This is a genomic window from Thermococcus gorgonarius (assembly GCF_002214385.1).
In the GTDB taxonomy this organism is placed as follows: domain Archaea; phylum Methanobacteriota_B; class Thermococci; order Thermococcales; family Thermococcaceae; genus Thermococcus; species Thermococcus gorgonarius.
In genome coordinates, this window is the sequence record NZ_CP014855.1 from 1587121 (window position 1) to 1643183 (window position 56063).

At 51.3% G+C, this 56063-nt stretch carries 51 protein-coding genes and 3 tRNA genes (2 of these 54 only partly in view); 30 read left to right on the forward strand and 24 right to left on the reverse strand.

From position 1 onward, the window contains the following. Together thsB and A3K92_RS08920 are read left to right on the forward strand one after the other, a co-directional pair. Positions 1–1576, forward strand: partial view of a thermosome subunit beta gene (gene thsB / locus A3K92_RS08915; protein WP_088885919.1) — the 3' portion only. Its footprint begins 65 nt before the window's first position; only the last 1576 of its 1641 coding nucleotides appear in the window; the start codon falls outside the window, past its left edge; its stop codon occupies positions 1574–1576. Between the two features lie 124 nt (positions 1577–1700). Beyond that, positions 1701–2768 carry a DUF1464 family protein gene (locus tag A3K92_RS08920; RefSeq protein WP_088885920.1) on the forward strand — a complete coding sequence of 356 codons (1068 nt, stop codon included), beginning with the start codon at positions 1701–1703 and terminating at the stop codon, positions 2766–2768. A gap of 4 nt (positions 2769–2772) precedes the next feature. Here the strand turns inward: A3K92_RS08920 and taw3 (A3K92_RS08925) are convergent, their stop codons facing one another. Continuing rightward, entirely contained in the window at positions 2773–3360 is a 588-nt protein-coding gene (gene taw3, locus A3K92_RS08925; RefSeq protein ID WP_088885921.1) for a tRNA(Phe) 7-((3-amino-3-carboxypropyl)-4-demethylwyosine(37)-N(4))-methyltransferase Taw3, read from the reverse strand. A 355-nt stretch (positions 3361–3715) separates the two neighbouring features. Continuing rightward, complete coding sequence (locus tag A3K92_RS08935; RefSeq protein WP_088885922.1) at positions 3716–3937, reverse strand: hypothetical protein; 222 nt, start codon at positions 3935–3937, stop codon at positions 3716–3718. A gap of 138 nt (positions 3938–4075) precedes the next feature. Here A3K92_RS08935 and A3K92_RS08940 point away from each other — a divergent pair, with 138 nt between their 5' ends. From A3K92_RS08940 to A3K92_RS08970, 7 genes are all read left to right on the forward strand, one after another. Then, positions 4076–4987, forward strand: a complete 912-nt coding sequence (locus A3K92_RS08940) for a radical SAM protein (protein ID WP_088885923.1) — start codon at positions 4076–4078, stop codon at positions 4985–4987. Between the two features lie 73 nt (positions 4988–5060). Continuing rightward, complete coding sequence (locus A3K92_RS08945) at positions 5061–6047, forward strand: ABC transporter permease subunit (RefSeq protein WP_232460872.1); 987 nt, start codon at positions 5061–5063, stop codon at positions 6045–6047. Next, on the forward strand, positions 6040–7398 hold the full coding sequence (locus A3K92_RS08950) for an ABC transporter permease subunit (RefSeq protein ID WP_088885925.1): 1359 nt from the start codon (positions 6040–6042) through the stop codon (positions 7396–7398). The genes A3K92_RS08945 and A3K92_RS08950 overlap by 8 nt, the downstream gene beginning before the upstream one ends. Before the next feature lie 15 nt (positions 7399–7413). Continuing rightward, positions 7414–8088 (forward strand): hypothetical protein, encoded by a 675-nt coding sequence (locus tag A3K92_RS08955; protein WP_088885926.1) that lies wholly within the window; start codon positions 7414–7416, stop codon positions 8086–8088. Positions 8089–8126: 38 nt separating this feature from the next. Then, complete coding sequence (locus A3K92_RS08960; RefSeq protein ID WP_088885927.1) at positions 8127–8951, forward strand: 7-cyano-7-deazaguanine synthase; 825 nt, start codon at positions 8127–8129, stop codon at positions 8949–8951. A gap of 554 nt (positions 8952–9505) precedes the next feature. Further along, positions 9506–10138 carry an ABC transporter permease subunit gene (locus tag A3K92_RS08965; RefSeq protein WP_088885928.1) on the forward strand — a complete coding sequence of 211 codons (633 nt, stop codon included), beginning with the start codon at positions 9506–9508 and terminating at the stop codon, positions 10136–10138. Beyond that, positions 10135–11418: an ABC transporter permease subunit gene (locus A3K92_RS08970; protein WP_088885929.1), complete on the forward strand. Its 1284-nt coding sequence runs from the start codon at positions 10135–10137 to the stop codon at positions 11416–11418. The genes A3K92_RS08965 and A3K92_RS08970 overlap by 4 nt, the downstream gene beginning before the upstream one ends. Before the next feature lie 7 nt (positions 11419–11425). Here the strand turns inward: A3K92_RS08970 and A3K92_RS08975 are convergent, their stop codons facing one another. The 10 genes from A3K92_RS08975 to A3K92_RS09020 are packed head-to-tail and all read right to left on the reverse strand — an operon-like array spanning position 11426 to position 21419. Beyond that, positions 11426–12661, reverse strand: coding sequence for an alanyl-tRNA editing protein (locus A3K92_RS08975; protein ID WP_088885930.1), 1236 nt, complete (start codon positions 12659–12661; stop codon positions 11426–11428). 39 nt (positions 12662–12700) lie between these two features. Then, positions 12701–13351: a V-type ATP synthase subunit D gene (locus A3K92_RS08980; RefSeq protein WP_088885931.1), complete on the reverse strand. Its 651-nt coding sequence runs from the start codon at positions 13349–13351 to the stop codon at positions 12701–12703. 29 nt (positions 13352–13380) lie between these two features. Next, positions 13381–14769, reverse strand: coding sequence for an ATP synthase subunit B (locus A3K92_RS08985; RefSeq protein ID WP_088885932.1), 1389 nt, complete (start codon positions 14767–14769; stop codon positions 13381–13383). Between the two features lie 5 nt (positions 14770–14774). Further along, positions 14775–16532: an ATP synthase subunit A gene (locus tag A3K92_RS08990; RefSeq protein WP_088885933.1), complete on the reverse strand. Its 1758-nt coding sequence runs from the start codon at positions 16530–16532 to the stop codon at positions 14775–14777. A gap of 6 nt (positions 16533–16538) precedes the next feature. Continuing rightward, on the reverse strand, positions 16539–16847 hold the full coding sequence (locus A3K92_RS08995) for a V-type ATP synthase subunit F (RefSeq protein ID WP_088885934.1): 309 nt from the start codon (positions 16845–16847) through the stop codon (positions 16539–16541). Continuing rightward, positions 16844–17950 carry a V-type ATP synthase subunit C gene (locus A3K92_RS09000; RefSeq protein ID WP_088885935.1) on the reverse strand — a complete coding sequence of 369 codons (1107 nt, stop codon included), beginning with the start codon at positions 17948–17950 and terminating at the stop codon, positions 16844–16846. Before A3K92_RS09000 ends, A3K92_RS08995 begins: the two co-directional genes overlap by 4 nt. Before the next feature lie 6 nt (positions 17951–17956). Beyond that, positions 17957–18550 (reverse strand): V-type ATP synthase subunit E, encoded by a 594-nt coding sequence (locus A3K92_RS09005; protein ID WP_088885936.1) that lies wholly within the window; start codon positions 18548–18550, stop codon positions 17957–17959. 38 nt (positions 18551–18588) lie between these two features. Continuing rightward, positions 18589–19077: a V-type ATP synthase subunit K gene (locus A3K92_RS09010; protein WP_088885937.1), complete on the reverse strand. Its 489-nt coding sequence runs from the start codon at positions 19075–19077 to the stop codon at positions 18589–18591. A gap of 21 nt (positions 19078–19098) precedes the next feature. After that, positions 19099–21105: a V-type ATP synthase subunit I gene (locus A3K92_RS09015; RefSeq protein ID WP_088885938.1), complete on the reverse strand. Its 2007-nt coding sequence runs from the start codon at positions 21103–21105 to the stop codon at positions 19099–19101. Between the two features lie 2 nt (positions 21106–21107). Beyond that, positions 21108–21419, reverse strand: a complete 312-nt coding sequence (locus tag A3K92_RS09020) for a V-type ATP synthase subunit H (RefSeq protein WP_088885939.1) — start codon at positions 21417–21419, stop codon at positions 21108–21110. A gap of 132 nt (positions 21420–21551) precedes the next feature. Here A3K92_RS09020 and A3K92_RS09025 point away from each other — a divergent pair, with 132 nt between their 5' ends. Both A3K92_RS09025 and A3K92_RS09030 read left to right on the forward strand, forming a co-directional pair. After that, complete coding sequence (locus A3K92_RS09025; protein WP_088885940.1) at positions 21552–22442, forward strand: ADP-dependent ribose-1-phosphate kinase; 891 nt, start codon at positions 21552–21554, stop codon at positions 22440–22442. A 228-nt stretch (positions 22443–22670) separates the two neighbouring features. Beyond that, positions 22671–22958, forward strand: a complete 288-nt coding sequence (locus A3K92_RS09030; protein ID WP_088885941.1) for a hypothetical protein — start codon at positions 22671–22673, stop codon at positions 22956–22958. Here the strand turns inward: A3K92_RS09030 and A3K92_RS09035 are convergent, their stop codons facing one another. Both A3K92_RS09035 and A3K92_RS09040 read right to left on the reverse strand, forming a co-directional pair. Next, positions 22959–24233, reverse strand: coding sequence for an amidohydrolase family protein (locus A3K92_RS09035; protein WP_088885942.1), 1275 nt, complete (start codon positions 24231–24233; stop codon positions 22959–22961). It abuts the gene before it with no gap. An 84-nt stretch (positions 24234–24317) separates the two neighbouring features. Then, a complete protein-coding gene (locus tag A3K92_RS09040) occupies positions 24318–25091 on the reverse strand; it encodes an S-methyl-5'-thioadenosine phosphorylase (protein WP_088885943.1) in 774 nt (257 codons plus the stop codon). Positions 25092–25207: 116 nt separating this feature from the next. On the opposite strand from A3K92_RS09040, the gene A3K92_RS09045 reads away from it, so the two are divergent. Both A3K92_RS09045 and A3K92_RS09050 read left to right on the forward strand, forming a co-directional pair. Further along, the gene (locus A3K92_RS09045) at positions 25208–25936 is read left to right on the forward strand and encodes a proteasome assembly chaperone family protein (protein WP_088885944.1); all 729 of its coding nucleotides are present in this window, start codon (positions 25208–25210) and stop codon (positions 25934–25936) included. A 10-nt stretch (positions 25937–25946) separates the two neighbouring features. Continuing rightward, on the forward strand, positions 25947–26330 hold the full coding sequence (locus tag A3K92_RS09050; RefSeq protein WP_088885945.1) for a DUF473 domain-containing protein: 384 nt from the start codon (positions 25947–25949) through the stop codon (positions 26328–26330). Here the strand turns inward: A3K92_RS09050 and nucS are convergent. The 3 genes from nucS to radA all read right to left on the reverse strand — a co-directional run bounded on the left by nucS (position 26327) and on the right by radA (position 29052). Further along, a complete protein-coding gene (gene nucS / locus A3K92_RS09055) occupies positions 26327–27076 on the reverse strand; it encodes an endonuclease NucS (RefSeq protein WP_088885946.1) in 750 nt (249 codons plus the stop codon). The genes A3K92_RS09050 and nucS overlap by 4 nt on opposite strands. A gap of 356 nt (positions 27077–27432) precedes the next feature. Further along, positions 27433–27750, reverse strand: a complete 318-nt coding sequence (locus tag A3K92_RS09655) for a hypothetical protein (protein ID WP_232460873.1) — start codon at positions 27748–27750, stop codon at positions 27433–27435. A gap of 243 nt (positions 27751–27993) precedes the next feature. After that, positions 27994–29052 carry a DNA repair and recombination protein RadA gene (radA, locus tag A3K92_RS09065; protein WP_088885947.1) on the reverse strand — a complete coding sequence of 353 codons (1059 nt, stop codon included), beginning with the start codon at positions 29050–29052 and terminating at the stop codon, positions 27994–27996. 322 nt (positions 29053–29374) lie between these two features. On the opposite strand from radA, the gene A3K92_RS09070 reads away from it, so the two are divergent. The 8 genes from A3K92_RS09070 to A3K92_RS09105 all read left to right on the forward strand — a co-directional run bounded on the left by A3K92_RS09070 (position 29375) and on the right by A3K92_RS09105 (position 42972). Continuing rightward, positions 29375–30694: a hypothetical protein gene (locus tag A3K92_RS09070; RefSeq protein WP_157722457.1), complete on the forward strand. Its 1320-nt coding sequence runs from the start codon at positions 29375–29377 to the stop codon at positions 30692–30694. 985 nt (positions 30695–31679) lie between these two features. Beyond that, positions 31680–32924 carry an ORC1-type DNA replication protein gene (locus A3K92_RS09075; RefSeq protein ID WP_088885949.1) on the forward strand — a complete coding sequence of 415 codons (1245 nt, stop codon included), beginning with the start codon at positions 31680–31682 and terminating at the stop codon, positions 32922–32924. Beyond that, complete coding sequence (locus tag A3K92_RS09080) at positions 32921–34990, forward strand: DNA-directed DNA polymerase II small subunit (protein WP_088885950.1); 2070 nt, start codon at positions 32921–32923, stop codon at positions 34988–34990. The genes A3K92_RS09075 and A3K92_RS09080 overlap by 4 nt, the downstream gene beginning before the upstream one ends. A 55-nt stretch (positions 34991–35045) precedes the next feature. Beyond that, positions 35046–36344 carry a class I SAM-dependent methyltransferase gene (locus A3K92_RS09085; protein WP_088885951.1) on the forward strand — a complete coding sequence of 433 codons (1299 nt, stop codon included), beginning with the start codon at positions 35046–35048 and terminating at the stop codon, positions 36342–36344. 4 nt (positions 36345–36348) lie between these two features. Continuing rightward, a complete protein-coding gene (locus A3K92_RS09090) occupies positions 36349–37143 on the forward strand; it encodes a TdeIII family type II restriction endonuclease (RefSeq protein WP_088885952.1) in 795 nt (264 codons plus the stop codon). Between the two features lie 6 nt (positions 37144–37149). Then, a complete protein-coding gene (locus A3K92_RS09095) occupies positions 37150–41064 on the forward strand; it encodes a DNA-directed DNA polymerase II large subunit (RefSeq protein ID WP_088885953.1) in 3915 nt (1304 codons plus the stop codon). Positions 41065–41129: 65 nt separating this feature from the next. Further along, positions 41130–41816, forward strand: coding sequence for a hypothetical protein (locus A3K92_RS09100; RefSeq protein ID WP_088885954.1), 687 nt, complete (start codon positions 41130–41132; stop codon positions 41814–41816). Positions 41817–42015: 199 nt separating this feature from the next. Continuing rightward, the gene (locus A3K92_RS09105) at positions 42016–42972 is read left to right on the forward strand and encodes a DNA methyltransferase (protein ID WP_088885955.1); all 957 of its coding nucleotides are present in this window, start codon (positions 42016–42018) and stop codon (positions 42970–42972) included. Here A3K92_RS09105 and A3K92_RS09110 read toward each other — a convergent pair. The 3 genes from A3K92_RS09110 to A3K92_RS09120 form a co-directional block, all read right to left on the reverse strand. Then, the gene (locus A3K92_RS09110) at positions 42969–43592 is read right to left on the reverse strand and encodes a hypothetical protein (RefSeq protein ID WP_157722458.1); all 624 of its coding nucleotides are present in this window, start codon (positions 43590–43592) and stop codon (positions 42969–42971) included. The two genes, A3K92_RS09105 and A3K92_RS09110, sit on opposite strands and share 4 nt — an antisense overlap. Positions 43593–43618: 26 nt before the next feature. Then, positions 43619–44590 (reverse strand): DNA adenine methylase, encoded by a 972-nt coding sequence (locus tag A3K92_RS09115; protein ID WP_232460874.1) that lies wholly within the window; start codon positions 44588–44590, stop codon positions 43619–43621. Between the two features lie 79 nt (positions 44591–44669). Beyond that, positions 44670–45119 carry a plasmid mobilization protein gene (locus tag A3K92_RS09120; protein WP_088885958.1) on the reverse strand — a complete coding sequence of 150 codons (450 nt, stop codon included), beginning with the start codon at positions 45117–45119 and terminating at the stop codon, positions 44670–44672. A gap of 70 nt (positions 45120–45189) precedes the next feature. Between A3K92_RS09120 and A3K92_RS09125 the strand changes: the two genes are divergently transcribed. After that, positions 45190–45621, forward strand: coding sequence for an EVE domain-containing protein (locus A3K92_RS09125; RefSeq protein ID WP_088885959.1), 432 nt, complete (start codon positions 45190–45192; stop codon positions 45619–45621). A gap of 826 nt (positions 45622–46447) precedes the next feature. Here the strand turns inward: A3K92_RS09125 and A3K92_RS09130 are convergent. Then, positions 46448–46524, reverse strand: a tRNA-His gene (locus A3K92_RS09130). A gap of 141 nt (positions 46525–46665) precedes the next feature. Between A3K92_RS09130 and taw3 (A3K92_RS09135) the strand changes: the two genes are divergently transcribed. Further along, the gene (gene taw3, locus A3K92_RS09135) at positions 46666–47304 is read left to right on the forward strand and encodes a tRNA(Phe) 7-((3-amino-3-carboxypropyl)-4-demethylwyosine(37)-N(4))-methyltransferase Taw3 (protein ID WP_088885960.1); all 639 of its coding nucleotides are present in this window, start codon (positions 46666–46668) and stop codon (positions 47302–47304) included. On the opposite strand, the gene A3K92_RS09140 is transcribed toward taw3 (A3K92_RS09135), so the two are convergent. From A3K92_RS09140 to A3K92_RS09150, 3 genes are all read right to left on the reverse strand, one after another. Then, positions 47301–48050 (reverse strand): lipoate--protein ligase family protein, encoded by a 750-nt coding sequence (locus A3K92_RS09140; protein WP_088885961.1) that lies wholly within the window; start codon positions 48048–48050, stop codon positions 47301–47303. The genes taw3 (A3K92_RS09135) and A3K92_RS09140 overlap by 4 nt on opposite strands. Positions 48051–48241: 191 nt before the next feature. Then, positions 48242–48317 (reverse strand) — tRNA-Gln (locus A3K92_RS09145). Positions 48318–48385: 68 nt separating this feature from the next. After that, positions 48386–48525, reverse strand: a tRNA-Trp gene (locus A3K92_RS09150). A 103-nt stretch (positions 48526–48628) separates the two neighbouring features. Here A3K92_RS09150 and A3K92_RS09155 point away from each other — a divergent pair. The 7 genes from A3K92_RS09155 to A3K92_RS09185 all read left to right on the forward strand — a co-directional run. Continuing rightward, the gene (locus tag A3K92_RS09155) at positions 48629–48865 is read left to right on the forward strand and encodes a hypothetical protein (RefSeq protein WP_088885962.1); all 237 of its coding nucleotides are present in this window, start codon (positions 48629–48631) and stop codon (positions 48863–48865) included. Between the two features lie 118 nt (positions 48866–48983). Beyond that, positions 48984–50111 (forward strand): fructose-1,6-bisphosphate aldolase/phosphatase, encoded by a 1128-nt coding sequence (fbp, locus tag A3K92_RS09160; protein ID WP_088885963.1) that lies wholly within the window; start codon positions 48984–48986, stop codon positions 50109–50111. Between the two features lie 152 nt (positions 50112–50263). Further along, positions 50264–52222 (forward strand): glyceraldehyde-3-phosphate:ferredoxin oxidoreductase, encoded by a 1959-nt coding sequence (gene gor, locus A3K92_RS09165; protein ID WP_088885964.1) that lies wholly within the window; start codon positions 50264–50266, stop codon positions 52220–52222. A 60-nt stretch (positions 52223–52282) separates the two neighbouring features. Continuing rightward, on the forward strand, positions 52283–53545 hold the full coding sequence (locus A3K92_RS09170; protein WP_088885965.1) for a phytoene desaturase family protein: 1263 nt from the start codon (positions 52283–52285) through the stop codon (positions 53543–53545). A gap of 125 nt (positions 53546–53670) precedes the next feature. Beyond that, positions 53671–54618: a carbamate kinase gene (arcC, locus tag A3K92_RS09175; RefSeq protein WP_088885966.1), complete on the forward strand. Its 948-nt coding sequence runs from the start codon at positions 53671–53673 to the stop codon at positions 54616–54618. Between the two features lie 106 nt (positions 54619–54724). After that, complete coding sequence (locus A3K92_RS09180) at positions 54725–55936, forward strand: inorganic phosphate transporter (protein ID WP_088885967.1); 1212 nt, start codon at positions 54725–54727, stop codon at positions 55934–55936. 4 nt (positions 55937–55940) lie between these two features. After that, positions 55941–56063, forward strand: the start of a protein-coding gene (locus tag A3K92_RS09185; RefSeq protein WP_088885968.1) for a TIGR00153 family protein. Its footprint extends 552 nt past the window's final position; 123 of the gene's 675 nt are visible here — the first part of the coding sequence; the start codon lies at positions 55941–55943; its stop codon lies beyond the right edge, outside the window.

The window sequence follows — 56063 nt, forward strand, 5'->3', positions numbered from 1 at the left end:
GGACGCCCAGAGGCTGAACATTCTGGCCGCAAGGATAATAGCCGAGACAGTGAGAACCACCCTCGGTCCGAAGGGAATGGACAAGATGCTCGTCGACAGCCTTGGTGACATCGTTATCACCAACGACGGTGCAACTATTCTCGACGAGATGGACATCCAGCACCCGGCCGCTAAAATGATGGTTGAGGTTGCCAAGACTCAGGACAAGGAGGCCGGTGACGGTACCACCACCGCCGTCGTCATCGCCGGTGAGCTTCTCAGGAAGGCTGAAGAGTTACTCGACCAGAACATTCACCCGAGCATAATCATCAAGGGTTACGCCCTCGCTGCCGAGAAAGCCCAGGAGATACTTGACAGCATTGCCAAGGACGTTGACGTCGAGGACGTTGAGACCCTCAAGAAGGCCGCCATGACCGCCATCACCGGTAAGGCCGCCGAGGAAGAGAGGGAGTACCTGGCTGAGATTGCCGTTGAGGCCGTCAGGCAGGTCGCCGAGAAGGTCGATGGCAAGTACAAGGTCGACCTCGACAACATCAAGTTTGAGAAGAAGGAGGGCGGTGCCGTCAGCGACACCCAGCTCATCAAGGGTGTTGTCATCGACAAGGAGGTCGTCCACCCAGGCATGCCAAAGAGGGTTGAGAACGCCAAGATAGCCCTCATCAACGAGGCCCTTGAGGTCAAGGAGACTGAAACAGATGCCGAGATCAGGATTACCAGCCCAGAGCAGCTTCAGGCCTTCCTCGAGCAGGAGGAGAGGATGCTCAAGGAGATGGTCGACAAGATCAAGGAGGTCGGTGCCAACGTTGTCTTCGTCCAGAAGGGTATTGACGACCTCGCCCAGCACTACCTGGCTAAGTACGGCATAATGGCAGTCAGGAGAGTCAAGAAGAGCGACATGGAGAAGCTCGCCAAGGCCACCGGAGCAAAGATTGTCACCAACATCCGCGACCTCACTCCAGAGGACCTCGGTGAGGCCGAGCTCGTCGAGCAGAGGAAAGTGGCTGGAGAGAACATGATCTTCGTCGAGGGCTGCAAGAACCCGAAGGCCGTAACCATACTCATCCGCGGCGGCACCGAGCACGTCGTTGACGAGGTCGAGAGGGCCCTTGAGGACGCCGTCAAGGTCGTCAAGGACATCATCGAGGACGGCAAGATCGTTGCAGCAGGTGGTGCTCCGGAGATCGAGCTCGCCATCAGGCTCGACGAGTACGCCAAGGAGGTCGGTGGAAAGGAGCAGCTCGCCATCGAGGCCTTCGCCGAGGCCCTGAAGGTAATCCCGAGGACCCTCGCCGAGAACGCCGGTCTCGACCCGATCGAGACCCTCGTTAAGGTCATCGCCGCCCACAAGGAGAAGGGACCGACCATCGGTGTCGACGTCTTCGAGGGCGAGCCGGCAGACATGATGGAGCGCGGCGTCATCGCGCCGGTCAGGGTTCCGAAGCAGGCCATCAAGAGCGCCAGCGAGGCAGCCATAATGATCCTCAGAATCGACGACGTCATCGCCGCCAGCAAGCTCGAGAAGGACAAGGAGGGCGGCAAGGGTGGAAGTGAGGACTTCAGCAGCGACCTCGACTGAAGGCTTTAGCCTCTGATTCTTTCTCCTTTAGCTCATTCTCTTCTCGCAGTATTGTATCTCGACCTAATTCTTCGCCTGCGGCAAATTTTATATCCCACCTTCCTCACTTCTCCCGGTGAGCAAAATGAGGGTTATAGGCGTTGATCCGGGCACGAAGAGCTTCGACGTCATAGGGCTTGAAGACGGGAAGATAAAGCTCGACCTGACTTTTCCGAGTGAAGTGGTGGCCCAGGAGCCAGGGAAAATCGTGAAGGCGATAGAAGAGTTCAACGCGGACCTCATAATCGGCCCCTCGGGCTATGGAGTTCCCTTAAAGCACATAAGCGAGCTGACTGAAAGAGACCGCTTCGAGATGACCTTAGTGAGAGAGGACGAGCTGAAGGAGATACCCGTCCTCATAGGCCTCCAGAAGATGGTATCGGAGATGGCTGAAAAGGGAATGAACGTCTGGTTCATACCGGGCGTCATCCACCTCCCAACCGTCCCCGAGTGGAGGAAGTACAACAAGATCGACATGGGAACCGCTGACAAGATGGCCATAACCGTCCTCGGGATCTACGACCAGGCAGAGAGGCTCGGAATCGAGTATAAAGACGTCTCCTTTGTCCTCCTGGAGGTCGGCTTCGGATACAACTACGCCGGAGCGGTTAAGGGCGGGAAGATAGTGGATGGAATAGGCGGCACTGTTTTCCCTGGCCCGGCATATGTGAACAGCGGCGCCCTCGATGGCGAGGTCGCTTACCTTCTAAGGGAGATCAAGAAGTGGCACCTGTTCTGGGGCGGTGCAACTGTTATAGCGGCCAACGAAATCCTCCCGCCCGAGGAATTTGCCAAGAGACTTGACGAAGAACCCTTCGCCAAGGCCTGGGAGGCCATGAAGAACGGCTTCCTAAAGGCTGTCGCGAGTGAACTGGCCGTTGTGAAGGAAGCGAAGGAGATAATCCTATCCGGAAGGCTAATGCGCATAGACGAGCTCAGAAAGGACGTTGAGAACCTCTTTGAGGAGCACTTCGGCCTTCCGGTGGTGAGGCAGAGGGGCCTCGAGGGCATGGCAAAGGAGGCCGCCCAGGGGAGCGCTATAATAGCGGACGGCCTTGCCGGCGGGCAGTTTAAGGAACTCGTCGAGCACGTCGAGATAAAGAAGAGCCGCGGTAGCGTTCTCGACTACGTTAAGTTACCGCTGGAGGTTTAAGCCCTCAGAGCTTTTCTATTTCCTCCTCCAGCCTCTTCAGCTTTCCCTTGAAGCGCCTCACCTGTGCGTTGGCGAGGTTCACGATCTTTCCGATGTACTCCTCGCTCACCCACAGTTCCTCGTTCTCTCCCAAAGGGACGTCCATCCTCTCGGTAGAGCGTATCTCGACGAGGAGCTTCTTGTGGCTGACGCTCTTGATGTTGCTGTACTTGAAGCCGAGGCCTACCGCGAGGTTGAGCAGCTTCACGGCGTCTTCCAGGGTTTTAGCCGCGACGTGGATGATCGGACTCCTCACTAGAAACCACAGCTGGCCGGAGCGGTGCTTTCCGATGGCTTCAAGAACTTCCTCAACCGTTACTTCCCTGTGCCACTTGCCGAGCCAGACCGAGTTCACCTTGTCGCCGAAGTGGGGCATCTCCATGACCGAAATCCTACCGGAGCATGAGCTTGTAGTGAAGTAGTTATCGAGGGCGTTGATCTTCTCAAGGAGGGGGATTATATCGTAATCTACCTTGTCCTCGGCCAGAGCTTTCCTGAGGCCTTCCATAGCCCTTTCTTTCTGCTCCTCGAAGTTCTTGGTGTAGAGGAACATGGTGGTGGGTTTGTGTGAGGTATTTAAACTTTAACGCTCAAGAAGAATCAACTTGTGAGTTCTGAGACCTCTGCGATGGCCAGGAAGTCTGAATCGTACGTTATCAGTTCCTCATCCCGGTTGACACAAATAGCCGCGATGAGAAGATCAGCAAAAACCCTGAGGTTTGCCTCGCTTTAGGAGTTTCTCCTGCAACTGACGGGCAAGTATGTAGTCATCAAGGGTAGGAAACAAAACCCTCCCCCCCTAAAAAGGGAATAATTGATCACCTTGGGAAACTCAACAAAGGTGACCCCGGTTATGTTTTCGGTTATTTCCTCACGCCTGCGAACCCGCTCTATGGCAACGTTGGTGTCTATGACAGCCATTTTAACCTCTCCCTGTCCTTCTCCCTAATCCACTCGAGCTCCTTGGGAACGTCTATTTCCTCCTCCACTTCTTTTATCCCAAGGAGTCTCCTAACCTCATCGGCACTCATGCTCTCGGGAGTGCTCTCCAGCAGGGCTCTCATAAAGGCCTCCTTGAACTTCTTCTCGTTCACCCAGTCAGGAACCGAGATCGTCACAATTTTGCTCATATTAGCACCCACTATGAATTTTTGATGTCGGTTGGTTTTAACTCTTTCTTATCCCACAGAAAGATCCAAAACCACCACTTCCCACAACAGTCCAGCCAACCTTTTAAAGAGCTTTTCGATTGATGAGCAGGTGGTGACATGAGCATTAAAATGAGCTGGGAAGAGTTTGCGAGAAGCATGGGCGTTGAGCCTCAAATCTTGGAAAACAAAGAAGCGAGACTGCTGAAGCAGTTTGTGATGGATCTGAAGTTCCCGACCCATTGCCAGGGCTGTCAGGGACTTGACCTGAACAATCCCAATCCCGTCCACCATCCGAGCTACGAGCTCACCCCGGCGTGCAACCACGACTGCATATTCTGCTATTCAAACGTTGCCGTGAAGCTCGGAAAGGCACCGAAGCCGGGCTACTACGGCTGGGACAACCCGTACGCGATAACCGTCTCCCAGTACGGCGAGCCCTTACTGAGCCCCCGCATCGTCGAGGTAAACAAGATGCTCCGCGAGCGCTTTCCGAACGCGAGGCTCGACCTCCAGACCAACGGCTCGCTCTTAACGGAAGAGCTTTGGGAGAAGCTCGACTTCGACCTCGTGATGATAAGCCTCGACGCGGCAAGCAGGGAGAAGCATCTAAGGATTACGAACGCCGACACCTTTGATGCTGTCGTAAACGCCCTGAAAATAGTCGGAAGCGACAAAAGCGTCCGCTCTGTGGTTAGAACCATCTTCATGCCCGGCATAAACGACGAGGACATACCGAAGATAGCCGAGCTTGCCGCTTCCCTCGGAATAGACGAGATGATGCTCCAGCCCTTAACAATTCACGAGCTCAACGTTGAGAGGCTCAAGAAAGCCGGCCTCGACTTCGATAGTGCCGAGAGCGTGAGAGAGTTCCTGAAAGCGGCTATGGAGGCCAAAAAGCACATAGACGTCCGCATAAGCGGCTGTCAGCTGGCAATCTACAGAACCATGGATCCGCTGGCGCTCTTCAGTGCCAGAAGGGTGGCCAGAGACGTCGTCCCCATCGTGAAGAGGGAGAGAAACGTTCCCTGATGCTACAGACTTTTTATTTTTCAGCTTTACTTTTGTTCCCACAAAAGCTTATAAGTTCAACTATCAACCAGAGATGGGATTAATTATGAGGATCGTTAGGGACGTTCTGTTAAACCTGATCCTCATAACCCTCGCCCTCATTCTCACAGCCTCAATAATAGCCCTGGTCGAGGAGAACGTAAACAGGGCGACCACGGAGGGTGAGGGGCTCAACCTGGGAAAAATGACCGGTGAGAGCAGGGCTGAGATGATAAAACAAAGCGTCAAATCCTACTTCAGAAAAACGTGGGATGACTTCACGGGCAGTGAGAGGGGGAAGACACTGAGGGCCATAGGGCTTACCTTCGCGGTGCTCACGATGACCATGGCCCTAATATTCCTTCTGGGCCTCTACTGGGGCCTGAGGGCAGGATACAGGGGTGGATGGTCCAACAGGGTTCTCTCAGCCCTGGCACCGGTATTCTCTGGCATACCAGCATGGTTCTGGGCGCTTCTGTTCCTCTGGACCCTCTGGTGGAAGTGGGATATAGGGGCCGTGAGCTACGCAAACAGGCTCCTCGAAGCAAAGAGGGGCGGCGAACCCGAGATACTAGCCCAACTGAGCGCCCTCCTCATCCCAGTTCTGGCCCTGACCCTCTCCAACATCGTGGTATACGCCTTCAGCGTCAGGAACCTCGTCAAGAGGGAAGCCAGCCAGGAGTACTTTTTCATCGATGTCCTGAAGGGCCTTCCCGATAGGAGGGTAATGAGAAAGCTCCTCAGGACAGTCCTGCCCTCGTTCCTCACCTTCACGAGCTACAACTTCCTCAACCTCATGATCAACGGCATGGCCGTCGAGAAGCTCTTCGAGGTTCCTGGGATCGGGAAGATGCTGGCGGACTCGGCAACTGTCATATACGTGCCCAACGAGTTCGGCGAACTGAAGATACCGGAGTTCATCTTCGACGGGGCGAGCGTGTTCTTCGTGACGTTCGTCATGGCAGTCTTCTACTTCCTCAACTCAACGATACTCGAGGCGCTCTACCTCCATCTGGACCCGAGGAGGGAAATCAATGAGTAGGGGCAAAAAGATCCCGAGAAAGGTTTCGATCGCCCTCACGATCATATCGATCTACGTCGCAACCTCGATCCTCGGTCCCATGCTCCTCAACGGGGATGACCTCAGGAACTGGAACAACCCGGGCTACTGGGACAAGAACCCCAAGGCAAAGCCGCCGGAGTGGTACGGAAGGTTCAAAGACCTCCCTCCATCGGAGTGGCTGAGGGGCACCTACAAAGAGGGGGAATATGTCTTCGTCTACGACTTCCACTACCGAACGGCACCGGATGACGTGGTTCTCTTCCTGAAGACTGAGAAGTCCATCGAGGTCACCCTGACAACTCCCGACAACGAGACCATCCGGCTCTTCAGGGGCTCACCCAGTCTGATGAACTACACCCTCCATCTGAAGCTGAACTACCCCCTCTTCGAAAAGCTCGCCGAGAAAAGGTGCGGTATGAATCCAATCGGCCAATCCTTCATCGGCAAGAACGTCTTCAACATTATATTTTCAAGGCCCAAGGAAGACTGCCTCACCAATCCCGATCCCCTTCAGGGAAAGTACCGGATTGTCGTAAAGGCACAGGATTCGCCGATAATCCGCGCCATTCACGGCGGAAAAGTCCCGAAGCTGGAACCCAACGAGAGCATCAAGGTTTTCGTCGCCGGGCAGAGTCATGGCCTCCTCGGGACCGACACGTTTGGGCGTGACGTCTGGGTGGGGTTCATAGCCGGAATGAGGGAAACCCTGCTCATAGCGTTCATTGGGGCCTTAATATCGGTTGGGCTGGGCCTCTTCCTCGGAACCCTCGGGGCCATAAACGGAAAAGCCGGAACCGCCTCTAACCTCGCCTCCCGCTTTCTGACGGTGCTCCCGACCCTCCCCCTGGCAATGGTCACTATAATAGCGCTTGGCAGCATCAGACTCGAGAACGCGACCTACGTCATAAGGGTTCACCCGCTGGTTGTTTCACTCGTTCTGGGTGTCCTGCTGACGGGCAACGTCTCAAGGAACGTTCGGGCCATAGTCAAGGGGGAGCTGAGGAAGGAGTACGCCGAGTCCTCGAAGGCACTTGGTGGAAGTCTAAAGTGGGTGCTCAAAAAGCACGTTTCAAAGATCCTGGTACCCTACACTCTGGAGCAGCTGGCCCTGGCGGTTCCAGGCGTCATCGCGTTTTTAACGTTGCTCGGCTTCTTCAGCATCTCGCCAGGATTCAACTGGAGCACTCTTATGAGCCAGACCATAGTGTACAACGCGAAGTATCAGTTCCTCTGGTGGCAGGTTCTTCCGATAGGAGTCTCCATGGGGCTCCTGGCGCTCTCCTTCGTTGCAGTGGCCAACTGGATCGAGGATGAGTTTATTAAGATCTAAGCGCAAGGAAAAATCATGATCGGCACCACCATCGCAGCGGGCTTCCTCCTCTTGATATTCATAGGCCTCAACCTCATGCTCCTCATGGCCAGGACTATGGCCGGGCTCGGGAGCGCGGCCTGGAAAAAGCTCTTCAGGGTAGAGGTGCCCGAGAACGAGAAGAAATCCTACGAGCTCCTCCAGACGGCTGCTTGGATCGTAGCGGGGGTGTGGGGCTTCTGGAAACTCAGGAGCGCAAGCCTATTGGCGGCGTTCCTCGCGTTCTTCGCCTTCAGGAGCGGTTTAAACGTCTCGAAAACCCTGATCTATACGCTCCACGACCAGAAGGTGGTGAGGGAGCACTACATCGAGGGGAGGCTGCTCTCAGTGATAGGGACAGCCTCCGCGGTATCGCTCCTGCTGGAAGGCCTGTTCGTGGTGACCATGGCGGTGGCCTACAAGGCACTATCCGCGGTAACGCAATCGGGCATTGGGGCCGGAAACCTCGTCCTGTACCTCTGGCTCTCAGGCCTCGCTTTCGGCGCGGCTTCGGCGTTACTGGTGGCCAGAAACAACCGGGGGATCCTCATGAAGAACGCACTCCCGATCGTGGTTTTCTTCTCGGCCAGAACCGGAAAGAAGAAGGTGAAGAAGGGCGTTGAAAAGTCCAAGGAGATCACGAGAAAACCCCTCAAAAAGCTGAAAGGCTAAACCGTTTGATTTTTTAAGGCCCTCTCCTATCATCCCCCATGCTCAAGTGCTCACTCTGCGTTAACGATGAGAGGACGGCGAAGATAGATATAATCGACGGAAAGCTAATATGCAGGGAGTGCCAGGTCTACCTAAAACACCCCATAGACAGGGAAGCCGTTAGGCAGGGACTCGATGAGCTTATGGAGAATGTTGAGAGGGCCATCGTTGCCTACTCCGGAGGAAAGGACAGCACCGTGGCACTCTACCTGGCCAAGGAAGTTTACAAGGTTCCAGAGCTTGAGGCTGTTATGGTAGACCATGGTCTCATGGCCAGGGAAGCAATAGAGAACGCTCGCAGGGTTGCTGGAGCCCTTGAAGTTCCATTTACGCTCCTCCGCTACGACTACTCGGACATCTTTCGGGAGGCACTCCTCAAGGGTCAGAGCCCCTGCAGAGCCTGCTCCAAAAGGACAATGGAAAAGCTGAGGAAGTACGCCCTCAAAAACGGCTACCGATACATAATCACCGGCCATGAGCTTCCCTTCGGCCACCACCCTTACAGGCTAATGAGCGGTGGAGTCGTTCAGATAAGGCTCCTCTCAATGATGACTGAGGAGGAGCGCCTTGAGATACTCAAAAAGCTCCCCTTCGAGCTTCCAGAGCTACCAGGTTACACGACCAACTGTCTCGTCCTTGGCCCGGCCTTGGAGCGCTACTGGGAGGTTCACGGACACAGCTTCGAGCATAGAAGAATAGCGGCACTCGTGAGATACGGGCTTATGAGCAGGGAGAGGGCCGAAAAGGAGCTTGAGAAGCCAGAAGTGCCGGAGTGGCAGAGAAAACTCGTCTTCGAGAGACTGGGGCTGAACCGCGGGAGTTGACCGAATACCATTTGGGGGTTTTCCATGATTGATTTTTATCCTTATCTCCATCATCCAAAATAGCCGAACTTTCAGGTTTTAAATTAAGTGTGTAACTCTTATAAAGATTAACATCAGAGTAAAACCGGGATGCCAGATGTCCAAAAAAGGGCATGTATACATAGGAATATTCATCAAAAACTTTCTGATTCTGGTTTTGATCCTTATCGTGTTTGGATACATCGTGGCCATTGGTGAGGCAAAAGCCAAGGTATACAACAACGACAAACTCTACAGGCAGAACCTCATGAGGCTCAAATACGAAAACGTCACCGGAAACATCGAGGAAAAGGCTGAAAAGCTGATGGAGAAACAGCTAGGTGTCGACGACAAATGGAAGCTCGTGAAGGGATACTTCAACCTGACCTACTGGTTCTTCACCCATCTAAACGAGAGGGACAAATACGGAAACCCCCTCTACTCATATCTCGTTAAGAGTCTGGTTCTCCTGCTTCTGACGGAGGCAATTATAGTGCCCCTCGGGCTCTACCTTGGGCTAAGGGCAGGTTACAAGGGTGGCAAAAATCGACAAGGTCATAACAGCACTCGCCCCGCTTTTCTCAGGCATTCCCTCGTGGTTCCTGGCAATACTCTTCCTGTACCTGTTCTACTGGAAGCTGTCGGTGTTCCCAGTGGACTTCGAGAGAAACCTGAGGGATGCGCTTATAAACGGCGATCCAACCGCGCTGGCCCACCTGGCCGGAATGTGCCTCCCAGTGATAACACTCGTAACCTCCCTCGTCTGGGACTACGCCTTCAACGTACGCAACTTCATAAAGTTCGAAAGTGAGAGCCCCCACATCCTGTACGATAAGGCCAGGGGTCTCCCAGACAGAAAGATAATGAGAAAACTCCTCAGAACCAGCTTTCCCTCGTTCCTCACCTTCACAACCTACAACTTCCTCGATATACTGGCTAGTGTTTTGGCCGTTGAGCTTATCTTCGACATCCACGGCGTTGGATGGCTGATGGGAATGTCTTTGAGGGTCGTGAAGGAGGAAGTGGAGGGCGTGAAGATATTCTACTGGCCCTGGGGGCTGTTTTTTGCGACCTTCGTGATGATGCTCCTGTACTTCATAACAACCGTTGTCCTGGAGAGCCTCTACGTTAAGCTTGACCCAAGGAGCAGGAGGGAGATGAAGCTATGAAGCGAAAGCCCTCCCCCAAGCTCACGATCTCCCTAGCCATCATAGGGCTCTACCTCCTAGGTGCCCTGCTGGCCCCCCACTTCGTGGACAAAGAGGGCATCGACAACTGGTACAACGGAAACTACTGGATCAGGAACCCCAGACTCGCACCACCGGAATGGGTCAACCTCTTCGGATCCAAAAAGCCCCCCAGCAGAATTCTCAAGCCCACGAAGGAGGAGGGAAGACTGCACGTCTTTGAGTACGACTTCCACTACTCTCGGACCCCGCAGGACATAAAGATCATCTTCAACAAAACGAAGTTCGAGAGGATAAGTATAACCCTGACGACACCGGGAGGCGAGAGCTATGTTCTCTACAACTCCCCCATAATTGAAGAGCTTTCCTTCAGGGCAAGCGTTAAGAAGCTCATCGAGATCGGAAGGGATAAGGGAATGGACGTCACCGAAACCGATGTTCTCTTCGGGGACGCCCTGAAGCCCCTGTTCTTTAAAAACGAGAGCGGGAGAATAGTTCCGGATGAGGGGAAGTACCGGATCACGATCGTATCATCGGCCAAACCCCAGGTCTTCGTGGTGGGGAAAGTCTACGGACTGATGGGGACGGACGTCAAAAGGCGGGATCTGTGGGTCGGGTTCCTCTGGGGACTTCGGGAAACCATGATCCTCGTCATCCTCACGAGCCTGCTGGCAACTTTTCTCGGAACCCTGCTTGGGGTAAGCGGTGGTCTTAGCGGAGCGGCAGGGGTCTTTTCCGACGCAGTTTCGAAGATCTCGGCCATAACCCCTCTGCTTCCGGTGATGATTGCCCTTGTCCCAGTGGAGGGAAAAGTAGGGCCCAACGGGATACTTCAGATGCCGATGGGTTTATTCATCCTGATATTAGGCTTCCTGCTCTCCGGCAAGATATCGAGGAACGTAAAGGTGATGGTCGAGACGGAGATCAAGAAGGAGTACATAGAGTCCTCCGTGAGCCTTGGCGGGGACAGATTGTGGATACTGAGGAACCATATACTTAAAGTCGTCATACCGTACGGCATATACCAGCTGACGCTTTTAGTGCCGCGAGTGGTGGCCCTGATCTCACTGCTGGGCTTCTTTAGAGCCACACCTGGGTTCAACTGGGGAACGCTGATGGCGTCGGTGGTGATAGAGAACCCCCGCGTGACCATCTACTGGTGGGAGGTGTTGCCCATAACCCTCGCCCTTGGAATATTCGCTCTTGCCTTCGTGCTGATCAACAGGGATATGGAAGACAGGATGTCCTCGAAAAATATCTAAGCGATTTTCAAGGGGCACCCCTCTGGAGGGCACCCTTTAGCTTTTTCAGGGCCACACTAATGACCTCCTCCGGTTTCACATTAAAGCCCCCGCCCCTGGCCAGTACCTCGCTACCGCCCCCACCGCCACCAGTTTCTTTCAGAACCTCCCGGAGGAGCTCGTTCATGGCTATTCCCGTGACTTCCCTGTTCTTTGCGAAGATGACGTAGTTATCGCCACCGATTAGAGCTACCGTGTTCGGGTTCTTATCCACAAGGTACACCACGAAGGCCTGGGTGTCCTTCAGAGGACCACCTTCCAAGTGCGCAACAACCTTAACACCGCCAATATCTTCTGCATCCTTGAGAAGCGCTCTGGATTTCCATTCCCAAAGCTCCCTCCTGAGGGCGTCCTTCTCAGCTTCAAGTCCATTAAGTTCTTCCTTCAGCTCCCTGACTCTCTCAACCAGCGGACGGTTCTTGTTGGGCATCTCATTTAGGGCGTCCCAGTAGTCCTCAAGAAGTTCGCCAAGGTACTTCAGGGCCCTCACTCCGGTGGCAAATTCCACACGCAGGAGCTTTTTGCTCTTCCTGTAAACGCGGAGGATTTTTAAGAATCCGATTTCCCTCGTGCTCTTCACGTGGGTTCCACCACAGGGAGTGACATCAACAGTCCCGATGCGGACGACCCGTATCGGAGGTTTGACCTTCGATGAGACTTCTTTCCTGAGGACTGTCCCCAGCTCATCTGGAAGATCATCGTAAACCTCGACCTCAACGGGTACGTCTCCCCATATAATCTCGTTCGTTTTCCTCTCGATCTCAAGGATGTCCTCCCAATTGAGCTCGCCCGGGTAGTCTATCTCTATCTTATTGTATTCCGGGAATATCTGGAAGCCAGTGGTCTCGGCACCGTAAAGGCCTTTGATGACCGCAGAGAGAATGTGCTGTCCAGTGTGGGCGCGCATGTTCTCGTATCTCCACTCCCAGTCAAGTGTCAGCCTTACTTCCTCGCCGACCTTGGGAGTTCTCCCCTCAATAACGCCCTCGTGGACGATTTCTTCCTTTCCTGCGACCCTATCAACCCGCACTGCAAAGCCGTTCCCTTCAATCAGCCCTCTGTCAGATGGCTGACCACCGCCTTCGGGATAGAATATCGTTCTGTCAAGGGTCAGCTTTACCCTCTTTCCCTCAACTTCGATACTGGTAATCCTTGCTTTCGCTTCCCTCAGGTAGGGATCTCTATAGAAAAGCTTCTCAGTCATACCATCACCGCTGAAAATTAAGGGGGAAGGATAAAAAGGTTAAGCCCCACCTTGAGAGCGAGCCTCGATTAACGCCTTGACCCTCTTCAGCCTGAAGAAGTTCTCGCGCTCCATCTCATCCAAGCGCTGCTTGATGAACTTGACCGTTGCCTCCATCCTCGGTATGATAATGTACTCAAGCGCGTTAACGCGCCTCTTGGTGGTTTCAATTTCCTTCGCTAGCCTCTTGAGGGTCTCCTCAACTTCAGCCAGGCGAACCACGAGATCAAGAACTTCCTCAAACTTTTCAGCAACCAAATCAACCGAGGGGTCAGTTGAAACAAAGGAGTAGCCCCTCTCCTGAACATTCCTCCTGAAGGACTCAGCCTCGATTAATGGAACAGAGACGCCCATAACGTTCCTCTGCTTTATCTCTATTTCATGGTTCGGCTTAACTGAGAGCGCCGCCTCTTTTAGTCTAAGAGTTCCAGTCTCCAGCTGAGCATTTAGGAGGGCATCAAAGGCACTCTCCATTTTCTTGTTGAGCTCTTCACGAAGGCTCAGTGCTTCGTCGTAGATCGTGAAGAACTCCATTATCAAAGCGTCCTGCTTGTCCTTGAGGAGCTTGTGGCCTTTCTTCGCTAACGTAATGCGCCTCTTGAGGTTGAGGAGCTCCATCCTCGTTGGTTTCACGTTGAGCAGTTCTGCCATTTTGACCACCTAAAAATTTTGAAGGGCCTTTAGGCCCTCTTCCTGTACTTCGGGTGGTACTTGAGGATGTACTCCTTCCTGACACGCTTGAGCTCGCTCTCCGGGAGCTCGGCAAGAAGCTCCCATCCAAGGTCGAGGGTCTCGAAGATGCTCCTGTCCTCATCGTAGCGCTGGGCGACGAATTCACGCTCAAACCTGTCGGCGAACTTGAGGTACTTCCTGTCGGTCTCGCTCAAAGCCTCCTCACCGACGACTGCCACGAGATCCCTAAGCGACCTTCCTTCTGCATAGGCCGCGTAGAGCTGCTGGCTGAGCTGTGGGTGGTCTTCCCTGGTTCTTCCCTTACCGATACCGTCCTTCATCAGACGGCTCAGGGAGGGCAGGACGTCTATCGGCGGGTAGATTCCCTTCCTGTGGAGTTCCCTGCTGAGGACTATCTGGCCCTCGGTGATGTAACCGGTAAGGTCCGGAATCGGGTGGGTGATGTCATCGTCCGGCATCGTCAGGATGGGCATCTGGGTTATACTTCCCTTCTTGCCCCTGACACGGCCAGCCCTTTCGTAGATGGTAGCTAAGTCGGTGTACATGTAACCCGGATAACCGCGCCTTCCGGGGACCTCTTCCCTTGCCGCGGAGATCTCACGCAAAGCCTCGGCGTAGTTGGTCATGTCAGTGAGGATAACCAGAACCTGCATATCGTAGTCGAAAGCCAGGTATTCCGCAACGGTCAGGGCCATACGGGGTGTAATGATTCTCTCAATGGCCGGGTCGTCCGCTAAGTTAAGGAACAGGACGGCCCTCTCTATTGCACCAGTTTCTTCGAAGCTCTTCTTGAAGAAGTTGGCCTCTTCGTAGGTGATACCCATCGCCGCGAAAACCACGGCGAACTGCTCCTCCTCACCGAGGACCTTAGCCTGCCTCGCTATCTGGGCCGCGAGCATGTTGTGCGGCAGACCGGAACCGCTGAAGATTGGAAGCTTCTGACCCCTAACGAGGGTGTTCATACCGTCTATGGCAGAGATACCGGTCTGGATGAAGTCCCTCGGGTAAGCACGGGCAACGGGGTTGAGCGGTGCACCGTGGACGTCGCGCCTGTCCTCGGGGATGATCTCAGGCCCGCCGTCGATGGGCTTACCGATACCGTTGAATATCCTGCCCAGCATGTCCATTGAAACGGGAACCTTCAAGGTCTCGCCGGTGAAGCGGACGCGCGTGCTCTTGACGTCCAGATCACGGGTTCCCTCGAAGACCTGGACAATGGCCAGGTTTTCCCTCGCCTCAAGAACCTGTCCCTTCCTCTTCTCCCCGCTCTCGGTCTCTATCTCGACGACCTCACCGTAAGCTACGCCTTTGACACCCTCGACGATCATGAGCGGTCCGTAAATCTTGCTAACGGTTGAGTACTCCATTCCCGGCATAAGCATCACGCCCCGTACTTCTTGAAGAGCTCTTCAAACTGGGAGTTAGTTTCGTCTATGAGCGCCCTAATCTTCTCGATGTCCGGCTCGAACTTCATACGCCCTATCTTCTCCCTGACCGGGAGCTTGGCTATCTCGTCAACCGGAACACCTCTATCGACTGCTTCCATGGTCTTTTCGTAGAAGTTGAGAATGACGCGCATCATGGTGACCTGCTTCTTCGGCGGACAGTAGGTGTCAACCTCATCGAAAGCATCCTGCTGGAGGTAGTCCTCACGGAGCATCCTGGTGACGATGAGTATTGCCTTCTCCCTGTCCGGCAGGGCATCTGGACCGACGATTCTAACGATTTCCTGCAGTTCAGCCTCCTTCTGGAGGAGGGCCATAGCGGTGTCGCGCATCTTCCTCCACTCTGGGTCAACGTTCTTGTGCCACCAGTCCTGGATGGCGTCGACGTAGAGCGAGTAGCTCCTCAGCCAGTTGATTGCCGGGAAGTGCCTCCTACGAGCGAGGTCAGCATCCAAAGCCCAGAATACCTTGACGACACGCAGGGTGTTCTGAACGACGGGCTCGCTGAAGTCACCACCGGGCGGTGAGACCGCTCCAATGACGGAAACACTGCCTATTCTCTCGTCGCTTCCGAGGGTGATAACCCTACCGGCCCTCTCGTAGAACTCCGCTATCTTGCTCGCGAGGTATGCAGGGTAACCCTCCTCACCGGGCATCTCCTCGAGACGGCCCGAAATTTCACGGAGAGCCTCAGCCCACCTGCTCGTCGAGTCTGCCATCAGAGCGACGTCGTAGCCCTGGTCGCGGAAGTACTCTGCTATGGTGATTCCGGTGTAGATCGAAGCCTCACGCGCAGCGACCGGCATGTTCGAGGTGTTGGCTATCAAAACGGTTCTCTCCATGAGCGGCTTTCCGGTCTTCGGGTCCTTTAGTTTGGGAAACTCCTCAAGAACGTCAGTCATCTCGTTTCCGCGCTCACCACAGCCGATGTAGACGACGACCTGAGCGTCACTCCACTTGGCGAGCTGGTGCTGGGTGACGGTTTTTCCTGAACCAAAGGGGCCGGGAATTGCCGCGGTTCCACCCTTGGCCTGACTGAAGAATGTATCGATGGTTCTCTGTCCGGTGATGAGCGGAACCTCCGGAGGAAGTTTGCTCTTGTAGGGCCTCTTCACACGGACGGGCCAGCGGTGGTACATCTTGAGCTCCTCTATGCTCCCGTCCGGCTTCTTGACCTTGGCTATAACTTCCTCGACGGTGTAATCGCCCTCTTCTGCTATTTCAACAATCTCCCCCTCGACCCAAGGGGGAACGAGGATTCTGTGCTCGATGATGCTGGTCTCGGGGACGACACCTAGGATGTCTCCACCAACGACCTTGTCGCCGACCTTGACCTTAGGAGTGAAGTGCCACTTCTTGTCCCTCGGCAGAGCTGGGGCGGTTAGACCCCTCGCTATGAAGTCACCGCTGAGCTCGCGGAGCTTTTCAAGCGGCCTCTGAATTCCGTCGTACATCGAGGTGAGCAGTCCAGGACCGAGCTCGACGCTGAGCGAGGAACCTGTTCCCTCGACGGGTTCGCCAGGCTTTATACCTGCAGTCTCCTCGTAGACCTGAATTACCGCCTTGTCTCCTTCAAGGCGAATGATTTCTCCGATGAGACCCATCTCACCGACGCGAACGACCTCGTACATCTTGGCCCCTTTCATGCCGTCCGCAACGACGAGTGGTCCGGTTACACGAATTATCCTTCCCATTTCCCTTCACCTCTTTAACTCAACACCGATTGCCCTCCTAACAATCTCCTTAAGCTGAGCCTCACCAAACCTCGAACCAGACTTGTCTGGTATCTGAAGGATGATCGGAAACTTTACATCCGGAACGCCTACAGCACGGGCGAGTGTTTCGGTGATAAGCACGAGCCCAATATCATCCCTTTGAATGAGCTCCCTAAGCTTGTTCCTAGCCCTCTCATAATCCATAGGGGTTGAGTGGAAAGAGTAGACCTCGTGAACCCCTGCAAGCTTGAAGCCTATTGCAGTATCCGGGTCACCAAGGACAGCTATTTTCATGCCCCCTCCCCTCCCATCATGGCCTTGATTTTCTCAGGAGGTACTCCATCGCCTATCAGTTTTGCGAGTGCCCTGAGCTTCTGAACCTCCTTTTCCTTCTCCAGGAGATAGACTATCGGCGTGGCAACGCTTAGTGGATAGAACCTCGTAAGCTCGCGCATTCTGGAGATCAGGTAATCATTGAGGGCGTTTTCAGCAACTCCAATATTCTTCCCGATTTCCTCTCTCACGTCCCTGAGAACGCGGCCGTACCTAGTGGAGTCCAGCTCAGCCAGGGCCATGTCGAGGTTATCAACGTTGAGCACGCTTTCCAGCTTGACCTTCCCGCCGGGTATGAGGTGCTCCCTGATCGCCTCTGCCGGGAGATCAGCTTTCTTAGCCCTGAGAACTGTAACTATATTCCTTATGTCAATCTTCGTCCTTACAAACTCCTCGAGGATTATCTTTTCTTCGTCCTTCCTCGACAGGGCGTAGTCTAGAAGCTTTCTGTAGTATGTCTTGTAAACGAGAGTTTCAAACCCTCTCAGGTCAAGTTCACCAAGGAGAAGCTTCTGGTAGTATTCCTCGTACGGTGTGCCCTCGAGGATTACCAAGATTTCCTCCATCGTCTTGGCCTCTGCCATTGCCTTGATCTTCGGAACCATGAGGCCAATCTCTATTACGTAGTCCGAAGCCACTTCACCCATGTACTTGGCCTTGACGACGTTGGACATGTTCCTAACGTCCCACTCCTCAAGCAGGAGTCTGAAAAAGCCCGAGACCCTCTTCGGAAGTATTTCCTCCATCAGGAGGTAAGCCGATGCCAGGGCCCTTTCAAGGGCCTTCTCTATCTCCACAGGATCATCAGGAGATACTGAAGCGAGATGAGGCTTGTAGTCCGTGTCTTCAAGATTGGCAACGAAGTTCTGGAGGGTTCTGCTCTCAGCCAGTTCGTTGATCCTTTGGTCAGTGAGAAGTTTGGCCTCCATAGCGTTTATTCGGGCGTTTGGATAGGCGTAGGGGGTATACCTGTAAAGTATTTTACCCGTCTTCCAGGTCAGCCATGTGAATATAACCCCCAGACTCGTGTCAAGTATCGCTGTTATGGCTGAATCCACTGGCATTTTCGATCACCCGAAGAGGGCTTTAGCTATCTCGGCCCTGAGCTCGTTCTCCATTTTCTCCATCCTGCTCTCGAAGGTGTTGTCAACCCTAACCTTACCCTCGGGATCGCTAACCACTATACCCCCAATGGTATCCATTGGCTTCCCAAGGATAACTTCGGCACCTATTTTGCTGCTGAACTCCTCAAGCCTGCTGGAGATAAGCTCCAGCGTCCTCTTGTTTGAGGAAACCATTATCTTCTGAAGACCAAGTTCCTCCACGCCCTCCCTGGCAAGCTTCACCAGCGTCTCGAAGTACTCCTCGTCCGGAAGGGATGAGAGCCTCTCCCTGAGGGCAGACAAAACCTCCTTTATGAGATCTTCTTGGACGGCCAGCCTCTTCTTTCTAACTTCAAGCTTGGCGTTGGCGATTATCCTCTGCTTCTCTATCTCCGCCTGAGTTCTGGCCTTCCTGAGTATCCACTCGGCCTGAGCCTCTGCCTTTTTTCTGGCTTCTTCTTTGATCTCCTCCGCCTGCTCCCTAGCCTCGTTGAGTATGTACTGAACCTTCTGCTCCGCTTCTCTATGGATCTCCTGGATTATTCCCTCTGCACCGCTCATACTCAATCCTCCGTCGGATTAATGGAAAGGGAAAAGGTTCAGAGACCGACGCCGGTGGATATCATGAGGAGAGCACCGACGAGACCGAAGATGGCCATTGTCTCGGCCATAGCGGCGAAGATGATTCCCTGGGTGAAGGTCTTCGGGTTCTTGGCGACGGCACCAATGCTGGCTCCAGCTATAATACCCTGAGGAATTGCCGAAAAGCCAGTAAGGCCGACGGTAAGGCCGGCACCAAAGAGTATTGCGCTCTTGACTATGTTGTCCATGTTGTTCGGGTCGGCAAACTTAAAGCCACCGCCAATGATCCCAGCGCTCATGAGTATCAGGAAGAGAGTGATGAGGCCGTATATACTCTGGGTCATTGGCAGGCCTTCCAGTATCAGAGCGTTCCTGAAGTTCTTTTCATCCTCTGCAACCGCTCCGGCAGCTGCTGCACCCGCAACTCCAACACCAAAGGCCGAGGCGGCTCCGGCAAGACCCGCCGCAAGGGCTGCTCCAAGGGATACGTAAACTATCGGATCCATTTTCCAGACACCTCCATCTTTTCATGCGTTTTCAACCTTAAGCGTTACCTCCGACACCTCCCTCCGGGACTTGAAGGGCTCGAAGGGCTTCCCCTCCCCGGAGTAGAAGGTGCCAAAGAACTCCACGTAGTGAAGGCGGAGAGAGTGAACAAATGCACCGAGTGCGTTTATAGCTGTTGAAAATATCTGCCCTCCAAAGAACAAAATCACGCCAATTATTGGCCCTATGTAGAGGGTCTTTACTCCCCAGATCATCTGAACCAGGACGTTTATGACCATCGCTATTCCACCGGTTGCAAGGGCAAGGGCCATTAAACGGGCGTAACTGAGCCAGGTTCCCACGAAACCGAAGAAGTCCGAGATTATCATCAGGGCCGCTAGGCCGCCGTTGTTCACTATCTCACCGATGGCGAAGAGGACTAAGCCCGTCCCAAAGAGAACCTTAGCAGAGCTAACGAAGGCCGGGACGTTCTTTCCTGTTGCGAACAGGGCTATTGCCAGTATTACGAGCATCCATGGAAGCTGGTCGAGGAGAGCTCCCTTCCTGTCACCGTTCTTCCACTTGACAATGAAGCCGAGGGTGTATCCAACGAAGAGATGGGCGAGACCAACGGCCAGGGCAAGTATGAGGACGAACATTGGATCCCTGAGTGGGTCAGCTATGCGCCACATCTGGAAGTCTGGATTTCCCGTCAGGGCCGCGCCCACTACGTCCAGCGCGTTCCCGAAGTAACTGCCGAATAGAGCGCCCATGAGCATCGTGAAGAACGAGCTCCAGAGGAGAGTGTAGGAGAACTTGTAGGTTCCGTCGTTGAACTTCCTGTGCCCTTTGACCAGCAGTGCAGCGACTATTCCAACGATGAGGCCGTACAGGAAGTCCGTGAGCATAAAGCCGAAGAAGAATGAGTACGTGAAAGCTATCAGCGGTGTCGGGTCGATCTCGTCGTACTTTGGAACGCCGTACATCTCGGTGAGCATCTCAAAGGGCCTGGCCCAGCCGGGGTTGTTAAGCTTTATCGGGATCTCATCGAGTTCTTCTTTAGCTGGCTCCCTGAAGTTAACGTAGGCTTTTCCATCTGTTACCTTAAGGATTCCTTCCCTTACTTTCTCAGCGTCAGCTTTTGGAACCCATCCGGTCAGACCGAATGTCATGTTCGTCCTTGCGAGCATTCCCAAGACGTTGGCCTTGTTTCTCTCGTTCTCAACAAGCTCAAGGTAGAACTTTACATCCTCGTAGTACTTCACCGCAAGCTCTCTGGCAAGTTTGTGTACTTCCTCAAGCTCTCTCTCCTTCTTACCAAGTTCCTCAGAGTATTTGCGAATAAGTTCTGCGGGTGTCCCCTCCCCCTCGGGAACATCGATTTTTTCAAAGGAGTGCTTGGCGAGGATCGGATTTATTTTGTTGTAGTCCCTAGAGAGAAAGGCAATTGCCAGAAGAACTGTGTCACCCTCCTCTTTAGGAACCATGACAATTTTACCGGAGGTTGCGTTTTCAAGCTCTTCCCTGAGAGAGGAAAGCCTGTTTCTGTCGATCGAACCGACCAGCACCTCCACCATTCCAGAGTGCCTTAGGTACGAGACATCAAGATTGAAAGCCGAAAGCCTCTCAAGGGTTCTAATGACGTCCTTTATCCTCTCGATCTCGGTGTTTATGGAACTCATCCTCGTTTCAACTTCCTTAACTTTAGGCTCGACTTCGGACAGGAACTTTTCTGTGTCCTTAATGAGTTTTTCTATGCCCTCGTAGGTATACTCACGCCTTTTCGGCATTTGGGGGAATAGGAAATCCTTTATTCCACCTTTTCCGCTGGGAAGGTGGGATTTAAGAAACTCGGCTATTCTTGACATAGTTATGCTGTACGAGGCGGCCCTGCGGTAGAACTCGTTGGGGGCATCTCTCTGAGCTATAGGAATGTCGGCCTCCCTGATCTCAACAACACCCGCCTCGTGGAGATAGGTGAGAAGCCTGTCCCTGTACCGTTCAAGACTTATTACCTCGACTTTGAGCATCGGAGCAGGCCGAAACATACTCAACTCCCTCTCACAAGTTCTAAGGCAATGGCGACGGCATTCTCAAAATTCTGAGTTGCTTTGATTTTCATGTTCTCTATCTCTTCCTCGCCCTCAGAGAGAATTCTCTTTGCCTCTTCCTCTCCCTCTTTCCGGGCATTTTCTACGAGCTTCTCGCCCTCAGCCCTGGCCTTAGCCAAAATCTCTTCCTCAATCGCGCGTGCATCTTCCTTTGCTTTTTCAATTATTTTCTTGGCCTCTTCCTTTGCTCGTTCTATTTTCTCTTCCGCCTCTTTTTCGGCATCGACAATGCGCTTGATGATCTCCTCCATGATCGGCCCCCCGTGATAGTTGAAAACAGTCCACCGTTCCGCTTTGGCTAGCCTAATTGTCTTTAAATAATTTGTGGTCTAACCGGAAGTGAGATAAAAAAAGGCCTCAAAAAACAGGTGGGGTGGTGAAAGATGAAAGACCTTGACGTGATCGGAATTGGCAATTTAAACTACGACATAATAATGCTTGTAGACCACTTTCCGGAATTCCACGAGAAGGTTAACGCCGAAAAGGCCTTCTTCGGCCTCGGGGGAGCGGCCGGAAATACAATAACCTGGCTGGCCCATATGGGTCTGAGAACAGGCTTCATCGGCGCCGTTGGGAACGACGAGATGGGTGAGGTCCACATCAGGTACTTCAGGAGAATAGGTGTGGACACGTCCAGAATAAGGGTTGTTAATGAGCCCTCGGGTATCGCGGTGTCGATTATTCACGGCGAGGACAAGAGAATAGTGAAGTACCCGGGGGCAAACAGGTTCAAAATCCTCGATAGGGAGTACATAGCCAGAGCCAGGCTGATACACCTCTCGTCCAACCCCGTTGAGACAATCAGAGAGGCCGTATCCATGGCAAAAGACGTTGGAACCCTTGTTTCTGTGGATATAGGTGAGGCAGAACTTCCGAAGGAAGTCGAAGAAAGAATAGACTACCTCATGATGAACGAGGACGAGTACCGGAGAAAATACGGCTCCCTGGACTTAAGCATCTGCCGGGCAAAAAATCTAGTGGTAACCCTGAACGGCGGTGGTGCGCTGATAAGGGGGGAGGACGGAGAGGAGAAGGAAATAAGGGGGCTTAGCGCCGAGGTAATAGACTCAACCGGGGCGGGGGACTCATTCGCGGCCGGAGTAATATACGGAGTCCTGAAGGGCTGGTCCCTGGAGGAGTCGGCCAAGTTGGGAATGTTGCTGGCTTACTTTACCGTCCAGAAGGTTGGTGCAAGGAGTGCAGTGATGCCGCTGGAGAAGATCGTGGAGGAAAGCAAAAGGCTGGGTCTTAATCTACCATTTAGTATGACCTGAGACAATGTTTTTCACGTGTTTTACCAGAGTATCGAGAAGATGCCCCTGCATCAACTCACTCTTCCCAAGAGGAATCTTTATTTAGGGTATCCCCACCAAATATCGTTGACTTCAACGCCCCTCATCGGAGGGTGGATTTGGAATAATCAAAAGCAGGTCTTCAGGGGAACCCTTAAAAATCCAAAGCCGAAGGGGATTAAGAGCTCAAGGCCCCGGAGGTGAAGCCAGTTGGAAATAGTCATTGACAACTTTAAACCCAAGGTAACCCGACCGTTTAAGAGAAAAAACGAGTACTGGATCAAGCTCATCCTTCCTGAGGGAGAGGAATACATAATGAAGTTCAAGAGTCCCCTGGAGGCAGAAGACGCTATATACGGCATGCTGGATGACCTCCAGGTCTACGGAGGCAAGGTAAAGCTGAAACTAAGGGAAGGAAACGTGATAGAAAAAATAGAGGTTCTCGAACTTTACAAGCCCTCGGCAAAGGAGCTCGTTGAGGAGTACTTCGGGGGCTGATCATCCTATTTTCCCCACGATCTTCTCAGCATCATCCAGTATCTTCTCCTCGTCCAAGGTCAGAACTTCCCTGTCGAGCATCAGGATTTTTCCATCTACTATAGTTGTCTCGACGTCGTTTCCGTTCGCTGAGTAAACGAGATGGCTGATAACGTTGTTTATCGGCCTTAGATGGGGCTGATTGAAGTCGATTATCGCCAAGTCAGCGAGATAGCCCTCCTTTATTATGCCAGCCTTTATTCCGAGTGCCCTTGCCCCGTTGAGTGTCGCCATTTTGAAGACTGTTTTCGCATCGGCCACCGTTGGATCGAGGTTGTGAACCTTGTGGAGAAGTGCCGCCAGCTTCATCTCCTCCAGCATGTCGAGGTTGTTGTTGCTTGCAGCCCCGTCCGTCCCAAGACCGACGTTTACGCCCGCGTTGATGAGCTTTTGAAGGGGCATGACTCCGCTGGCAAGCTTCATATTGCTGCCGGGGTTGTGGGCAACGGTAACGCCGTTCCTTGCCAGAATTTGGATGTCCCTGCTGTCGAGCCAGACGCCGTGCGCTATTATAACGTCGCTTCCAAGGAAGCCGATGTCGTCAAGGAGAACGACTGGACTCTTCCCATAGCGCTCGGTTATCTGGCCTATCTCAGCCATCGTCTCGCTCACGTGGATGGTTATCAGCCTGTTGTGCTCGCTCGCGAGCCTTCTGACCTCTTTCAGCAGGGCTATCGAGCAGGTGTAGGGCGCGTGCGGTCCGAAGACAAACTGAACCCTCTCGGAGTTCAGCTTTTCTATAGATTTCATCTCTCTGAGGGCTTCTTTTATCTCCTTCTCGGTCTTCTCCGGGTCGCCGAGATCTATCATGCCGTAGCTGAGGTAACCTCTAAGGCCGGAATCGAGAACCGCTTCCGCAACGGCATCCATGTGGAAGTACATGTCGAGGAAGGTAGTAGTGCCCGTCTTGATCATCTCGAGGGCACCGAGATAAGCCCCGACCTTGATGTATTCAGGGGTAAGCTTTGCCTCTCTCGGCCAGATGTGGTTCTGGAGCCAGTCCATGAGGGGGAGATCGTCTGCCAGGCCCCTGAGGAGGCCCATAGGGGAATGAGTGTGGAGGTTGATGAAACCTGGAGAGACCACCCTTCCACTCGCATCTATGACAGTATCAGCGGACTCGTTTATACCCTTCCTGACCTCGGCTATACTGTTTCCCTCGATGAGGACGTCGGCCTTAACTATCTCGAAGTCCTCGCCGTAGATTACGTACCCGTTCCTGATGAGAATGCTCATTGTTATCACCCGGTTTCCTTTTGAAAAGGTATGTTTCCGATGGAAGTTAAAAAGGTTGGGGGAAGAAAGTTTGAGGAGAAGAGGTCAGACGAACATGCTCTTCAGCACGTCGGCACAGCCGCACTTCCTCTCCTCGGGAATGCGCGGGATGGCCTTCTTGAGCAGTTCCTGAACCTTGTAGTTGTTCTCGGCCATGACCTTGAGCACTTCCTGTGCGTCCACAGGCTTCTCGGCCCAGACGTCGTAGTCGGTAACGGTGGCAATGTTGACGTAGCACATTCCCAACTCGCGGGCGAGATTGACCTCGGGAACCAGAGTCATTCCTATGATGTGGGCGTACTGCCTGAACATGAAGCTCTCAGCCCTCGTCGAGAAGCGCGGGCCTTCAATGCAGACGTAGGTGCCCTTTTCGTGGACGGGGAAGCCCAGCTCTTTAGCTGTCTCGTAGAATATCTTCCTCATCTCGGGGCAGAAGGGGTCGGCCATAGAGACGTGAGCAACCCTTGGCCCGTTGTAGAAGGTGTAGTCGCGCTTCTTTGTGAAGTCGATGAACTGGTCGGTTATGACGATGTCGCCCGGTTTGTACTCCTCGCGGAGAGAGCCAACGGCCGTTATTCCTATGACACGCTCGACGCCAAGCTCGTGGAGGGCCCAGATATTGGCCCGATAGGGAACCTCATGGGGCGGGAACTCGTGGTGTTTGCCGTGCCTCGGGATGAAGGCCACTTCAACGCCCTCGATTTCGCCTATTTCCACTGGAGCGGACGGCCTGCCGTAGGGAGTGTGCACCTTCACCGTCTCCTTCGGCTCGAAGACGCCGTAGACACCGGAACCGCCGATGATACCGATCTTCACCATAGACATCACCCTGTAAAAATACCGCCCGAGTTATTTAAGGGTTGCCTTTCCAGTGGAAATGAAACTCCGAAAATTTAATAACCTAAGGAAACTAAACTGTTATGGAGGTGAGAGTGATGGAGGATAAAAAACCGGTCAAGCTCGTTTTGCCGGAGGTGAAGAACCCGATCCTGATAGAAGGCTATCCAGGAATAGGGCTGGTGGGGCATATAGCGGCCAACTTTCTTGCAAAGGAACTGGGAATGGAGATGATAGGCTACGTTGAGAGTCCATTCATCCCGCCAATGGCACTCATCCTGGAGGGGAAGCCAAACCCACCACTGAGATTCTACGGGAAAGACAACATAATCGTTGCCGTTGCTGACATATACGTTCCTCCCACGCTGGTCAATGAGATAGCCTCGGAACTCGTAAACTACCTAAAGGAGATGAAAGCCGAGAAAGTCATCTCCCTGGGAGGAATAGGAATTGGGTTTCTCAAAGAAAAGCTCGAAGTGTGGGGTGTTGGAAGCAGGGAGGAGCTCAACAAGGAACTGGAGAATAACGGTGTAAAGATACTCCAGTACGGGTCAATAATGGGGATGAGTGGAAAGCTCCTCTGGGAGGCAAGCAGGAAGGACCTGGACGCCTACGCGCTCATGGGTGAAACCTTTGGGGACAGGCCAGACCCCAGAGCGGCGGCCAACGTTCTGGAGGTTGTGAAAAAACTCACAAACCTGGACTTCAGCACAGAACCGCTCCTTCAGGAGGCCAGAATGATAGAAGAGCAGCTCAGGAAGATGCACGAGCAGATGGAGCAGGCAAGGCAGAGGGCGGAGAAACAGTATGAGACGCTCTACCTGTGAGGTGATAAAGATGGAGGCAGTTATCCTGACGGGAATAGCGAGGAGGGTTTTGGACGAACTGATCCGAAACCCCTATAGAACAATAGAGCTCAGGAGTGCGAGAAACGTTTTAGCAGTTGAAGAAGCCCTCAAAGAAGCCCTCAAGCTCTTTCTAACCTACGACCCCTTCGAGGACGTTTCCACTGGAACCGAAGGCCTGCTGGCGGAGATCCTGGAGGCAAAGGAAATCAACACAAGGATTCCCTGGGAGGAAAGTGATGAAAGGGAGATAACAGTCTGCAGGGCAAAGGTTAAACTGGTAGGCCTCGGCAGGGTCGTTGAAGTCGAGAGGAGAGATGGAATCCTCGTGGCAAGGGTGAGAGAACTGTTCCCCCACGAAATGAGTATTGGTTAAAAGAGCCTGAGCTGTTTCCCCCGGGACTTCTTTTCCCGCTTGGGCGGCTGGAGCTTTCTGAATTCCAATCCCTCTTTTTCGAGGAGTTTTTTAGCTCCAGAAGTTAGAGAAGGCGCGACGAGGATTCCCCGAACGTTCTCGTACTCCTCCCTAAGGGTCTCAACGTAGCGCTTGAGCTGGCTTACCGCGTGCAAATCGGCCCTCCTGCGTTTTAGCTCTAAAACGACGATGTTCCCTTCCCTATCGACACCCAAGATATCAACTATACCGTGCTTTATTGGTTTCTCGCGGTAAAGGGGCTTAAATCCGGGCTCTATGACCTCAGGCTGCTCAAAGATTAGCTCGGCCATCTCGGCCTCGCTTCCGGTCAGGGCAAGCTCCTCGTAGTCTTCAGCATGGAAAACCGTTATGAGGTAGACTTCTTCCAACTCAACTTCAAGGGTCTCCCGGGGTTTCCGCCTAACGGAAACCAGAACTGGGTTTTCCCTAAGTTCGAGGTGGACTACACTCCCAGGAGGTTGCCAGTTCACAGGTTCTCTCTTTTTGCTCTGGTGGATTAGAAAGGAGCCGTCGGGCTTAACTATTATGACTCTGTCCCCAGAGCCAAGCTCGCTCTTGGCCCTGCCGTCGTAGTGAACCTTACAGCGGGCGAAGATGGTAAGCATACCCTCGGATGAAATCGCCGAGTCAACCAGGAGCTTTATTTCCTCTGGAGACGGATTGGCCTTAAACTCAACCTTGGGCATGGAGGTGAGTTGGAAAGGGGCTATAAAAACTAAACGTTTTTCAACGGAGAGAATAAACGAGAGTGAACACCTTGAGGAGGGCGTACGCAAGGAGCGTGAGGATGGGTAGGAGGAACAGGAGTCCTAGTCTCCGATTTTTGGGATATAAAAACATCCCAACGAGACCGTAAAGGGTGTTCAAGCCCGAGAGCAACAGGAAGTTCTCATACGAAGTAAGGTCGTTGGTATAAAGACCCACCAAAACCAGGAAAAGAGGGAAACAAGGGGGCCAAGGAGAATCCCTCTGGAACCCGGCGAGGATTCCTTCCTGATAAAACGCGCGTAGAGGAAGAGCGGAAAGTCGATAAACAGAAAGATCACCCCAAAAACACCGGAACACAGATCATCACGCATGCCATAGCGAAGTTAACAACGTAAACAATGCCCCTCTCAAATCCCATATCCACAATGATCCAGCTGAGGGAGCCCCACATCAGAATTACAAAAGCTATATCCCTTGCAGAGTCCTGGATAATCTTTAGATCGGTCTTATCGATAACGTTAGGAAGCTCCCTAAACCCGAATTTGGAATTATGCTCCCGCTCCAATCGCCTTTTGAATATGAAAAGGCCCATAACAAGCGCGATAAAGAAGGATATGACCGCCGTTATCAGTCCTGAAATGGTGATATTCATTTTCTGGGATGAAACCCGTGGAAAAAATAGAACAGTCCCCAAAAAGCAATCACAATTATCAACGGGACCAGCACGGCTTCCAGCACCAGCTTTCTTCCGGGCTTCATCTTAAATTCCCCTCTTGTATATTCAAAAAATTGAAACTTAAAAAGCTGAAGGAACATCACGAAATTAAAGAGAGCACAAAGACATATCCCAATATGGGATAAAGCGAGATATTCAAACAGAAGAAAGAGGAATAAATCAATCCTCAACGCCCTTCTCGGTTATCCTAAAGACAGCCTCGCCCTCGGGTAGATGGGGGCTGTCTATTAGTCTTGCAACCCTCTTCCCGGCCTTGCCCTTCCTCAGGTAAACCCTGAGGGTGGCGCTGTGCGCCAGGATGTGGCCACCAACGGGCCTCGTGGGGTCGCCGAAGAAAGCGTCCGGCTTTGCCTGGACCTGGTTGGTGACGAAGACAGCTATGTCGTAGAGGTCAGCGAGGCGGTGAAGGTCAGCAAGGTGCTTTGCCAGCTTCTGCTGTCTTTCTGCGAGCGTCCCCCTGCCGACGTACTCGCTCCGGAAGTGGGCCATGAGTGAGTCAACTACCAGGAGCTTTACGGGTCTGTCCGTCTCGGCTTTCTCTTTAATAATCTCCTCAGCCTTCTCCACCAAGAGCATCTGATGGTTGCTGTTGAATGCACGGGCGACGTATATGTTCTTGAGGGCCTCATCGGGATCGAGACCGCGGTTTTCAGCAATCTGCCTGATGCGCTCGGGTCTAAACGTGTTCTCCGTGTCAATCCAGATTACGGAACCGCCGAGTCCACCCTCCTCCGGCGGTTTCTGAACCATGACGGCAAGGGTGTGGGCCAGCTGAGTCTTTCCACTGCCGAACTCACCAAATACTTCTGTTATGGCTTGTGTTTCAATTCCACCACCGAGAAGCTTGTCAAGGGCTTTGCTTCCAGTGGAAATCTTGCCTATCGTTGTTCTCCGCTTCAGGTACTCATCGGCACGCATGAAAGTTCCTATGTTGGCTGCCTCCCTTGCGGCCTGAATTATCTTAAGTGCAGCACCTTCGCTTATCCCCGCTATCTCCTTGAGCTCAAGAGGAGAGGCAACTGCTATGGCCTCAATGGTATCGTAACCGGCCTCCCTAAGCTTCTCCGCCGTTGCAGGGCCGACTCCAGGAAGGTCCTCCAGCGTGGTGATCTTCTTGGATGACTTTGAAGTCTTTTCCTCAGTTTTCTCTTCTTCAGCCACTTCAAGCTCTTCAAACTCCTCAAGCTCTTTAATTTCATCGTTCTTCTTTCGTGCCATGATCATCACCACTAACTCATAACCCTGGAAGGGGGTAAATTTGGATGGTTATATACTTTTCTCAGATAAAGGGAAGAGGAAGAAAAATCCTGATAGAGCCCAACTACTTTCCAACAGGTTTCACAACGATCAGTTTGACCCCCTTAGGAATCAGTTTGTCCAGATCCGGATCCAGAATTGGCCGTTCAAGGTGATAGCCCAGGAGTGTAATGATTAAACCAAAACAGAGATTTCAAAACACCAAATAGATTCCTTCAACGCTGTATATAGATTAACCAAAATGTTCATATAGAACAAAACCCAATTCCTAACTATTCTATTAGTGTCAACTGCAGTTGGAGGTTATACACTCTATTCATCTAGAGCTCCAGAGAGAATAACGTTTGCAGTGGCAATACAGCCTCTCCCCGATGGGAAAGTGAAAATTCTGGCCAGCGGACCAGTAGAGAAGGTTCTGAATGAAAGATCTCACAACAGAGAATGGGCAGAATATCTGAAAAATGACAAGAATGTCCTCAAGAGCATACCGACACCAATTGTTATTTATTTCACGAAAGACAACAACATTGGCGTCGGGACCCCGAAAGGGGGGAAATTAACCTCAACAGTAGAGGTTCACTTACAAGAAATCCCTAAACTCAAATTTGACGGAACCTCAACAAGTCCAGTTCAAAGTCTGAATGTATCTGGTGATGTACTATCTGAGTGTCCTAAGGATTATGTCCCCGTATCCGACAGGTACTGCATATTAGACACCACTGACCAGGTAGTTTACGGATCCAACGCAAAGACCGAGATAGTCACTGAATGGGTTCCGTTCATGGGTTTGGAAGTTCAGACTTCCGGCAGTACTCCTATATCATCAATAGGAGCCAGCTGGGGCATATTACTTGACCACACTTCGGTTGCCACGTATACCATCAGTATTGTGAACATACCCATCGTAACCTTCGGGGACCCCTATAGCGGGGAATCCCTGTATATCACATACGGCCCAAGGGGAGGGCTCTACACGGACGATGGCTATGTAGAACGGTACATAAACCTCCCCCTCAAGTACCTTATTTTCAAAATGGAGCTACTGGGCTACGATAGGTACACCGGCGAACATCTACACATCCCAATAATGGGCACATATCCACTAGAGATCCTCCTCACGGGGGAATATATCTTGGAAAACGATGAACACTTAAATAGGCAGATAACCCCATCGGAAGGGCCAACGGGAGCAATTCTAACTAACCACCTAATCCAAACAGAATTCCCCAAAGATATGCAGGAGGCAGAGGAGATCGTAAAGACGGATAAGATTAGAGCGTATACAAATGTCGTCTTTGAGTTCCAGGGAGGGAGCCCACATTCATTTTATTCCGTACCCATTGGGGAACTCGGTATAACGAAAACACTAGAACTTGGAGAAGTCACCGTTCCACTGTCGTTGACTTTCTCATACGAAGAAAAATCCACCTCGGCGATAACCTACGCCTTGCACATAACGGGTGGCTCTCCTAACACAAGGTACAAAATCATAATTAGAAAACGAGATGTTAAACTTCCGGTAGAAGGAGACGTAGAGTTAGGCATGTACTTCACAAAAATATTATCAACAACACCAGCACCCGATCCAAATCCGCTACCCTGATTTGGAGACATCTTCACTTATACCAACGGGTCTAACGGCAAATAAAGGGACATTGTCCTCTTCTTTTTATTGGCTTCACTCCACTGGAAACAAAACCTCTTTTCGATGCCCATCTTAAAGACCCCCCAGAGTTTCATTTCCACTGGAACCAGGATTTGGAAAAAGGACGGACTAGCGAGGATTTACAAAGATACAGAAACTTTAACTCTAAGTTTGTGTATAGAAACCCCAGTTGGGTTCAATCAAAACTTAAATAATTTTTAAAAATATCCATTTATTGGGAACAATTTCGGCTAAATTCTAGACAATGTTCATAGAAAAAAATAAAATAGGAAAGTTGCATAGAAAATGGGAGTGTTTTCACCAAAAATTGACGATCCATTTGGGTGTAGCTAAAACCCGCTTCCAGTGGAAATGGAACTCTGGGGGACTACAAAACTATTTAACAATTAGATTTTTTCAAGCGTCGTTGTTTTCGTGAACTTCTCATATGTGCACCATAATGAACTTGTTTTTGTGTACATACCTGTTCATTTCTCGTCCATTGGAAATCCCTGCTCTGTGCTTCGGAGATTTTTCAAATGTAAAATATCATGAACATCTTTGTGCTTCTGCACTTGGGGATTTCCTTTGGAACACCCGGACTTCCCCTGAAGAACTCGAAGTGTGTTGTCATGAACTTGTTAAACTATCCGTTGTTGCCTGTGGAATAACTTCTCGATTTTGATTTCTAGATTTTCCGTGCACTTTCTTTTGAACAACCTCATGACAAGCAAAGGATATAAACCCCTCAATTGATATGACCTTGCTTTCCACTGGGTCTAATGCTTCCAGTGGAGATGGTCATGATATCCTGGAGAGTATCTCGTCAGTATGGCAAAAATATTTGTTAATAATTGGAGATTTGCATCTAATATGGTCTGAAATCTGATGATTTGGCGGCTGTTGAGTTTCACTTCCACTGGAGCTCGAATCGGTGAGGGCCATGAACGACTACCTGGGATCGATCTTTGAGAAGTACCTTCACGCAAAAAAAATATTCAAGAACAAAGAGGTTCTCCGGCATAGCTACACCCCTAAGGAGCTCCCCCACAGGAAAAAACAGATAGAGGAGCTTGCTCACATACTTGTCCCTGTTCTCCGTGGTGAAACACCCTCTAATGTCTTTGTCTACGGAAAAACTGGAACCGGAAAAACCGTTACCGTCAAGTTCGTTACCGAGGAGCTCAAGAAGATTTCTCAAAAGTACAACATTCCAGTTGAGGTCATCTACATCAACTGCGAGATAGTGGACACCCAGTACCGGGTTCTCGCGAACATAGTTAACTACTTCAAGGCCGAGAGCGGCGTTGAGGTTCCCCTTGTCGGCTGGCCCACAGATGAGGTCTATGCGAAGCTCAAAGAGGTCATAGACGCCCGCGAGCGCTTCGTTATTATAGTTCTGGATGAGATAGACAAGCTCATCAAGAAGAGCGGCGATGATATTTTGTATTCCCTTACGAGGATTAACACCGAGCTTTCCCGGGCCAAGGTTAGCATAATAGGAATCTCCAACGATCTGAAGTTTAAGGAGTATCTGGATGCCAGGGTTCTTTCTAGCCTCAGTGAGGAGGAGGTTGTCTTTCCACCCTACGACGCCAACCAGCTTCGTGATATCCTAATGCAACGTGCCAAAGATGCATTTAACGAAGGCGTCCTAGACGATGCTGTGGTTCCGCTCTGTGCGGCTTTGGCTGCGAGGGAGCACGGTGATGCTAGGCGTGCCCTTGATCTCCTCAGGGTTGCGGGGGAGATAGCCGAGCGAGAGGGGGCTAGTAAGGTCACCGAGCGGCACGTGTGGCTCGCCCAGGAGAAGATAGAACAGGATACTATGGAAGAGGTCATCAAGACTCTCCCGCTCCACTCCAAGGTCCTTCTCTATGCCGTGGTTCTCCTCGATGAGAACGGCGACCTGCCCGCGAACACTGGAGATGTTTACTCAGTCTACAAGATGATTTGCGATTACATTGATCTGGATCCCCTCACTCAGAGGCGCGTTAGCGATCTGATAAACGAACTCGATATGCTGGGAATCATTAACGCTAAGGTCGTTAGTAAAGGACGCTACGGCAGAACGAAAGAGATCCGCCTAAACGTCGTTCCCCAGAAGGTAAAGAAGATCTTTAGTGGAGAGGACCAGCTCAGGCCTCTTTTGGCAGTCAATCTCTCCCGTCAGAGGAGGCTGGTATGATGCTCGTTGAAGATTTAATCAAAAACCGCTACCTGATAACTCCTCCGGCTTACTACCTTCTTGAGCCGCACTATAAGAAAGACTTCACCTTGGCAGAGCTCATTAAGTTTGCCAAATCCGCCGGGACATTCGTAATCGACCTGACTCTTGCAGAGGAATTTCTTAAGGAGAAGGGTTTGATTTCCGGTGGAGCTACTGAGGAGATAGAAAACGAAGAATCTCAAATGGAAGAAGAAACGGGGGAACTTACATCTGTATCATCTCGAGATATTTCTTTATCTCAGCCAGACAGCGTTTTGCAGGCTTCAGAATCTTCCCCCAATGAAGACTCCACTGGCGAAGTGGGGGGTTATATTTCCACTGGAAAACCCTTACAATCTGGGACTTTTGGTACCTCTTCTGAAGTTTTGGAGGCTTATGAAGACCAAAATTATGGGGGGGAGAGTTTTGTTTCCACTGGAATTGAGGACACCGAAAACCTGCACGAAGATGCCGTGGATGGTGAAATCAGTGAGGACGTTCCAGTGGAAATCCCTGAGGAAGATGATGAAGATGAAGTTCTGCTGGAGCCCGAGCCTGAAAACGAGTACCTTGATTATTCAAACGGTGAAAACGGGAATGGCGATACTAGTCCAAGGATCGTCTACGGTGACTACGGAATTCCCATAGCCTATGTCGAGGAGGAGGTTCCCGAGGAGGAGACCAAGTCATACTCGGTATACTCTGACGTTCAAATAACCCCCAAGGAGAACTTTCACTACCTTGCTGCAAAGATCGAGGGGGATTACGCCGTTGTTTTCGACGTGAAAAACGTTAAGCTGAACCCGCCAAAGGCTAAAAACGCCTCTGGAAAAGAGGGGGAACTTCTGGTTGAGGCTTATCGCTCAATGTTCATATCCCGCCTCAGGAAGATGAGGCGCATCTTCCGGGAGAACCCCGAAATAGGTGGTATCATAGACATTGGAAAGCTGAGCTATATTCGGCCAGATGGTGAGATAACCGTTGTTGGGCTTGTGAACTCAAAAAAAGAAACCTCAAAGGGCTACGTTTTGGAGATAGAAGATGCCACAGGCACGGTAAAGGTTTTCGTAAACAGGGATCGTGAGGATTCCAAGAAGGTAATGGAGATCATGCACGACTCGGTTATAGCAGTTACCGGCAGGTACTCTGGCAGGGGGATGATCTTTGCCGAGAGAATTTATCTCCCTGATGTCCCCAAGTTCCGCAGAAAGCATGAGCCTCTAAAAGAGAAGGTCTATGCAGTTCTTTTGAGTGATATCCACGTTGGTTCCAAAAAGTTCTGTGAGGAGGCCTTCATTAAGTTCCTCGACTGGTTAAACGGTGACGTCGAAAACGAGGCCCATGCCGAGCTCGTCAGCAGGATAAAGTACATGATCCTTGGTGGAGACGTTGTGGACGGCATCGGCATCTACCCCGGACAGTACGATGAGCTGGCAATACCTGATATCTTTGACCAGTACGAGGCTTTGGCTAACCTCCTTCGGAACGTTCCCAAGCATATCCATATGTTCATCGGGCCCGGTAACCACGACGCGGCCAGGACTGCCCTTCCTCAGCCCGGTTTCTATGAGGAGTACGCGAGGCCCATTTTCAGGCTTAAAAACGCCACTATAATAAGCAATCCTGCTGTGATAAGGCTCCACGGAAGGGACTTCCTCGTTGCTCACGGTAGAGGAATAGAAGACGTTGTCAATGAGATCCCCAACAGAAGTCACCACAGGCCTGCTGAGGCGATGGTGAACCTCCTAAAACTCCGCCATCTGGCACCAACCTTTGGAGGGAAGGTTCCCATAGCCCCTGATCCTGATGATCTGCTGGTCATTGAGAGTGTTCCTGATCTTTTCCAGGCCGGCCACGTTCATGTTATGGAATACCGTATCTACAACGGTGTTTTTGTGATAAACAGCGGAACCTGGCAGGCCCAGACCGAGTTCCAGAAGATGGTGAACATAGTCCCAACTCCGGCCCGGGTTCCGATAATAGATGTAGAAACCGCCCGTTTGAGGGCTGTAATCCGGTTTGACCAGTTCTGTGAGGGGGTTTGATGATAAAGATTTAAATCTCCATAGAGGAGAGAGCTTGGATGGGGGGTTGTGAAAAATGGAAAATACGCAGGCTTTGATAGATATTATGGCGTGGATAACCGAAGGGGAATATACTTCAAATGAACTAAGACTTTTTGAGGATGCAAGACAGTTATATGAGCTTCAACTTGCTAAAATGGAATTTCTGAACTTCTCCACGAATCTTGATGAGTTCATTAAAAGAACAGCCTACTTCGAAGAAGTTCTCGGCAAGAAAAGCTGGCACTATTATATTAGCTCTGTGAAAGGGAAGGGCCAAATAGGGCATACTAATCAATACATGACCCATTGGTTTTACCCATATAAGGGCAAGTTCCACGGACAGATGGTTAAGGCCCTTATAAACTTTGCAAACGCTCGGAATTCAGATGTAGTTCTTGATCCATACCTTGGCTCTGGAACCACCCTCATAGAAAGCTCTCTCTTGGGTCTCCCGGGTAAGGGCGTTGAAATAAACCCTGCCCTTGCCATAATTTCCCAGATAAAACTCGATTCCTTGGGTATTTCGTATCCGGATCTCTCCAATGTGTTAACCCCGGCTTTGGTGAACGAAGCCTTTAAGTATTTTAAAAATCTCAAAGTCCAGCCCAATTCAATAAAACCAACTGTTGAAGAGCACCTTAACGCAAGGGAACTTCTTGAATTGCTTTGGGATTCGTATTTTCCCAGATCCCCGCTTCACGAACTTCCTTTTGAGTGGCGTAACTTTCTAATGCTGGTATATCTTCACGCACTTTCCGACTATACCTATCTAAAGGGGACCCGAAAGGAGAAATCCCTCCAGGAGTTCTTCCATGAGGATCTTCAAGAATACCTCAGAACGATTGAAGGTACTTACAATGTTATACATAAGCTTGGTATAGAGCTTGGCGATTACGACATCACAATCGGCTCGACACTCAGTCTTCCTTATCCCGATGAGAGCATTAAGGCAATAGTTACCTCACCTCCCTATAGCATTGCACTAGACTACATTAAGAATGACGAACACCTTTTGAAATACTTTGGAATAGATATCAGCGCTCTGAGAGATCAGATGATAGGTTTAAGGGGCAAGGGCAAAGAAAAGCTCGTGCTGTACGAGAGGGATTTACAGCGCAGTATTGAGGAGATGATCAGGGTTTTAAAACCTGGAGGTTGGGCTGTTATAGTTCTGGGTGACATAAGCATTAACGGAACACGCACGAACTTTAAAGACAAGATACTTAACTGGGGTGCCGAACTTGGTTGTTCCGAAGTCTTTGCCCTTGAAAGGGCAATTCTTGGAGGATTCGCCAGGCTTAGATTTGAGTATCTAATCTTCCTGAGGAAGTGATATCATGAAGGAGGTTACTAAAGAAAAAATTTGGACGTATCTTGAGGGATTCATGCAGGGTCTTATCAACAAATATGATCCTCAGGTTATCAAGGATGAGGTTCTCGAAAGAGCACTCTTCGATCCGGATAAAGGAAACTATAAGCCGTTCCATATGGCTCTGATTCCCAAAGAACTTCTTCGCATTCAAAGTTTCTTCAGGTCATTTTCAACTTCACTTGGACAGGGTGTTTTTGAGTACATAGCTAAGATTATCGCGGAAGATAGCGGCAGATGGGAAGTTGTAAAGCGGAATTCAGCTTTTGAGGCAACAGCTTCCCCGAATGTGGAAAGTTTTGTTGACAGGTTTCTTGAGGATGTTGCCACTGGTCAAATAAAACCATATCCGGTGAACATGCCAAAACCCGAAGATACATCCACCAAGAAAATTGTTGTTGATCTTTATCTCTACGATGGAAAAACCCACTATTTCATTGAAATCAAGTCGCCCAAGCCCAATAAGGACCAAACAAGGCGGACCAAGGAAAAGTTTTTGTATCTCCTTGCAACGTACCCCAACTCAAAAACCTACTATGGAATGCCCTATAACCCGTTTGGAGAAGAAAAGTCCCGGTATAGGTGGAGTTTTACAAGCATGTATTTTGATCTTCAGAATGAAGTTTTAATCGGATCCGAATTCTGGGATTTCATTGGTGGGCCCGAGACGTATAATGAGCTCCTTGAATTGTTTAAAGAATTTGGCGATGAAAAAGGAAAGGAAATAACGGGCAGGCTTATCCGGGCTCATTCCGGAGGGTGAGCAAATATGGAACTCTACTCTCCCGAAATGAAGGCCTACTTTGAATCCCTCCAGCGTGAGATTGACCGGGCCTACGAGATAGCGAGAAAGGCTCGCTCTCAGGGCAAGGACCCCAGCCTGGACGTTGAGGTTCCTCAGGCGACTGACATGGCCGGCCGTGTTGAGAGCCTTGTTGGCCCTCCAGGCGTTGCCGAGCGCATAAGAGAGCTGGTTAGGGAGTACGGGAAAGAGATAGCCGCCTTGAAGATCGTGGATGAGATAATCGATGGTAAGTTCGGTGATTTCGGGAGCAAAGAGAAATACGCGGAACAGGCAGTAAGAACCGCCCTCGCGATCCTTACGGAGGGAATAGTTTCTGCCCCGCTTGAGGGAATAGCCGACGTTAAAATAAAACGCAACGAGTGGGCCGACAACAGCGAATACCTTGCCCTCTATTACGCCGGTCCGATAAGGAGCTCCGGCGGAACCGCCCAAGCGTTGAGCGTCCTCGTCGGAGACTACGTTCGCAAAAAGCTCGGCCTCGATCGCTTCAAGCCGAGTGAAAAGCATATAGAGCGAATGGTGGAAGAGGTAGACCTCTACCACAGGGCCGTTACGAGGTTGCAATATCACCCGGAGGCCGATGAGGTAAGGCTCGCCATGAGAAACATCCCGATAGAGATAACGGGCGAAGAAACTGACAAAGTCGAGGTCTCTCACAGAAACGTCCCCGGGGTTGAAACAAACCACCTGCGCGGCGGTGCGATACTGGTTCTGGCCGAGGGTGTTCTCCAGAAGGCGAAGAAGCTCGTCAAGTACATAGACAAGATGGGAATCGAGGGCTGGGACTGGATAAAGGAATTCGTAGAAGCTAAGGAAAAGGGCAAGGCTGAAGAAAAGCCCTCTACCGATTCCAAGGCCGAGGAAGCTGGTAAAGAGGAAGTTAAGGAGAAGGTCGAGAAGGGCTTTTATTACGAACTCTACGAGCGCTTTAAAGCCAACATTGCGCCCAACAAGAAGTACACAAAGGAAATAATAGGTGGGAGACCACTCTTTGCCGAGCCTTCCACCAACGGTGGCTTCCGCCTTCGCTATGGCCGCTCCCGCGTCAGCGGCTTCGCCACTTGGAGCGTTAACCCGGCAACCATGCTCATCCTCGACGAGTTCATAGCTATCGGGACTCAGATGAAGACTGAAAGGCCGGGTAAGGGCTGTATAGTCACTCCTGCGACAACCGTTGAGGGGCCGGTTGTAAAGCTCAAGAACGGCTCCGTGGTTAAAGTTGATGACTATGAGACGGCTCTTAAGGTGAGGAACGAGGTTGAGGAGATCCTCTACGTTGGCGATGCCTTAGTTAACTTCGGTGACTTCGTTGAGAACAACCAAACGCTCCTCCCTGCAAACTACGTCGAGGAGTGGTGGATTCAGGAGCTTGCCAAGGCCATAGAAGAAATCTACGAGATTGAATTGAGACCGTTTGAGGATAACCCACGTGAGGCCGTTGAAGAGGCCTCGGAGTACATCGAGGTCAGCCCGGATTTCCTCTGGAACCTCCTCCGCGATCCGCTCCGCGTTAGACCCAGCGTTGAGGAGGCTATCCATCTGTCGAAGGTCCTTGACATACCGTTCCATCCCTACTACACCCTTTACTGGAACACCCTCAAACCTGAAGAGGTCGAGGAGCTTCAAAAAGCCCTTTTGAACGCTCAAATCGAGTGGGACGAGTTCAGAAAGAACAAGTTCGCGAGGAAAGTCATACTCGACAACGACCCCCGGATCAAGCGCTACCTCGAGCTTTTGGGTCTCCCGCACAGGCTTGAGCGCACAGAAGACCGGAAAAAGGTCATCGTAATCGATTACCCGTGGGCTGCAGCCCTGCTAACTCCTCTCGGCAATCTCGAGTGGGAGTTCAGGGCAAAGCCCTTCTTTACCGTCATCGACATAATCAACGAAAACAACAGGATAAAACTCAGGGATAGGGGAATAAGCTGGATCGGTGCCAGAATGGGCAGGCCGGAGAAGGCCAAGGAGAGGAAGATGAAGCCGCCGGTTCAGGTGCTCTTCCCGATAGGCCTCGCCGGAGGCTCGAGCAGGGACATCAAGAAGGCCGCCGAAGAGGGAAAGGTAGCGAGCGTCGAGATAGCCTTCTTCAAGTGCCCCAACTGCGGCCACGTTGGGCCGGAGCACCTCTGCCCCCGCTGCGGAACGCGGAAGGAACTCCTCTGGCACTGTCCCAAGTGCAACGTGGATTATCCGGAGAGTGAAGCCGAAGGTTTTGACTTCCGCTGTCCTAAGTGTGGAATCGAGCTCAAACCCTACGCGAGGAGGACGATAAAGCCGTCAGAACTGCTCAGACAGGCCATGGACAATGTGAAAGTCTACGGCGTAGACAGGCTTAAAGGCGTCCAGGGCATGACTTCGGGCTACAAAATGGCCGAGCCTCTGGAGAAGGGCCTCCTCAGGGCGAAGAATGACGTCTACGTGTTCAAAGACGGTACAATCCGCTTCGATGCCACAGACGCGCCGATAACCCACTTTAAGCCCAAGGAAATAGGCACGAGCGTTGAGAAGCTCCGCGAACTCGGTTACACTCACGACTTCGAGGGGAAGCCTCTCGAGAGGGACGACCAGATACTGGAACTCAAAGTCCAGGACGTTATCCTCCCCTACGAGGCTGGAAGATACCTTCTCAAGGTGGCGCGCTTTGTTGATGACCTCCTTGAGAAGTTCTACGGCCTGCCGAGGTTCTATAACGCGGAAAAGATGGAGGACTTGATAGGACATCTCGTTATAGGCTTGGCGCCGCACACTTCAGCTGGAATCATCGGCAGGATCATAGGCTTCTCCGACGTTTTGGTAGGTTATGCCCATCCGTATTATCATGCGGCAAAGAGGAGGAACTGCGATGGAGACGAAGACGCTGTAATGCTCCTCCTCGATGCTCTCCTTAACTTCAGCAAGTACTACCTCCCAGAGAAGCGCGGCGGGAAGATGGACGCGCCCCTGGTTGTCACGACGAGGCTTGACCCGCGCGAGGTTGACAGTGAGGTTCACAACATGGACGTCGTCCGTTACTATCCCCTTGAGTTCTATCAGGCAACTTACGAGCTGAAATCTCCGAAGGAGGTAAAAGTAATCGAGCGCGTCGAGGACAGGCTTGGTAAACCCGAGATGTATGAGGGCATAAAGTTCACCCACGACACCGATGACATTGGCTTAGGGCCAAAAATGAGCCTCTACAAACAGCTCGGCGACATGGTCGAGAAGGTTGAGAGACAGCTGGCACTCGCCGAGAGGATAAGGGCTGTTGATGAGCACCACGTTGCCGAGACGATAATCAACTCCCATCTCGTCCCGGACCTTAGGGGCAACCTCAGGAGTTTCACGAGGCAGGAGTTCCGCTGTGTGAAGTGCAACACGAAGTACCGGAGGCCGCCTTTGACCGGAAAGTGCCCCAAGTGTGGGGGTAAAGTAGTTCTGACAGTAAGCAAGGGTGCGATAGAGAAGTATCTGCCAACTGCAAAGATGCTCGTTACGAAATACAACGTTAAGGACTACACCAGGCAGAGGATATGCATAACCGAGAAGGACATAAAGACGCTCTTCGAGAACGTCTTTCCGGAGAGGCAGAGGACGCTCATGGGCTTCTCTGCTGACGTCTGCGAAAAGATGATAAAAACGCGGACTGGCAGCTCGAACGGAACCAATGGCTACCTCGACGAGTTCAACGGAAAGAACGGAAACGCCTCAAAAGAGAGAAAGTCCACGGACAAAGATGGTGGAAGTGTAAAGTCTTCAAAAAGCTCTGAAAGAAAAACAACATCTCACCCCAGCTCTGGAAAGACTTCCGCTAAGGGCCGTACTCAAGAGAAGAAGGATGGGAGTAAAAGCAAAAAGAAAAGGGGGAAGGGAATTAGCCTTGATGAATTCTTCGGTTCGTGAGGTTTCCTTATTCGTTTTGGTTTATCTGCGATAGGCATATATACCATAAAATCACATTCTTTTTGATGAATGCCGGCTTCAAGCTCCTCCCCAGTGTTGCCTACCTGCGCGTTCAGAGGCAGGCCTTCATCGGCTATTCCATGCCTTTGGCTGGCTGGATAGGGGAGTATCTGGTGAACTATCAAAAACTTCCAAGACCTAACTTCCTTGGAAGGGCTGTGAGAAAGCTGGGCTTTTCTTTCGTTGGGGAGGAGAAGGACGACCGGTTTATAACCCAGTTCTTCACGAAGGGATCGGTTTCCCTAAGTGCCAGCTGGGACGTCGAGCGAGAAAGCCTCTTTCTCCAGCTCGTACCGCTCCACTCTAAGCTCTCCCGCGGCCTGACGGTCAGGGCAGAAAACATAGAGTTCTACGACCAGTACGTCGTCTCGATCGAGCCAGCGGTAAAGCTCCCGCCGGGGGTTAGGGGTATAGGGATAAACGCGCTTATCCTTGAGGACTTCTATCCGGCCGAGACCCCATACTGGGGCATGCTCCACGAGGACTGGGAGAGCGAGCTCAACCTCGTTGTGATGCGCGATGAGGTCTACGAGAGGTTCCATCGCGAGGAGTACCGCTGTCCAGTTTGCTTCTCCCCCCTTCACGGGGAGAACGGCGTTTTGAAGTGCAACCACTGCGGCTTTGTCTATGCTCCAGAGCACGACTTCGAAAGGGTTATGGAGACGTTCACGCTGGAGGAGTTCGCGTTTTAGCGGGCTTTGTACTCTTTGAGTCTTCTTAAACCATCGTTTCCTCTTGAGGTTCGTTGCCTCTGTATGTTATAATGATAACAATACCCTCTTTTTGCTTTTTTATTAATGATAACGCAAAAGGGTGTACTCGTATGGTTTTTTGGATGTTGGATGAAAGTTATAAGAATCCTTTTCAAACTACAACAATGGGGGAGCTAACATGAGAGAAGTTCCGTTCGAGGAATATTTAGAATTCATTAAAAAACACGATCACGTTATTATAGAGGATCAAAGAATAGAGATTGGAAGACCCATCCCAATCAAAACGTTTCAGCCTCAAAACTTCAAGCTTGAGACAACGACAGTATGGAGCTTCCCTGAACGTGGAAAATGGGCAACTCATCATGCAAATGCGAGATACAGAGGAAATTGGGCCCCGCAAGTTCCACGAAATCTAATATTGCAGTACACAAAGCCGGGAGATATTGTTCTAGATGCGTTCTTGGGAAGCGGAACGACGCTGATAGAGTGCAAACTCCTAGGGCGACACGGGATTGGTGTTGACATAAATTATGAGGCTTTAATGGTTGCATGGGATCGCTTGAATTTTGAGTATGATCCCCGCAAGGATTCACAGCCTACGTTAAGCCCCTACCTCGGACTAAAAGAGAGCATTGAGTGGGTGGAACCTCAAATTCGTCTCTATCACGGTGATGCAAGAAACTTAGACAAAATTGAAGACGAAAGCATAGACCTAATAGCTACCCACCCCCCTTATGCTAATATCATCGGATACACAAAAGGAGCACGTTCTCTTGTGGAGGGTGATCTCTCCAACGTTAGATCAATAGATGAGTTTGTTTCAGAAATGAAAAAAGTTGCTGAAGAGTTCTATAGGGTACTAAAACCCGGAAAATACGCGGCTATTTTAATGGGAGACACTAGACGTCACCGACATTACGTTCCTATAGCCTTCAGAGTCATGAAAGTGTTTTTGGAAGCTGGATTTATATTAAAGGAGGATATTATCAAGGTTCAGCATCATATGAGGGGTACAGAACCATGGAAAACATGGAAGAGGGACTTTTATCTGATTGCACATGAACATTTGTTCGTGTTTAGAAAACCGGGAGAAAAAGAGGAAATCAAAAAATTCCAAGAAAGTATGATGGTTTAACTTCTCCAAAGCTCAAATAGAGAGATACCATATCTTTTCGGTGCTGGTCTATTTCGGACGGCAGTTGTTATTATTTTGTCTATATCACCGTATTCACTCTGTGCGATCCATCGTATGAACCGCATAAGAAACTCTCGGGGAGGATCAAGTTTGCTTTCTTTACATCCCCGACTACCGTAATTCCAATCCTGCTCAGCCATTAATAACGAGCCATAGAAAACTGTCACATCAGAGGGATCAAGTTCCATCGAGAAAGTCATGCTCCGAACGTCTTCTAGAACTTCACTTATGTCCTCTCCATGATTAATTCGTTCAAATGCCAAAAATACAGTCTTTGCATGCTCTTCATCACTTATCCGTTTAAGGTAAAGGTCAAAGAACAACCTGACATGTGTCGGAGCAAATTCTTTTCTCCCCTTAGGATGGAGAACTACTTTAAAATCTCCAGGGCATATTCTGTCTGTTCTGACAACGTAGACCTTGGTTCCATTGGAGCCAGAATATAACAAGGCCCTTCCCCCTTCTTTAATGACCCTGCGGATCTTTTGGGTCTCCTTTATTTCTGCAGGTTTTAAATTTTGGACTATCTCAAAAACATCATCTATCTTCACGAACTTCACCAAATGTTAAAAGATGGTGGAACTTTTTAAGTAGATCGCTCTGCGATAGTTAAATATTCAACAAGCGACTTAGGGGCTACCAAAGTCCTTGATCTACCGTTGTTTACGAGAAGCTTTGCTCTTTCACGACCCACTCGTAATTCTGTGGGAACATTTGTAACAAGCATCTCTGGCACTTCACCTCTACGGTCAGCTTTTGAGTTTATTGGCCTCTTTGCGTAGATCTTGAGTACTTCAAACTCCTCTATCCCCTCATACAGCTCACGAACTGGCTTTACATAGGAGTTGCTCAGGATGAAGTAGACTCCTCTCTCATGGAGCTCAAGACACACATCTCTAAGGCGCTCCTGGTCTTCTTTGCTGAAGTCTTCTTTTGAATAGCTAGTAAAACTGGCAGTTTCTGAAACCGGGTGATAAGGAGGATCAAAATAAACCAGATCCCCTGGCTTGGCGACTTTTAGGATATAAGTGAAGTCTTCGTTGTAAATCTCTAGATTTCTCAAAACTTCACTGGCCTTTCTGAGTCGTTCTTCATCCACTATCTTAGGGTTTTTATATCTGCCAAATGGAACGTTGAACTCCCCTTTTCTGTTCTCCCGGTACAATCCGTTGAAGGCAGTTTTATTTAAGTATAAAAGCAGGCTCGCGAGTCTGATATTTGGAATCTCAAATCCGTTTCTGACTATCTCATTAAACTCAGCACGAGCCTTGTAGAAGTACTCCTTCTCGTTTTTGTGCCTCTTTGCATCTTCAATTAGTTCGTCAACATGGTCTCTGACGACAACATAAAAGTTTATGAGTTTGGGATTTATGTCGTTTATAGTCCCCTTCTTGGGCTCCATCCAAAAAGTAACCGCACCGCCGCCAAAAAACGGCTCATGGAATGTTCTATTTCTAAAGTCTTCTGGCATTAATGCAACGATTTCATGGAGTATCTGTCTCTTTCCTCCAGCCCACTTAAGGATGGGTTCTGCCATCGAGTACCTCCTCCTATCCATTAGTTAGGTCATGCCCTAATAAGGCATTCGATAAAATTACGTGCAACATAAATATAAAATTTTTGGTGCAACATAATATTCACGACCTATACTCCAGGCCCAGTCTCTTTCTAATGTAGTTAGATATGTCCAACCCCTCCTCCTGTGCCTGTTTAGAAATCGACTCATACTCCTCCTCCGTAACGCGTATTGACAACCACTTATTCCGTTTGTTTTTGGCAGCCAACGTTCTAGCTTCAATTTCCCATATTTCTTTGAGGGCCTTAGCTTTTTTCTTGAGTAGTTTGGCGTTAGTTACCCCTGAAAATTCTCTGACAAGAATTTTCTTAAAATCAGAGACCGCTTGAGGATCCCCTTCGGAGTGTCTGGCAAACTCATTTACAGCCAGTTCAACAGCAACGGTCTCATCCAAAATCCCATTATAGTTTGAAACCACTTCAAAAGCCTTAATTCCTGCGAGAGGGATTTTAAGTTTACGGGTGGTGGGGGCGCGTATTTCCAGGAGTCTACTTATAACTTGTTCGAACATGGATTTCACCAAATACAGTGCAACACAAAATCTTTTTAAGAATGATGCTTAATAAAGTTGGTGAACTCCTATGGCCTACTGGCTATGCATCACTAATCGCGACAATTGGGAGGTTGTTAAGAAAAAGAACGTCTGGGGAGTTGCGAAGAGGCACAAAAACACTATCGCCAAAGTCAAGCCCGGAGATAAACTCGTCTTTTACGTCAAGCAGGAGCGGAAGGATAAGGAAATTCTCGAACCAAAGATCGTGGGCATCTTTGAGGTTGTTAGCGAGCCTTACACAGACTCAAGCAGAATCTTCAAGAGTCCTCCTCACCTAAACGAGACCTACTCGCTAAGGATAAAGATCAAGCCCCTAAAGCTCGGCGAGCTCGACTTCAAGCCGCTCATTCCAAAGCTGAAGTTCATCACGAACAAGAAGAAGTGGAGTGGCCACCTGATGGGCAAAGCCATGAGGGAAATTCCCGAGGAAGATTATAAGCTGATTGAAAGCCTGCTTTGATTTTTCGTTTTTAATAACAATCTCGAATTTTTTGAGGGTTGTTACTCAAATTTGCGTGTGTAAAGCTTAACCAAAAGTTTCAGACTGGTTAATTGCTTCAAAACTGGTTGTACGTGTTTCATAATTTGGGAGATTTTTAGAGGGCTTTCTTGGTGAATGGGTCAATATTCTCGGGTTTCTTCCCCCCTGCGCCCTTTGGGCGCCATTGAAAGTGAACCACTATCAAAAACGGGTTTAGAGCGAAAGCCACTGAGGGTAAAGACTGCAAAAAGCACGTACAATCGTTAATGGGGCTTTAAAAACAGTCAACAACTTTCCGCCAGCGCTTTGCACAGGCAAAGTTTCTGGGGGCGTGGGGGCGTTAGCCGCCCAGATGATTAAGGAACTAAGGAAGGTGGGGAAACGTAGTTTCCCAGGTCTTATAGGAAAGCGGGGTTCGTGGGGCGAAGCCCCACTTTGGGGGTTTGAGAGTATAGGAAACTTTTCTGGCGAAAAGTTTCATCAAAGTTCGTGGTTCCTCTCAAGCAGGTAGCTTAAGAGGAATTCCATCGAAAATGCCGGAGTGAATTTGAATTTCACTCTTTGCTAATTCTCGTTTTAAGTAGAGCTCAATTTTAACCGACGCCCAAAGGGCTTCAAAGGAGAAGAGCTCCCTAAGAAGAGCAGTACTAAGGGAATTCCAATCCCAAATGGCTCGTAAAAAGGAATTCTTTGTGCTTTGGCGTCTCAAAAAAGAACCACGAACCTTGATCAAACTCAATGGGACTATTGTCCCGTGCGTTGAAGCTTCGCTTCAACGTCGTGAAGGCGAAGTTTGTTAGAATTATGGGGCCGGGGCCGGGATTTGAACCCGGGCTAGGGGATCCACAGTCCCCTGTGCTAACCAGGCTACACCACCCCGGCCATGTCCAGCTTAAGCTTTTGGGTTAGCTTTATAAAGTTTTCGCCAGAAATCCAGAAAAACGCCCCGGTAAGTCGTTATGTGGCAAGAAAAGGTGTTAGAACTGAAATTTAGCCCAAAAACAGCTGGTGAGGTGTTTTGGGATGAAAGCAAAGCGAGAGGCCCTCAAAAGCCTGTTCACCGCGATGAAAGATGGAAAGGTGGACGAGGACATAATAGAACTGCTCCTGCTCATCAACTCCATCAAGGGGATTTACACCACAAGCTCCTGCTCGGGAAGGATAGACATAATCGAGGAGCCGGCCCTTGGGGCGAAGCCCCTCTCCCGGTGGCTGGTAAAGGTCCACAGGCCCATCGAATTTGAAGAAGCCAAAGAGGCCCTCAAAGACGCGAAGAACGGTCTAATATTCCTTAAAAGCCAGCCGCCGATATTCCACGTTGTTGCCGAAGACATAGAACGGGCCAAGAAGCTCCATGAGATCGGATTGACCAGCGGCTTCAAGTACACGACATTTAAGGTCATCTCCAACCGCTACCTCGTCGAGATAAACGCCACCGAGTACCTGACGGCACCCCTCGGGAAGGACGGAAAAGTGCTCGTGAGTGATGACTACCTTCGCTTCGCCATCGAGGTCGGCAACTCCATGCTGAAACGCTCGAAAGGAAGACTCCCGCGGCTAGGGGAGAACTTCAGAAAGCTGAGGGAAGAGGTTGGCGAAGATGGGCTGTTCTACGAGCTTGTTAGGGATTTTGAAATAGAAAAGAACTGGAGAATTCCCTAGCGCATCTCGTTCCACTGCGGGTTTCCGTATCTCTCCTCAACCAGCTTTTCGGCCAGCTCAAGCTCGTAGTCGGTGAGCTCTCCTTCCTCCAGCGGAAAGGCATTGAAGAAGCTTTGCTTGAGCAGCTCGTAGGCCTCCCAGCGGTTGAGCTTTATCCCCTCTCGCTCCAGCGTTGTAACGCGCTCCCATATACTTGATATCCCTTTGTCTCTGAGCTTTTCCTTCGAAACCCTCAGAACCGTTCCGAGAATCTCTACCCTCGTAGAGTACATGAAGGTTCCGTGCTGTAAAATCACTCCTTTTCTCCTGGTCTGAGCCGAGCCGCTGATCTTCTTTCCGTTCGCTATGACGTCGTTCAGGCCGGAAAAACCCGCTTCAAGGCCGAGTTCCTTCAGGGCATCGACCAGTGGGCCGGCCAAATAACGGTAGCTGCTCTCGACGTTCCTGAGGAAGGGGTGAAAGTCCTCACCGATGACAACCGAGTAGGTTATCTCGCCGAACTCGTCGTGGAAGACGCTTCCGCCTCCTGTAATCCTTCGTACCACAGGAATACCAAGCTTCCTCGCCTCTTCAAGGTTCACGTCGTGCCTCACGCTCTGAAAGCGCCCTATGGTTACTGAACTTGGGCTGAAAGCGTAAAGCCTTACGGTGTCGGGAACCTTTCCTTCGATTCTAGCGATCATTATGGCCTCGTCTATGGCCATCTGGACCTCTGGCCTGGCAACTATGAGTGGGATGAACCTCATTGGGACCACCAGGGTTAAAAGGCATCTGGAGTTTTTAAGCCCAGCGATGATGACGCCCAAGCCCTTCCGAGGAAACGATGAGGAGAGCGGTCACCACTGAGCTTTTGTTCTTTTTTGCGTTTCCCGAAGAACCTATGTCATCCGAAGTAAAATTGTAAAAATAGAGGGTGTTTTGGAGATCGCGGGTTTTCTGGTAGCCCCGCCGGGATTCGAACCCGGGTCGCGGGATCCAAAGTCCCGCATGCTTGGCCGCTACACCACGGGGCTGCCCGGTAGAAGGAGCGACCTTTATCTTATAAAATTTAGGTTGGGTCTTCAGGAGAAAGGACAATCGATGGTGGGGGCGCGGGGATTTGAACCCCGGTCCGCGGGTTTCTCCGGGTCAGAGCTCCAAAGGCTCATCCCCGCTCAGCAAACCCGCAAGTCCTCATACCTCTGGAGCCCGCGATGATGGACCAGGCTACACCACGCCCCCATCCGGTTTTAGCTTAGCTTTGAGAGGTTTATAAGTTTTATGATTGTCGATTGTCGGAAGTTTTATTAACTTCGACTTATAAAAATATTCTGAGGTGGTTACTATGGAGGAGCCGATAGTTATTGGAAAAGACAAGTTCAGGATAAGCGAGGAGGAGACGGCTAGGAGGGAGCTCAGGGTTGTTAAGGTTCATGACGACGTTATTCAGGTTCAGGAAGAAGTTCACGGCATTATAGCCCTCGTTGGTGCGAGCTCAAGTGTCAACATCAAGAAGGACGAGCTTAAGAACCTCATCAAGGTCGCCAAGGAGAAGTTCGGCTGGGTCGACATCTGCGAGTAATCCTTTCATTTTTCCCGTTCGATTAGAATACCCGAATTTTTGACTTCTTTTTGTGTATCATCGACGGTGATATTAACGTTTTATAAGCATAAAAGTGGTCATGGTTACGGTGGTTGCCATGGCAGTTGGTGAGAAGATCACACTTAGCGTTATCAAAGCGGACATCGGCGGCTGGCCGGGACACTCCAGGGTTCATCCTCAGCTTATAGAGACTGCAGAGGAAATCCTCAGCAAGGCCAAAGAGGAAGGAACGATAATGGACTTCTACGTTGCCTACGCCGGCGATGACCTTCAGCTCATAATGACTCACAAAAAGGGCGTTGACAGTCCCGAGATTCATGGTCTCGCTTGGGATGCCTTTAAAGCTGCCACTGAAGTTGCGAAAGAGCTCGGACTCTACGGAGCCGGTCAGGACCTTCTCAAGGACGCGTTCAGCGGAAACGTCCGCGGACTTGGACCGGGTGTTGCCGAGATGGAGTTCACCCTTAGAAAGAGCGAGCCCGTAGTCACCTTCCACATGGACAAGACGGAACCAGGTGCCTTCAATCTGCCCATATTCAGGATGTTTGCAGACCCGTTCAACACGGCCGGACTGGTCATTGACCCCAAGATGCACATGGGCTTCAGGTTCGAAGTCTGGGACATCCTTAAGCACAAGCGCGTCATCCTCAACACGCCCGAGGAGCTCTACGACCTACTGGCACTCATCGGTGCCAAGAGCCGCTACGTTATCAAGCGCGTTTATCCAAAGGAGGGTCACCCGCTCCCAAAGGACGAGCCCGTTGCCGTTGTGAGCACTGAGAAGCTCTACGAGGTCGCTGGAGAATACGTCGGCAAGGACGATCCCGTCGCGATAGTCAGGGCCCAGAGCGGGCTTCCTGCCCTCGGTGAAGTCCTTGAGCCCTTCGCCTTCCCGCACCTCGTCAGCGGCTGGATGCGCGGGAGCCACAACGGCCCGATAATGCCCGTTTCAATGTGCGACGCCAACCCGACCAGGTTCGACGGCCCGCCGAGGGTCGTAGCACTCGGCTGGCAGATAAGCCCGAAGGGAGAGCTCGTCGGTCCGGTTGACCTATTCGACGACCCTGCCTTCGAGTACGCAAGGCAGAAGGCCCTGGAGATAACAGAGTACATGCGCAGGCACGGACCCTTCGAGCCGCACCGTCTACCTCTGGAGGAGATGGAGTACACCACCCTTCCGGGCGTCCTTAAGAGGCTTGAAGAAAGGTTTGAGGACATCGAATGATATCCAATTTCCTTTTTGTTCATTTTGTCCGTGTATCTTTCTAATCACCAACGTTTTTATATTCCTACGCCCTATTCGCTAGGCTAGAGCGGAAGCCTTAAATATTCTTCAAAAAAGACATAACACCCAGAGTGATACAAAGGGGTGAGAGCATGAGGTTCACGGTGCTTCATTTGAAGCTGGACGAGAAAAAGGTAGAGAGTGAGAATTTCGAGAAGGATGGAGTTTACGGTATCATAGACTACGGCCTTGAGCTCCACGAGAAGCTCGAAACTCACAGCATAGACCCCTATGACCCGAAGAACGTCGTCGTAATGGGCATGGGACCCTTCTCGGGCTCAATCTTACCCGGAGCCCACAGGCTCATGTTCTTCTTCCGCTCACCACTCTACGGAACGCTCTTCCCATCGGCTATGGGTGGAGCCGCTTACGCCTTCAAGAACGTCGGTGTTGATTTCGTTACCTTCGAAGGCAAAGCTGAGAAGCCAGTTGTCGTTATCCTCTACAACGACGGCGAGAACGTGAGGGTCGAGCTACACGAGATAGAACTTGAGAGGCTCATCGAGATATGGAAGGGTTATAAGGGCGAAGAAGGTGTCTATGCACTCACCCAGTACCTCATAGATACCTTCGGTGAGCGCTTCGACTTCGAGTACAGGATAGCGGTCGTCGGGCCTGCCGCACTCAACAGCAATTATGGCGCCATATTCTCCCAGACCCTCAGGAAGGGCAAGCGCGTTGAGGGAAGCGAGGACTGGGCCGCTAGAGGAGGCTCTGGCTCCGTTCTCTTGCGTGCCCACAACGTCGTCGGAATAATCTTCGGCGGAAAGCCTAGGAAGAGGGCCTTCCCGGGAGAGGACATCTCATCGTTCAGAACGGCGAAGGAGATAGTTGAGGGCATCCACAAGAAGCCCTACAACGACATCATAGCGGAGAAGACCGTCAAGTACAAGTACAACCCTAAGCTGAAAACGGGCGGAACCTTTGGAGGGAACTACCCAGCTGAGGGCGACTTCGTTCCCATCCTGAACTGGCAGATGCCTTACATACCCAAAGAGGAGCGCATAAAAATCCACGAGGCCATAATGAAGTACTACTGGGAGCCCTTTAACAAAGAGGCCATAGAGACCAAGAACTGGACGAACTGCGGCGAACCGTGTCCCGTTGTGTGTAAGAAGTACGCCAACGGGCACCACATTGAGTACGAGCCGAGGGAAGCCAACGGCCCGCTCAGCGGCGTTATAACCCTCCGCGCGAGCGACATAAGCGTTCCGGCAGTAGATGCGATGGGTTTTGACGCGATAGAGTTCGGTGGAACCACCGCCTGGGTTCTCGAGCTGGTTCACCGCGGACTGCTCAAGCCAGAGGAAGTCGGCCTAAGCGATAAGCCCGACTTCACGAAGGATGCCTTACTTGAGAGACCCGTCGAGGCGAGCGAGAAGAACGCTAAACTGGTCGCTGAGCTAGCCCACCGCGTTGCCTTCGCAGAAAACGAGATAGCCAAGATACTCGGTCTCGGAAAGAGGAAAGCCAGTGTAATCCTCGACGAGAAATTCAAGGACAGGCTCAAGTATGGGGAGAGCTTCAAGGACTATGCAGTCTTTACACCGCTCGGTGAGGACGGTGAGATGACTCCAACGATGTACTGGGCCATCGGAAACTACATTCCGCTTCCGGTACAGGGAAGATACTGGACGTTCTACCAGTTCGGCGTCTTCCTTGAGCCGGAGGAGCTTGCCCAGAAGATCATAGCGAGCGCCCTCTGGGAGTTCTGGTACGACAACATCGGCTGGTGCCGCTTCCACCGCGGCTGGATGAAGCCCGTCCTTAAGGCGCTCTTCATGGACGCCTATGGGGAGAACGTAGACATGGAGGAGCATGCGAGGAAGCAGATAAAGAGGCTCATAGAGTTTGCCAAAAAGGCAGGCTACACCCCGGTCTTCTGGGACAGCATGCGCGTCATAGACCTCGTCGCCAGGGGAAGCGAGGAGTTCGGAAACGAGCGCTGGGCTGAGCGCTTTAAGATAGACAAGGTCGGCACCGCCAAGGAATACCTCGAAAAGGTTCTCGACGCCTACAGCAGGGAGCTTGGGGTTGAGTGGAGGCTCTGAACAATTCTGCCCCTCGATACCCTTTTATATTCTCTCTTCTCCAGTCTTTCAGGTGGTATAATGAGGGCAGTGGTCATAGGCTCTGGAATCGGAGGGCTTTTGACTTCCTCCTTCCTCGCCAAGAGCGGCTACGAAGTTACGGTCCTCGAGAAGGCACCTTACATCGGTGGTCGCTTCACAAATCTGAACTACAAAGGCTTTGGCCTCTCCACCGGGGCATTCCACATGCTTCCACACGGAGAGGACGGGCCCTTAGCTTATCTTCTCAAGCTCCTCGGTGCGAACGTCACGATAGTGAACTCCGACCCAAAGGGCATGATCTTCTACGAGGGGAAGACCTTCCACTACCGCGACGGCTGGAAGTATCTAAGCTGGCGTGAGAGGGCCAGGGCGATGAAACTTCTTGCGGATGTAAAGAGAAACAAACTACCAACCGGCGAAGAGGCAGAGATGAGCGGGAGGGAGTGGATAAGGGAGAAACTCGGCGACAACGAGTTCGTTGATCTCTTCATCAAAAGCTTCCTCGGCTGGGCCGACAGCATTCTTGACGTTCCCGCTGGAGAGCTAGCGAGGGAGATAAAGGCCGCTTTGAAATGGGGCGGACCTGGTCTCGTTAAGGGTGGCTGTAAATCTGTAACTGGCGAGCTGGCGGGGCTCACCGAGAAAAACGGTGGAAGAATCCTCACGAGGAAGAAGGCCGTCGAGATTGACCCAGAGGAAAAGAGGGTTTTCACGGCCGACAACGAGGAATTCACCTATGATATTCTGATTTCCAACGTTGGAATAAAGGAGACCGTCGAGCTCATAGGAAGGGACAACTTCGACCGGGATTACCTAAAGCGCGTTGACTCGCTTAGACCGAGCGAGGGTATAAAGTACAACGTCGCCCTAAAGGGCGAACCGAGGATAGGGAACACCGTCGTCTTCACCCTTGACACGGAGAGGATAAACGGCTACAACGAGCCGTCCAGTATTTCCCCGGAGCTTGCCCCTGAGGGGTACACACTGATAATGCTCCACCACGCCCTCCAGAGCAGAAACGTCAGGGCCGAGCAGAGGAAGGGAATCGAGGACATCTACAAGATCTTCCCGAACCTCGACGAGGAGGGAGAAATCCTTCTAATCCAGACTTACCTCGACGGAAACCCCGTAAACAGGGTCGCCAGTGGACAAACTGTGGAAGACTTCCCGATTCGGGATGTTTACATCGTCGGCGACGCCTACAAGCTCCCCGGCGGAATCGAGGTTGATGGCATAGCCCTCGGAGTGATGAGAACCCTTGAAAGGCTCGGTCTCGGCAGTTTCTCGGAATGGTATCTCTGAGCCTTTATTTTACCTTTGTAAATATGGGCATGGGTAAATCGAACCTTTTTCTAATGGACACCTCAGGCACCTAACGAACGTTTTTATGCTCCTAATCGGAATTGTTCATCCCGGAGGTGAGGGGTATGAAAAAGAGAGTGGTCATAGCCCTTGGCGGTAACGCAATCCTTCAGCGAGGCCAAAAAGGTACCTACGAGGAGCAAATGGAGAACGTGAGAAAAACAGCTAAGCAGATAGCAGATATAATAGAGAAAGGCTACGAGGTCGTCATCACCCACGGAAACGGGCCGCAGGTTGGCGCTCTTCTCCTTCACATGGACGCCGGCCAGCAGGTTCATGGCATCCCGGCCCAGCCCATGGACGTTGCCGGGGCCATGACACAGGGTCAGATAGGATACATGATCCAGCAGGCGATAGCGAACGAGCTGAGGAGGAGAGGAGTTGAGAGGCCGGTGGCGACGATAGTAACTCAGACCCTTGTGGACAAGGACGACCCCGCCTTCCAGAACCCGAGCAAGCCAGTCGGTCCGTTCTACGACGAGGAAACCGCCAAGAAGCTCGCTAAGGAGAAGGGCTGGACGGTCATTGAGGATGCCGGGAGGGGATGGAGGAGAGTTGTCCCCAGTCCCGATCCAAAGGGCCACGTCGAGGCGCCGGTGATAGTCGACCTCGTAGAGAAGGGCTTTATCGTCATAGCCAGCGGTGGCGGAGGTGTTCCAGTAATAGAAGAGAACGGCCAGCTCAGGGGCGTCGAGGCCGTTATAGACAAGGACCTGGCCGGCGAGAGGCTGGCCGAGGAGGTAAAAGCCGATATATTCATGATTCTGACCGATGTGAACGGTGCAGCGATAAACTTCGGTAAGCCTGATGAGAAGTGGCTTGGAGAGGTCACCGTGGAGGAGCTGAGGCGCTATTATGAGGAAGGGCACTTCAAGAAGGGCAGCATGGGTCCAAAGGTTTTAGCAGCCATAAGGTTCATCGAGTGGGGCGGTGAGAGGGCTATCATAGCATCTTTAGACAGGGCCGTTGAAGCCCTGGAAGGAAAGACTGGAACGCAGGTTGTTAGAGGCTGAGCTGGACTATATTTTCTATGTGCCTCTATATTCCCTATATTCGTAACTATATTCTACTGCGGCAAGATATTTATAGAGCACTCATTACCCAGTTCTGGTGAGCGGGATGGATCCATGGCTGCTGATAACGATAGTCCTGGGTTTTGCCATGGCTTGGGCAATAGGTGCCAACGATGCCGCGAACTCAATGAGCACCGCCGTTGGGGCGAAGGCGATAACGCCGAAACAGGCCGTCATCATAGCGGGAATACTGGAGTTCACAGGTGCCTACTTCTTCGGGAAGAGCGTTACCGAGACAATAAGGAAGGGAATCCTCGACCCAACTATGATAACCGATCCGAACGTTCTCATCTATGGTTCTGCTGCAGCACTCTTGGCTGCTACGATATGGCTGGTTATAGCGACGAAGTTCGGACTTCCGGTCTCAACAACCCATTCAATCATTGGGGGAATAGTCGGCTACGGAATCGTCTACGCGGGAACAGCGATAGTCAACTGGGGCAAGATGGGTCAGGTTGTCCTGAGCTGGATCCTTTCCCCCATTATCGGAGCCCTTATGGCATTCCTCATATTTAAAGCTATGACTAGAAGCATTTTTGAAACTAAAGACCCGGTTAGGAATGCCCGTATCTGGTCTCCGTTCTGGATAGGCCTTGCCTTTGTGGTAATCGGAACGATGTTCTACATCAAAGTCCTCCACGGGGGCGACCTCAAGGCGGGCGTGATGATGTACGGCCTCCCCGCGGGCGTTGTTACTTTCATCGTGACATACCTCTTGATAAAGCTCCGCTTCAGGAGTGCAGACCCCCTCATAAACGTCGAGAGCATCTTTAAGAAAGCCCAGCTCGTGACTTCAAGCTACGTTGCCCTGGCACACGGTTCCAACGACGTTGCGAATGCAATAGGGCCGGTAGCGGCCGTCTACGCCGTCGCCACTATGGGCCTCAGCGGAATGCAGGTGCCGGTTCCCAGATGGATACTGGCGATGGGCGGTCTTGGAATAACCATTGGCGTGGCCACCTACGGGTACAAGGTTATGGAGACCGTCGGGAAGAAGATAACCGAACTGACCAACACGAGGGGGTTCACAATACAGTTCTCCGCCGCGACCGTCGTTCTCGTCTCAAGCTGGCTCGGCCTTCCAATATCCACAACTCACGTCGTCGTTGGGGCGGTTATAGGCGTCGGCCTCGCCAGGGGAGTAAAGGCAATAAACAAGGACATCGTTAGGGATATAATAATCTCCTGGTTCGTTACCGTCCCGGTCGCCGCTTTGATCAGCGCGGCCATATTCAAAATCCTGATGCTCGTGGGGTGATAACATGCAGGTCTGGACAAAGCTCTTCGCGAAGAGCCCATTTAAGCCGCTCATAAAGCACTCCGAGGTAGTGCTCAACACGGTTGAGACCCTCGAGAAGGCCCTCCAGGCGTGGGAGAGGGGAGAC

What these genes read in the sequence shown, in the direction of transcription:
- A3K92_RS09090 (WP_088885952.1), top strand. Translation starts at nt 36,349, where the DNA reads ATGAAGGAGGTTACTAAAGAAAAAATTTGGACGTATCTTGAGGGATTC.
- A3K92_RS08990 (WP_088885933.1), bottom strand. Translation starts at nt 16,532, where the DNA reads ATGGGAAGGATAATTCGTGTAACCGGACCACTCGTCGTTGCGGACGGC.
- A3K92_RS09045 (WP_088885944.1), top strand. Translation starts at nt 25,208, where the DNA reads ATGGAGGATAAAAAACCGGTCAAGCTCGTTTTGCCGGAGGTGAAGAAC.
- A3K92_RS09040 (WP_088885943.1), bottom strand. Translation starts at nt 25,091, where the DNA reads ATGGTGAAGATCGGTATCATCGGCGGTTCCGGTGTCTACGGCGTCTTC.
- A3K92_RS09115 (WP_232460874.1), bottom strand. Translation starts at nt 44,590, where the DNA reads ATGGATAGGAGGAGGTACTCGATGGCAGAACCCATCCTTAAGTGGGCT.
- A3K92_RS09005 (WP_088885936.1), bottom strand. Translation starts at nt 18,550, where the DNA reads ATGAGCGGTGCAGAGGGAATAATCCAGGAGATCCATAGAGAAGCGGAG.
- fbp (WP_088885963.1), top strand. Translation starts at nt 48,984, where the DNA reads ATGGCAGTTGGTGAGAAGATCACACTTAGCGTTATCAAAGCGGACATC.
- A3K92_RS08920 (WP_088885920.1), top strand. Translation starts at nt 1,701, where the DNA reads ATGAGGGTTATAGGCGTTGATCCGGGCACGAAGAGCTTCGACGTCATA.
- A3K92_RS08945 (WP_232460872.1), top strand. Translation starts at nt 5,061, where the DNA reads ATGGGATTAATTATGAGGATCGTTAGGGACGTTCTGTTAAACCTGATC.
- A3K92_RS09105 (WP_088885955.1), top strand. Translation starts at nt 42,016, where the DNA reads ATGAGAGAAGTTCCGTTCGAGGAATATTTAGAATTCATTAAAAAACAC.
- A3K92_RS09050 (WP_088885945.1), top strand. Translation starts at nt 25,947, where the DNA reads ATGGAGGCAGTTATCCTGACGGGAATAGCGAGGAGGGTTTTGGACGAA.
- A3K92_RS09075 (WP_088885949.1), top strand. Translation starts at nt 31,680, where the DNA reads ATGAACGACTACCTGGGATCGATCTTTGAGAAGTACCTTCACGCAAAA.
- A3K92_RS08995 (WP_088885934.1), bottom strand. Translation starts at nt 16,847, where the DNA reads ATGAAAATAGCTGTCCTTGGTGACCCGGATACTGCAATAGGCTTCAAG.
- taw3 (WP_088885960.1), top strand. Translation starts at nt 46,666, where the DNA reads ATGAAAGCAAAGCGAGAGGCCCTCAAAAGCCTGTTCACCGCGATGAAA.
- A3K92_RS08955 (WP_088885926.1), top strand. Translation starts at nt 7,414, where the DNA reads ATGATCGGCACCACCATCGCAGCGGGCTTCCTCCTCTTGATATTCATA.
- A3K92_RS09125 (WP_088885959.1), top strand. Translation starts at nt 45,190, where the DNA reads ATGGCCTACTGGCTATGCATCACTAATCGCGACAATTGGGAGGTTGTT.
- A3K92_RS09140 (WP_088885961.1), bottom strand. Translation starts at nt 48,050, where the DNA reads ATGAGGTTCATCCCACTCATAGTTGCCAGGCCAGAGGTCCAGATGGCC.
- A3K92_RS09000 (WP_088885935.1), bottom strand. Translation starts at nt 17,950, where the DNA reads ATGCCAGTGGATTCAGCCATAACAGCGATACTTGACACGAGTCTGGGG.
- A3K92_RS08950 (WP_088885925.1), top strand. Translation starts at nt 6,040, where the DNA reads ATGAGTAGGGGCAAAAAGATCCCGAGAAAGGTTTCGATCGCCCTCACG.
- radA (WP_088885947.1), bottom strand. Translation starts at nt 29,052, where the DNA reads ATGGCACGAAAGAAGAACGATGAAATTAAAGAGCTTGAGGAGTTTGAA.
- gor (WP_088885964.1), top strand. Translation starts at nt 50,264, where the DNA reads ATGAGGTTCACGGTGCTTCATTTGAAGCTGGACGAGAAAAAGGTAGAG.
- A3K92_RS09100 (WP_088885954.1), top strand. Translation starts at nt 41,130, where the DNA reads ATGAATGCCGGCTTCAAGCTCCTCCCCAGTGTTGCCTACCTGCGCGTT.
- A3K92_RS09010 (WP_088885937.1), bottom strand. Translation starts at nt 19,077, where the DNA reads ATGGATCCGATAGTTTACGTATCCCTTGGAGCAGCCCTTGCGGCGGGT.
- arcC (WP_088885966.1), top strand. Translation starts at nt 53,671, where the DNA reads ATGAAAAAGAGAGTGGTCATAGCCCTTGGCGGTAACGCAATCCTTCAG.
- A3K92_RS08970 (WP_088885929.1), top strand. Translation starts at nt 10,135, where the DNA reads ATGAAGCGAAAGCCCTCCCCCAAGCTCACGATCTCCCTAGCCATCATA.
- A3K92_RS08940 (WP_088885923.1), top strand. Translation starts at nt 4,076, where the DNA reads ATGAGCATTAAAATGAGCTGGGAAGAGTTTGCGAGAAGCATGGGCGTT.
- A3K92_RS09085 (WP_088885951.1), top strand. Translation starts at nt 35,046, where the DNA reads ATGGAAAATACGCAGGCTTTGATAGATATTATGGCGTGGATAACCGAA.
- A3K92_RS08985 (WP_088885932.1), bottom strand. Translation starts at nt 14,769, where the DNA reads ATGCCGGGAATGGAGTACTCAACCGTTAGCAAGATTTACGGACCGCTC.
- A3K92_RS08980 (WP_088885931.1), bottom strand. Translation starts at nt 13,351, where the DNA reads ATGGCAGAACTGCTCAACGTGAAACCAACGAGGATGGAGCTCCTCAAC.
- A3K92_RS09180 (WP_088885967.1), top strand. Translation starts at nt 54,725, where the DNA reads ATGGATCCATGGCTGCTGATAACGATAGTCCTGGGTTTTGCCATGGCT.
- A3K92_RS09080 (WP_088885950.1), top strand. Translation starts at nt 32,921, where the DNA reads ATGATGCTCGTTGAAGATTTAATCAAAAACCGCTACCTGATAACTCCT.
- A3K92_RS09155 (WP_088885962.1), top strand. Translation starts at nt 48,629, where the DNA reads ATGGAGGAGCCGATAGTTATTGGAAAAGACAAGTTCAGGATAAGCGAG.
- A3K92_RS09025 (WP_088885940.1), top strand. Translation starts at nt 21,552, where the DNA reads ATGAAAGACCTTGACGTGATCGGAATTGGCAATTTAAACTACGACATA.
- nucS (WP_088885946.1), bottom strand. Translation starts at nt 27,076, where the DNA reads ATGCCCAAGGTTGAGTTTAAGGCCAATCCGTCTCCAGAGGAAATAAAG.
- A3K92_RS08975 (WP_088885930.1), bottom strand. Translation starts at nt 12,661, where the DNA reads ATGACTGAGAAGCTTTTCTATAGAGATCCCTACCTGAGGGAAGCGAAA.
- A3K92_RS09170 (WP_088885965.1), top strand. Translation starts at nt 52,283, where the DNA reads ATGAGGGCAGTGGTCATAGGCTCTGGAATCGGAGGGCTTTTGACTTCC.
- A3K92_RS09035 (WP_088885942.1), bottom strand. Translation starts at nt 24,233, where the DNA reads ATGAGCATTCTCATCAGGAACGGGTACGTAATCTACGGCGAGGACTTC.
- A3K92_RS09655 (WP_232460873.1), bottom strand. Translation starts at nt 27,750, where the DNA reads ATGAATATCACCATTTCAGGACTGATAACGGCGGTCATATCCTTCTTT.
- A3K92_RS08935 (WP_088885922.1), bottom strand. Translation starts at nt 3,937, where the DNA reads ATGAGCAAAATTGTGACGATCTCGGTTCCTGACTGGGTGAACGAGAAG.
- A3K92_RS09020 (WP_088885939.1), bottom strand. Translation starts at nt 21,419, where the DNA reads ATGGAGGAGATCATCAAGCGCATTGTCGATGCCGAAAAAGAGGCGGAA.
- A3K92_RS09095 (WP_088885953.1), top strand. Translation starts at nt 37,150, where the DNA reads ATGGAACTCTACTCTCCCGAAATGAAGGCCTACTTTGAATCCCTCCAG.
- A3K92_RS08960 (WP_088885927.1), top strand. Translation starts at nt 8,127, where the DNA reads ATGCTCAAGTGCTCACTCTGCGTTAACGATGAGAGGACGGCGAAGATA.
- taw3 (WP_088885921.1), bottom strand. Translation starts at nt 3,360, where the DNA reads ATGTTCCTCTACACCAAGAACTTCGAGGAGCAGAAAGAAAGGGCTATG.
- A3K92_RS09015 (WP_088885938.1), bottom strand. Translation starts at nt 21,105, where the DNA reads ATGTTTCGGCCTGCTCCGATGCTCAAAGTCGAGGTAATAAGTCTTGAA.
- A3K92_RS09120 (WP_088885958.1), bottom strand. Translation starts at nt 45,119, where the DNA reads ATGTTCGAACAAGTTATAAGTAGACTCCTGGAAATACGCGCCCCCACC.